We start from the raw sequence: 54,577 nt of genomic DNA, 5'->3' as shown, positions 1-54,577 counted from the left end.
GTGCGGAGGCCGAACGAGGTGCCGAAGTGGTCCTCGTGCAGGTTCGCCGAGCTGATCGCCGTGGTCGGGTGGTCGTCGCCGTAGACCGGCGTGACGAACTCGAACTTGAGCGCCTGCTCGACCTGGTTGCGGGCGAGCATCTGCCCGACGCGGCCGAAGAACGGGTCGTTGGCGGGGACGACGTCGATCTCGAGCCCGAACGACTCGAGCAGCTCGCGCATCACCGGGATCCGGCCGTCGCGGTGCTGCTGGGCCGACGCCGGCGTGCCGATGTGCACGAACTCGTGCATGTGGAAGGCCTGCAGGCGCATCGGGTCGAGCGACGGCTCGCGGCGGAAGGAGTCGCCGACGATGTCGAAGAAGCGGCCCTCCTGCGGGATCGTGTCGCCGACCAGGCCGTACACCGGGTGGCAGACCGCGGGAGTGAGCATGAGGTCGGCGGGCTCGAGGAAGCCCTCCCAGCGCTCACCGCGCTCGCGGGCGGCGAGCAGTGCCCGGTGCGTGCGGTCGTCGCCGGTGAAGCCGGAGATCGACGCGGCGAGGTCCGGGAACGACGCGATGTAGTCGGTGCGCTCGAACGCGGCGAGCGGCTCGACCGGCGGGAACCGCAGCACCTCGGCGTCGAGGTCATGCTGGCTGCGCTCGGCTGCGGCGTCGACGGCCGTGTACACGCGCTCGAACACGCCGGTGCGGCCGTACAGCCCGGGGGAGCCGAGGTCGATGAGCACGCGGTCGGCGAGCAGGCGGGCACGGAGTGCGGCGCGGGCGGCGTCGAGGTCCGGAGCGGTGGGGCTGGTCGTGCTGGTCGTGGTGGTGGTGGGGTCCGTGATGGTCACAGGATCACTCCCGTCATGAGGGCCAGGTCGGCGTCGTTCTTGAGGAGACGGTCGTTGCTCACCATGACGGCGGCACCGTGGGCGTCTCGGAGGTGTCGGGCGATGCTCATCGGACCTGAGGCGGCGTAGCCCGCGATCCCGACGATCCGCATCGCCTTCGTGACGATGTCGGTGACGCGCTCGGACGCCCCGATCTTCAGGGCGTTCGCGGCGAGGGCGTAGGCGCTCGAGGCGAGCACCTCGGGGTCGTCGGCAGCGGCGTCGAACCGCTCGGCGGCGTGCCGGACGGAGTCGGCGAGGGCCTGCAGGTCGACCAGGAGTTCGGCGAGCCGGAGTGCTCCGGGCGGGGTCGTCCCGATCGCGGCGCGGGCCTGCTTGCGGACGGCGGTCCGGGCGCGCTCGCTCGCCGAGGCGGCGATGCCGAGCCACACCGAGGCCCAGAGCACGTGAGAGACCGGCAGGACCGTCTGCGCCGAGATGGCGGCGTAGTCGTCGCGGAACACCCGGTCGACGGTGGTCTCGGTGTCGAGGATCCAGCCGTTGCTGCAGGTCCCGCGCAGCCCCATGGTGTCCCAGGTGGAGGTCTGCGACAGCACCATCGAGTCTGTCCGGCAGATGAGCAGCCGCTGGTCGGAGGCCGGGGCGTCCGGGTCGCGGCGGGCGGTGACGAACACCGCGTCGGCCTCGGTGGCGTACGAGATCACCGGCGCGTCCTTGCGCAGGCGGATCCGGCCGTCGTCGGTGGCCTCGATCGAGCACGTGGAACGACGGGCGTCGCCACCGACCCCGCGCTCCGTCGTGGCCGAGGCGACGAGTGCGCCGTCGCGGACCGCGGCGATGGTCTCGAGCACGCCGGCACCGTCGCCGCCGTGCCGCCAGAGCGCCATGACCTGGCCCTGGTGCATCGCGAACACCATGCCGGTCGCGGCGCAGGCCCGACCGAGTTCGGTGGCGATCGCGGAGAGCTCGGACACCGAAGCGCCCTCGCCACCGTGCTCGGCGGGGACGGCAGCGGCGAGCAGACCGTACTCGCGCATCGCAGCGATGGCCTCGCGCGGCGGACGGGCGTCGCGGTCGACCTCGTCCGCGAACTGCGCGGCGACCGCGGCGACGGCGGCGGCACGCTCGGCGAACCGGTCGACGACCGCGGTCGCCGCCATGGTCAGGGTCACGAGGCGAGCTCCGCAGCGGCCACGATCGACTCGACGGTGGCGAAGGTGGACCGGTTCAGGACCGAGTCGGGGAACTCGACGTCGAGCTCGGACTCGACGGCGAGCATGACGTTCACCGTGGCGTGCGACGACAGCCCGAGCGCGTACAGGTCGGCGATCGAGGCGACGTCCTGCGCGTCCACGGTCAGGCGCCCGTGGTCGGCGAGGGCGCGGCGGACGGCCTGCTCGATCGCCGGGTCGGCGAGCGTCGCGGTCGTGGTCGCCGTCGGTGCGGTCGTGCTGGAGAGCTGTGGTTCCTGGTCCATGACGGCAACGATAAGGAAGACCGGGCCTCGGGAAACCGCCGTGCGGGTGCGCGAAACCGCACGGCGTCCGACGCCCCTGTGCGGTGGTACAGGGTGGCGCGGGCGGTGGTGCCGGTGCGCCCCGTCAGCGGTCGGACAGCGCGACCGCCGTCGCCACGGCCAGCCCCCGCTCGTGCGCGAGTGACACCGCGATCGGGCCGCACCCGACCGACTCGGCCAGCGCGGCGGCGGCCCCGGTCAGCTCGACCGTCGGCGCCCCGCGGTCGTCGAGGACGATCGCCACGTCGCGCAGCGGGATCGCCTGGTCCGGAGCGGGGCGGAGCAGCTTCACCACCGCTTCCTTGCCCGCGAACCGTGCCGCCAGACGCTCCGGGTCGTCGCCCGCGTCGGTACGCTCCCGCACGGTGAAGAGCCGGTCCAGGTACCGCTCACCGTGGGCGGAGATGCCCGCGACGACGTCCTCGACCGCGGCGAGGTCGGTGCCGGTCCGGATCGTGCCCATGGCAGCAGGCTACGCAGGTCGCGGCGACCCCGCATGCCGGCAGCGGCATGGGCGTCGGAGGGGGTTCGTATGATCGGTGCCAGAGACCACCGAGGGGGAACCGATGGCATCACCGTGGACCGGCATCATCGAGGACGCGCGACACTACCCGTCGCCGCACAACTCGCAACCGATCGTCGTGCGCGTCGAGGACGACCGCACCGCGACCGTGTTATACGACCTGCGACGGGGGCTGCCGGCGGAGTCCTTCGGCATCCCGTTCGGGCACGTCTGCGCGGGGGTGTTCCTGGCCGGGCTCGAGGTCGTCGCCCGGGCGCACGGTTTCTCCGTGCAGGAGCGGCTCGACCACGCCGAGATGGACTTCGGCCGGCTGGACGGCGCGGCCGGTGACCGTCTGCACCGCTTGGGCAGCGTGACCTTGCGTCCGCGGGCGGTCACGGCGGACGACCGGGAGGCCCTGGCCCGCTTCCTCGCGCGGCGCACCTCACGCAGGCCCTACGACGCCACCCTGGTGGACGATTCCGCGATCGAGGCCGCGTCCGCCATCGCGTCGGCAGCCGGGCAGCGCTTCCGCACCACGTCCGACCGGGCGACCGTCGACGAGATCGTGCGGGTGAACCAGGAGACGCTGTTCGACGACCTGCAGCACGACGCCGTGCACGACGAGATCCTGCACTGGCTGCGGTTCTCGAAGCGGCAGGCCGCGACGACCGGCGACGGTCTGTCGGCCGAGACGATGCTCATGCCCGGACCGGTGCTCCGGTTCGCGATGGAGCACCGCGGGCTGTGGGAAGCCCCCGGCGTCGGCGGGGTCTTCAAGCGCGTGTACCTGTCGACGATGCGTGGGGTCCGGCAGCTCGGCTGGCTCGAGGGCCCGTTCCGCACGCCGGCCGAGTACGTCGAGGCCGGCCGGGTGTTCATGCGGATCTGGCTCGAGTTCACCGCGCGCGGGATCGCCCTGCACCCGTTCGGCACCGTGATCACGAACCCGCGCTCGCACGCCGCCTTCGTCGAGCAGGCCGGCGTCGACGAGTCCGACGGCCGGATGGCGTGGATGCTGTTCCGCTTCGGGCACAGCGCGCCACCACCCCTGGCACACCGCAGACCCGCGGCCGCCATGACGCTCGGGGGTGCACGGTGAAGCGCGCGGCGGTCTTCACGGTCGTGTGGGTCGTCGAGACCTTCGTGGCGCTGTTCATGCCGCGCGTCGGCACCCACAAGCTCCTGCTCACGCCGGGCATCGAGCCGCTCCGCTGGACCCTCGGACGCTGGCGTGCCTGGCGGACCGTGGAGCGGGCTGCGAAGCGGGTGCCTGCGTACGGGGCCTTCCTGGCGGAGGCGGGGCGGGCCTCCCGTCCGTTCCGTCTCGACACGCGTGGCGGGATCGCCGCAGCGATCTCGGGGCTGCCCGAGATGGACAAGGAGTCGTACGTCAAGCGGTGGAGCATCCCCGAGCGCTGCGTCGACGGGCGGCTGCCACGGCGCGGGGTCGTCGTCGACGAGTCGAGCGGGTCGAGCGGCACGCCGACCAGCTGGGTGCGCGGTCCCGACGAACGCCAGGCCACACGGCAACTGCTGCAGCTCGGGTTCTCGCGCACCGCGAAGGACCTGCCGAAGCAGCCGTTCGTGCTCAACGCGTTCTCGCTCGGGGCGTGGGCCACCGGCATGAACGTGACGGCGTCGCTCACCGAGTCGTCGATGATCAAGTCGATCGGGCCGGACCGCGACAAGATCGTGCAGACGATGCGCGAGTTCGGCACCGACTTCACGTACATCATCTGCAGCTACCCGCCGTTCCTGAAGGCGCTGTTCGAGGACGACCGTCTCGACTGGAGCGAGTACACGATCGTCGCGGCGTTCGGTGGTGAGGGCATCAGCGAGAACATGCGCGCCCACATCGAGCAGTACGCACAGGCCGTCCTCGGCTCGTACGGGGCGAGCGACCTGGAGATCAACCTCGGCATCGAGACGCCGTTCAGCGTGCGGCTGCGCCGGGCCATCGCCGCCTCACCGGAGCTGTCCGCCGCGCTCACGAAGCAGGCCGAGTACGGCGTGCTGCCGATGGTGTTCCAGTTCAACCCGTTCGGGTACCTGATCGAGACGAACGAACTCGGTGAACTCGTCGTCACGATCGCCCGCTCCGAGAACATCAGCCCCCGGATCCGGTACAACATCCACGACCGCGGGCACGTGGTGCGGATGCGTCCACTGCGGCAGACGCTCCGCGCACACGGCTTCGACGAACTCGCCGACGCCGCCGAGCTCGACCTGCCGCTGCTGTTCCACTACGGCCGGTCCGACCTGTCCGTCGACTACAACGGCGCGGTCGTCGCACCCGACGTCGTGCGTGACGTGGTCTACGGCGACCCGGAGCTGCTCGAGGCCGTCGAGAACCACCGGCTCATCAGCTACGAGGACGACCGGGGCGACCGCCAGCTGCACATCGCGTTCCAGCTCGCTGCGGGCGCCGGGTCCTTCGACTCGGACGCGGCGCGCCCCGCGGTCATCGCCGAACTGCGGCGGCTGAACAAGGACTTCTCGAACGCGATCCGGACGGCGCCGCCCGGCACGCTGCCGACGGTGGCGTTCTACCCGTACCGGACGGGGCCGTTCCGAGAGGACGGCAAGAAGCTCAAGAACGAGTACGTGTGGCAGTTGCCGGCCGGCTCGGTGGAGCAGTGGGAGCTCGACCTGGCGTGGGTCGCGCCGAAGGAGGCGTGAGCGGGGGCGGTGCGGTGCTCGCTAGCCGTACTGCGGCGGCCAGTCGAACGGGGCTGGCAGGCGCGGGACCTCGCCGATCGTCGTGACGATCAGGACGACCTCGCGCCGGTTCGTCAGCTCGATGGAGCGTGGGGTGCCGATCGTCCGGCGCCCGTCCACCCACACCGTGAGCTCGCCGCGCAGGCCGCCGACGTGTTCCGGACCGAGCGAGACACCCCACTCGTCGAAGAACTGACCGAGCGTGAACGTCTGCTCGGTGGGGGACTCGACGTGCACGATGCCCGAGGTGTCGTGCGTGTGGATCTCGGCGGCGAACTTCCCCCGGTCCGAGTGCCCGATGTTCGCCGGCACCGTCACCGGGGTGTCTCCGTCGAGGATCGTCAGGTGGGTGTGGACGTGCTCGGCGAGCCGCTCGCCCCACACGTTCCGCAGCCCCGCCGCGTCGGCACGGGCGGACAGGTCGGTCGGCCGCGGCCAGGGCGGAGCGTCGCGCGACGCCCCGGCCTCCGGCGCTGCGCAGCCGGACAGCAGCAGGAGTGCTGCCACCGCGACCGCGACGACGCGGGTCCTCACCAGCGGTCGTGGACCGTGGCGCGGAACCACGTGTCGTAGAGGTCGCGCACCGTGGCGTCCAGGCCGTCGATCTCCGGCAGGTCGCCGGCCGCCGCGTTCGACCGGGCCTGCTCCGGGTTGCGGGCTCCGGGGATCGCCGCGGTCACGCCGTCCTGTGCGATGACCCAGGCGAGCGCCGCCTGCGGCACCGAGACGGCGTCCGGCAGCGACGCTGCGAAGGTCTGTGCCGCGCGCACGCCGTCGTCGTAGTCCACACCGCTGAACGTCTCGCCCTGGTCGAAGGCCTCGCCGTGGCGGTTGTAGTTGCGGTGGTCGCCCTCGGCGAACGACGTCTCCGTCGTGTACTTGCCGGACAGCAACCCCGACGCCAGCGGGACGCGCGCGAGGATACCGACCCCTGCCTCCAGGGCCGCCGGCAGCACGCGGTCCAGCGGCTTGAGCCGGAACGCGTTGAGGATGATCTGGACGCTCGCGACGCCGGGCCGGGCGATCGCTGCGAGTGCCTGGTCGGCCGTCTCGACGCTGACGCCGTAGGCGGCGACCGAGCCGTCGGCGACCAGCGCGTCGAGGGCGTCGTACACGGCGTCGTCGCCGATGACCTCGGACGGCGGGCAGTGCAGCTGCACCAGGTCGAGCGTGTCCTGCCGCAGGTTCGTCCGGGAGCGGTCGACCCACTCGCGGAAGTTCGCCGCGACGTAGTTCGCCGGGACCTGCTCGGCACGCCGACCCATCTTCGTCGTGACCGTCAACGGCACGTCGGGGTTCGAAGCGCGCCACGAACCGATGAGCTGCTCGCTGCGACCGTCGCCGTACACGTCGGCGGTGTCGAAGAGCGTGACACCGGACTCGACCGAGGCGTCCATCACGGCGTTCGCGTCCGCTTCGCTCACCGGACCCCAGTCACCGCCGAACTGCCACGTACCGAGACCGATGGGGGAGACTTCGCGGCCGGTGCGACCGAGGGTGCGACTCTGCATGCCGCCGAGCGTAGTCAGCGGGCTCCGGCGGTCGCTCAGCCGATGGTCCCGCGCGGTCGCTCAGCCGATCGTGGAGACGCCGCGGCGGAGCAGCGCACGGGCCGCTCGAGCACGGGGGATGACCCACACCGCCGCCCACAGGACCATGCCGGCCCAGAGCAGGATCAACATCGTCGTGATGAGGGCGTCGTGCTGGTCACGCATCGACCACGTCATCGCGATCCACAGCGTGCCGAGGACGACCTTGCCCCAACCGGCTCCTTCGCGGTCGGCCTGCGCCTGCACGAGCGGGATCCACAGCTCGGCGGGTACTCCGACCGGGATCTGGCCCTCGGCGACCCAGTCGCGGACCAGGACCGAGTTCTCGTACCCGCCCTCGGCGCGCCAGGACCGGAGCTGCAGGTACACGGCGATCGCAGCACCTGCCGCCGCGGACGGGATACCGACGGAGACCAGGACGGTGGTGGTCGCCTCGGTCCACGACGACAGCACGAGCATGACGAGGACGACCGCGAACGCGGCACCCGTTGCCCCGGAGCCGAGGAGCCGCAGCCGCCCGGATTCGTCGAGGACACCGGCACCGTTCACGAGGGAGAGGGTACCCGCCACCCCCGGGGTTCTCGGGTGCGGGTGCGCCCGAGGTTCCGCGGTGTGCCGCCGAGGTTCCGAAATCTCGGCATCTCGGGCCGCTGTTCGCCCGGGATCGGCACCTCGGTGATCATCGCGCGGCATGTCGTGGAACCTCACCGCGTCCTCCGGGTTCGGACTGGAGGCCCGTCCCACGTCGTTCTCCACAGATGCGTCCGACCGCGGTCGGGCCCGGCGCCTCGTGCGCGATGCTCTCGTCATGGGGAGCCGAGCACGACACGACCACTCGCCGAGGCCGTTCCTGGTGCGGCAGGCCATCGCGGCCGGAGCGAGCCCTGCGTGGCTGACCCGCCGCGACCTCAGTGCTCCGGTCCACGCGTCGAGGGCTTCCGACCGGATCTCGTCCGTGGCATCCCGGTCAGCCCGCCGCCACGAGCGTGGTTCGAGTCGGCGTCGCTGCTCACCCCGACCGAGCTCGTCGTCCTCGGTGACTACCTCGTGGGCCCGCGCGGCCTCGCCACGATCGACGGACTGGCAGCCGCGGTCGTCGCGGGGAGTCGCTCGGCACGACGCCGCCGCACTTTCCAGCACGATCAGCGACGGTCGAACGGGTTCGCGGTGAACGGCTGGATCGTCATCCACGCGACAGCCGCGGACACTGGGCGTCCGGCCGTGCTGTTCGAGCGGCTCCGACAGGCGTTCGTTCAACGCCAGGTCGAGGGTCGGGCCCGCCGCGCAGCCTGACGAGGCTCCGAAAGCGCCCGATGCCGGGCGGACTCGCTGGGCCGAGGTTCCACGACTCGCCGCCGGTTCATCGCCGAGGTTCCACAGCGGCGCGCTCGGGGCCGCGAGATGCCGAGATTTCGGAACCTCGGGGACCGACCGACCGACCGATGGACGGGTGGGCGGGAGCGACGGGCTCCGCGCGGGTCAGCTGTGCGCCAGGAGCCAGCACATGCCGGCGGCGGCGAAGGCCATCGCCCAGCTCACCAGGCTGCCGATCAGGAAGTACTCCGCCTGGTAGCCGGTCGTCTCGCGCCGGATCTCGGGGAACCGGACGATGCCCTTGGCCGCGATCAGTGCGGCGACCACCGGGAAGGCCCCCGCCACCGCGAACCCGGCCAGGAGCAGCCGTTCGATCGGGCCGATCAGTCGTCCACCCTTGAGGCTCACCGTGCTGTCCCCGGACTGTTCGGCGTCGGCGTCGGAACGTCGGCGTCGCCCGAACCGGCGGCGGAGGTCATCGGCCTCGGCGCCCGTGGTGGCTCCGCGCTGCAGTCCCGGCGGGAGTGCCTGGGCGACGACCACGTTCGCGGAGTCGACGAGGAACAGCGCCGAGCCGACACCGCCCACGACGGCGGCGAGCGGAACGGCGTCGACGAACGCCAGGCCCGAGCCGTCGTGCCAGTCGACCACGAAGCCCGTGCCGTCGGGCAGCGGCCCCCAGAGCAGCAGCACGGCGACGGCGACGGCGAGCAGCACCGCGGGCCAGGACCCGGACCGCCGCAGCAGCCCGCGGCTCGTCGGCGCGTCATGGTCGTCGTCGGCGGTCCCGGCACCGGCTCGGACCGGCGCGGTCGTGGCGATCCACGCCGCCGCGAGCACCACCGTGACCAGGACGCTCCACACGGGGACACCGAGACCGAGCCACGCCACGGCGGACACCCCGGCCCACAGCACGACGACCGCGATGGTGGTCAGCGTGCGCTGCCGGTGTGCATCGGCACCGGTGCGGGCCCGGACGACGTCGCCCAGACCGATGAGTGCGAGGAGGATCCCGGCGAGCATCAGCGTTCCTGTCCCACGAGGACACGGAGGCCCTCGACGATCGCGGCCACACCCGACTTCTGCACCGACTGGGACACCGCTGACGGGGTGATCCCTTCGGTCACGGCGATCTGCGCTTGGGTCCGGCCCTGGACGAGGCCGAGCGCGATGCGTCTGGCCCGGGGCGTCAGGCGGGCCAGGACGTGGTCGCGGTTGAGGAAGTAGGCGTTCACGAGTCGCTCCTCGGTGCCGTGGCGATCGTCGGACGCGTGGAACCACGACCGGAGGAAGGACGTCCTGCCGTCTTCGCGGCGGTGCGTCTCGTTGATGGCGTCGCGGGCGGACCACCACGCCGGGCCGTCCTGGAGCGGACCGCTCGTGCCGGACCCCACCGTCCGCACTGTCCCGCGACCCATCCCGAGCCGGACCTGCACCGTCGGTGGCAGGGCGAGCATGGCGGCGGTGCTGGCGACGAGCGCGTCCGTGAGCGTGGCGTAGATCACCTGGAACTCGTCGCCGACGGTCGCGTGCACCGGGTCCACCGGAGTGACGTCGGTTGTCTCGCGGAACGCCTGCTCGACCTCGCGCTGTGCGGCGGGGCGGTCGTCGAGCGTTCGTGAGTCGACGAGGTCGAGGATCACGGCGTAGACGGGGTCGTCGGACATGGGTTAAGTGTACGGCTTACTATCGGCGAAATGAAGCCGAGCGCTGAACTGGCCAACGGACGGGATGTCCAGCGCAACGATACGGGGGATCGACCTCTAGGATCGTGTCGCGGGCTCTTAGCTCAGTTGGTAGAGCACTTCGTTTACACCGAAGTGGTCGGCGGTTCGAGCCCGCCAGAGCCCACCGCAGACGCGATCACGGGGGTCCGATGAACAGCCGACGACACGAGCCGGTCCGACAGCACTCCGTCGACTTCTTGCCGGGAACGAGTGGGAACCCGGTCGCCCCGTTCCAGCGCGACCACCAGCCCGGACAGGGTCCGATCCGTCACGACTGGGTGTACCTCGTCCCGATCGGCGCGGTCTTGGTCGGCGGGGTCATCGCGTTCTTCGTGTGGGGGAACTGACCTCGTGAACGGTCGACCCGTGTCGGCGCCCGGCGACTGACCCACACCGCGATCGTGATGCGACGCGGTACGACGAGGCCGTTGTCGCACGACGTCGACCTCGTCGTTCCGCATCGGGTCAGCGCCCGACCAGCGCCCGCGTCAGCCTGCCACCGCGTGCGGGTACTCGTCCGAGCGCCCCTGGAACGCGAGGATCGCCGGGTTCCGCACGTGGCCGTCCTCGATCTCGACGGCGCGTCGGATCGTCTCCGAGTCGGCCCACGCAGCCGCACCGGCCATCACCGGCCGGAGGAACGGCATCAGCGCGTCGCTGATCTCCCACGTCGTCGAGTTCCAGAGCAGCGACGGGCTGTGGTCGACGGCGTAGTAGTTGCTCTCGCCGACGGTGGTCATCGGTTCGGCGAAGGTCGTCGCCTGCGCCCATTCGAACCCCATCCCCACGTCGATCGAGACGTCGACGATGAGGCTGCCCGGACGGAACACGCCCAGGTCCTCGGTGCGCAGGTACGTGAGCGGCGCGTTCGGGTCCTGGAGCGTGCAGTTCACGACGATGTCGTTCTCGGCCAGGTACGGCGCCAGCGGCACCGGACCGTCCTCGGTCTTCACCGTGTTGCCGCTGGGGTCGTGGTCGTCCTGGCTGATCTGCAGCATGTCGACGGAGGGGATCGGCGATCCCACGGCCGCGATGTCGCGGTTGGTCAGGACGCGGACGTCGTGGATCCCGTGGGCGTTCAGCGCGGTGACGGCACCGCGGGCGGTGGCCCCGAAGCCGATCACGACCGCGGTGAGACGGCGGCCGTAGTCCCCGGTGGAACCACAGAGCTGCAGGGCGTGGATGACGGAGCAGTAGCCCGCGAGCTCGTTGTTCTTGTGGAACACGTGCAGGCTGAACCCGCCGTCCGACCGCCAGTGGTTCATCGACTCCCACGCGATGAGGGTCAGGCGCTTGTCGATCGCGACCTGGGTGAGGGCGGGGTCCTGCACGCAGTGCGGCCAGCCCCACAGGACCTGCCCGTCCCGCAGGTCCTCGAGGTCGGACACCTGGGGCTTGGGCAGCAGGACGACGTCCGACGCGGCGATGAGCTCGTCTCGGTCCGCCATGGCGCCGACGAGGGGTTCGAGCTGGTCGTCCGTGACGCCGAAGCGGCGACCGTACCCGCGTTCCAGGATGATGTTCGCGCGCAGGTCGGGGTCGATGCGTTCGAAGTGGGCGGGATGGATCGGGAGGCGGCGTTCGTCGGGTTTCCGCGACTCGGCCAGCACCCCGAGGTGCAGCAGCGGCGATGCTGCCGGTGTTTGGGTCATGGTGCACTCTACGGCCGCTTGCCGCCGCCGAGCGGCCGAGCGGCCAAGTCACCCGCGGCGGTCGCCGAGCGCCGTGCGCACCAGGGTCTCCATGTCGGGGCCGTACTGGGCCCCGTGGTCGATCAACAGCCCGTGCATCCCGGCGGCCCAGGCCGCCTCCACGTCGTGCGCGACACTGTCCCCGACGAACAAGCAGCCGCTCGGCTCGACGCCGAGTTCGGCGGACAGGGTCTCGAACGCGCGACGGTCCGGCTTCTGCACCCCGATCCGCTCCGAGGTGCACACGACGTCGACCGCGTCGAGCAAGCCGGTGCGGCGCAGCTTGTCGACCTGCTGCGTCTCGGTGCCGTTCGTCAGCACGCCGATGCGGTACCCCTGCACACGGAGCGTCCGCAGCAGCGGCAGGCTCCCCGGGTACGCACGCCACGATGCCTCGTACTGGTGCCGGTACGCGTCGAAGAGCGCGTCCAGCCCACCGTCGTCGGCGGGGATCGGCACGCCGAGCGCGGGAAGGACGGCCCGCAGCCGTTCGCGCCGCTGCTCGGGGAAGCTGATCTGCCCTGTTCGCCACCGCTCGAACTGCTCGGTCTCGGCGGCGAACCAGCGGCCGATGGCGAACGCCGAGGCGTGCACGCCGAGTGACTCGAGGAACCGGGCGGCACCGGCGGTCGCTGCGCCACGGTGGTCGAACAGCGTCCCGTCGAGGTCGAACCCGACCGCTCGCAGATGCGCCATGTCCTCAGCGTAGGGACGGCGACCTCGACGACCTGACGTGATGCGGTTCTCCGCACGAAGTGGGCCGGCCCGTCGGCGCTCGGCCAGGATGCACTGGGAGGCGTCGTCCTGCCGGAAGAGGAGTCACCCCATGCGGGTCCTGAGCTACGTCCTGCTCATCGTGCTGATCACGGCGCTCACCCTCGGGGGCACCCTGCTGGCGGTGTTCGAACTCAGCGACGTCTCGGACGTCCTGATCATCGCGGTGAGCGTCAGCATCCCGATGTTCGTCGTCGGACCTGCGGTGGTCGGGTCGTTGGCGGGCTACTGGGACCACCGGTCGTCCACGGACAGCTCCCGGTACCTGCGGTGGTGGCTGCTGGGCGTGGTCGCCGTGGACGTGGCGGGTGCGGTGGTCATCGTGCTCGCGTCGGTCTCGGCCGGTGCGCCGGTCTGGGTGCCGGTCGTGCTGATCGGGGGAGCGGCGGTGCTGCTGGTGATCGCGCGACCACTCGGTGCGCTGTTCCGGCGCACGGAGCCGTCGCCGGCGGCGTACCCGGTCGGCTACCGGTTCGGACCGGCCGAACTCCGCCACACGATCATGGTGATCGCGGTGACCTTCGGCGTGTCCATCGTCGTCGTGACGATCGGCGTGGTGGTCCTGGCCGCCTTCACCGGGGACGACTCCGCTGGACTCACCCAGGCGGCCTTCCTCGCCGGCCAGCTGGTCTTCACTGCGACCGCGTTCGCGGCCCTGCTCCAGTCGCTGCCGTTGAACGGGCTCTTGCGGGCGTCCGCCGGCCACGACCTCGGTCGGCTCCGTCGCTTCGCGAAGATCGTGGCCCGCGGCGCGGACCTGCCGCTCGACCCGGCTGAGCAGGTCGGCGCCGTCCGGTACGCCACGGTGGTCCCACTCGCGCTGCGGTTCCAGCTCGCGTACATCGGGCTGCTCTACACAGCGCTCGCGTTCCAGATGGTGTCGACGTGGATCCGCGGCGACCTCGGGATCCTGCCGCCGGTGTTCCTCGCGCTCATGGTGGCGGTGCTCGTCTGGATCGTCCCGCTGACGCTCCGCCGGATCCGCCGTGCGACGGCCTACGCCGCGCGGCACGCGGACCTGGTCGACATCGACCAGACTTGATCCGTGTCCCAGACGATCCACTTCCACCAGAAGCACCACGACGCCGTCCAGCGCGGCGAGAAGGTCACGACGGTGCGCTGGCACGAGGACGTCCGCACCGGCCCCGCGGTGTTCGTCTTCGACGAGCACCCCTCGGCGACGCCGTTGGCCGGCCAGGTCACCGAGGTGACCGACCACCGCCTGGCGGAGCTCACCCCTCGGGCGGCGCACCAGCCGGCCGACACCGACATGGTCGACTTCGCCCGGCAGCTGCGCGCCAACTACTACCCGGACATGCCGGACGACGCGGTGGTCCAGGTCGCGGTCATCGCGCTCGACGCGACGCCGTCTGCGTGACGTCCGCCAGGGCGGTGGACGGGACGACCTGACGGACGGGAGGCGCGGTCCGGGCCCGCCCCGCGCCTCCCGTCCGCCCGTCGGCCCTGCCCAGGGCACGTGGCGCGCGCTCGACCGGTCACCGGTGCAACGTGGCCTTCGGGTACTCGCCGTAGCGGCTCGTGTACTCCGCCGAGAACCGGCCGAGGTGGGCGAACCCCCAGCTGCGGGCGACCTCGCTCACCGAGGTGGTCGCGGTGTCGAGTCGCAGCAGGTCGCCCCGGACACGCTGGAGCCGGACGGACCTGACGTACGCCGACGGCGGCATCCCGAACAGCCGCTGGAACGACTCCTGCACGGCACGGACGCTCAAGCCGGACACCGCGGCGAGGTCCGACACGGCGATGGGCTCCGCCGCGTGCTCGTGCACGTGGTCGACCGCTCGCCGGATCCGGGCGTTCCGCGGTGCCCACAGGGCGCTCGACGGTTCGGCGGCCTTCGGTGGGTACAGGGCGAGGAAGGCGACGGCGACGGCCCGGGTGGCGTCCGACCAGGCGGTGGAGGCCACACCCTGCGCCGCGAGGACCCGACGAGCGGACTCGAGGACCTGCCGCCAGCGCACGACGGCGTCCGCTGTGGGGACAGCACGCTCGTCGAGGTGCAGGCCTCCGGAGGGCAGGCCGTGGCGCTCCTCGGCGACGGACCGCACGAACGCGCGGGTGAGGTGCACCATGACGGCGTCGTGGTTGCTGGCCTCGACGACGGCGCGTCGTTCGGTGGGCATCAGCGCCGGCACGCCGTTGTCGACCGGCCCGCCGCCGCGCAGGAGGTCGAGCGTGACGACGCCGCCGAGCACCAGGACGACGACGTACGCGTCGTCGGGGGCCACGGTGCCGCGGACGTAGCCGCGCATCTGCGACCGGCGGAGCGTCACGTTGCCGTCACCGACGGCCAGGTACCGGAACGAGTACGCCCCGGTGGTCGGACGGGTCTGCCAGGAGGTGCCCGTGACGAGGCCCGGCAACTGCTCGAGGGCCTGTTCGGGCGAGGACGCCGAGGCCTCCAGGCGGACCGGAGCGGCGGCGGTGGCGGTGGCGGTGTTCGGTTCGGTGGTGGTCGCGGATGACGTCTCGTCGACGGATTGTTGCGGCACGGTGACACTCCCTGATCGTCTCGAGGAACACAGGAGTTCCGGCGACCGGGGTCCGGGGCAGCTGCCGCCAAGCTACGTCGGTCCTGCTCCGGGCACAAGGGCGGTGACCAGGGGTGGGTCGGACGGGAGGCCCGTGGCGGACCCGCCACGGGCCTCCCGTCCGCCCTGTCTCCGCGCTACTTCGCGAGGAACGCCAGCACCACGCGGTTCCACTCGTCCGGGTGGCTGACGTTGACGCCGTGCGGGCCGCCGGACACGACGTGCAGCTCGGAGCCGGCGATCGCGGCGTGCGTGCGGGCACCCGAGCCGTCGAACGGCACGGTCGCGTCGCCGTCACCGTGGATGACGAGCGTCGGCACGGTGACCTTCGGCAGGTCGTCACGGAAGTCGGTGTTCGCGAAGGACGCCATCGCCTCGAGCGCGGCGGTCTTCGACGCCTGCTTCGCGAGCGTGAGGGCCTGCTGCCGGTCCTCCTCGGAGACGACCAGGGTGCCGTCCACCGAGAAGAAATCGGTCGTGAACTGGTCGTAGAACGCGTCCTCGTCCTTCGTCAGGCCCGCGGTCATCTCGGCCGCCTGCTCCTTCGGCAGCGGGCCGTCCGGGTTGTCCGACGTCTGCAGCAGGTACGGCGGCACGGCCGAGGCGAAGACGACGCTGTGCAGCCGCTCGGTGCCGTACTTCGAGAAGTAGCGGGCGACCTCACCGCCGCCCATCGAGAAGCCGACGAGTGTGACGTCCTGCAGGTCGAGCTCGGTGAGGATCGTGTGCAGGTCCTCGGTGAGGTGGTCGTAGTCGTAGCCGGTCTTCGGCTTGTCGCTGCGACCGAAGCCGCGACGGTCGTAGGTGACGACGCGGTGTCCGGCGTCGACGAACGCCGGGACCTGCTTGCTCCAGGACTCGCCGGACAGCGGCCAGCCGTGGATCAGGACGACGGTGCGGCCGGAGCCGCCGGTGTCGTCGACGTGCAGGTTCGTGTCCTTGAAGAGCCCGTGGTGGGCGGTGATCTCGGTCAAGAGTCGCTTCCTTCCCGCGCCGCACGGGAGGCGGCACGCACCTCGTTGCTACCAGCGGGATCCCGAGCGACAGCGCGGAGTGGACAGACCCCTCGGCGTCGGCGTCGGCCTCGGTGTCTGTGACGCGCGCGGCGACCACGGCCTACTGTCCAGCAGGATCAGGGAACCGTCACCGCGGCGGATGCCCCTCGTCACGAGGGAGCACCGATGAAGTACGTCAACTACGCGGGGACCGTCCGGGTCCTGACCGGTGACACGGTCGCCGACGCGGTGATCCGGTACGCGGCCGCCCTGCACCAGAGCCGGTTGAGCGACGTCGTGTCGGTCCCGACGACCGACGACTTCGGCGCGGCCACCACGGTGGAGCTGCTCCTCGCACCAGCGGTGGCAGTCGCCCTGGAGCCGGCGCCGGACGACGACCTGGAACCCGAGGGTGGGGCATTCCTGGCCGAGATGCGCCGGCGGACCGAGGCGGTCCTGGCGGTCGACGCCAGCAGGTTCCCGACCGACCTCGGCCGATGAGCGCGGTGCGCACGGTGCGCGCGGTGCGTGTCGCTCCGACCGCGCTGCGGTCAGGCGACCGGTCCGTCGCCCGTCAGGTCCGAGCGGGTGTCGGCGTGGATCGTCTCAGGGTGGTCGAACGTCTGCGCTGCAGCACGCAGGCGTTCCACGAACTCACCGTTCTCGACCTCGAGCTCGTCCTCGTCCGCGTCGGCGACGACGATCTCGCTCGACGGGCCGATGAGGATCTTCGTGGTCGTCATCGTGCCGTCCTCCGCCACCGTCGGGACCGCGATCGCGTCGGCGCGACTGCCGCCGGCGAGCGCCGCGGCGTACTCGATCACGGCGTCGGCGACGTCGTCGCTCGTCAGGAACGTGGAGCGGTCGTACTGGATGTACTTCATGTCGCATCAGTCAAACGCGCGGATGCTGGTCGTCGTCCAGGAAACCCGGCGCGTCGTGCGTTGCGCGGATGCCGACATGTCGCGAGGATCATCACGTGCCCGAGATGATGCACCGCACGCAGCGGGAGATCAGGACAGACGAGCCGTCGGTCGCGGCCGAGGCACTGTCGGTGACCCACGTGACCCACGGACTCACCGTCGAGGCGACCGGAGAGGGCTTCGTCTTCGAGGAGCGCGTGCGAGGCACCGCCCTGCTCTCCCTCGAGTCGACGCGGTGCACGGGTGCCCTGAGCGGCGCGGTCGAGCCCGGGCGGGCGATGATGATCGTCTGGGTGAAGGCCGGTTCGGCGCAGGTCGACGACAACCCGGTGCAGATCGGCCGCCCCGTGCTCTACCGACAGGACCCGCAGCGGTTCCGGTGGGTGGACTTCCAGCACGACGTGCTGCGCATCGACCGGTCGATCGTCGAGCAGGTCGCCGCCGAGCGCGGTGACTGGGCGCCGGGTCCGCTGGAGTTCCGTCCCCGACACGTGCCAGAGGGGGCGCCGCTCGCCGCCTGGTGGCTCATGGTCCGGTCGGTCGCGCAGGAGGTCCTGCAGGGTCCGCCAGACGTGCCGCTCGAGCGGGAGCGGGAGCTCGCCCGGTTCGCGGCCGGCGGCTTGCTGACCGCGATCCCGCACTGGCCGGTGGGGCAGCACGAGCCGGTGATGGCGTCGACCGCGCGCTTCGCCCGTGCCGAGACGTTCCTGCTCGACCACGCGACCGAGCAGATCACCGTCAACGACGTCGCCGAGGCCGCGGGGCTGAGTGTCCGAGGAGTGCAGGCGGCGTTCCAGCGGCACCACGGCATCACGCCGACGATGTACCTGCGTCGGATCCGGCTCCTGCTCGCCCGGGAGCAGCTCGAGGCCGGCGACGACCGCAGCGTCGCCGAGATCGCCCGGGCGACGGGGTTCGCGCACCTGGGCCGGTTCGCGGGGAGCTACCGGCAGGAGTTCGGGGAGCTGCCGCGGCAGACGGCGCTGGCGGCACGGGAGTAGCGGTCCGACGTTCCGTCAGCCGCCGGTCGGCGGTCGGCGGTCGGTGGTCGGTCGATGTCGACCGCTCCGCGCCGGCTCATCCGTCGGGCGTCAGAGCCGTCCGAGGCCGTCGCCGACCAGGACCGCGCCGACGAGCACGAGGACGACGACGGTCACGGCGCGCGAGTTGTGCCGCAGCCAGGTGCGGAACCGCTCCAGGTCCGCGCGGGCCGGCTCCCCACCGACCAGCGCGAAGACGATCGGCCCCGTCACCGTGGCCGTCATCAGCAGGGTGCTCGCCCCGACGAGGACGGTCGACGGCACCGCCGGCAGCTCAGCCGGGGCGAGCACGATGCCGACGCCGGACGCCAGCAGCAGGGCCTTCGGACGCAGCGCGAGCACGGCGCCCACGGCGAGCGCGACGGCGGGCCGGACGGTGCCGACCGCCGCCGTCAGGAGTGCGCTCGTCCGGCTCGGTCCCGCTGCGGCGGGGCGCCGGAACACGACCCCCGCGGCGACGACCGAGACGACCCCGAGCAGGCACTCGCCCAGGCCGAGGCCCGGTGACGCCGTCGCCGGCAGGTCCACGACGAGGACACGGCCGAGCAGCGCCGTCGCGGCGACCGTGACGACGAAGACCCCGGTCACCGAGCCGACGGCGAACAGGACGGCCGGACCGAGGCCGCGACCGCCGAGCAGCAGGGTGAGCACCGCGGCGATGGGGACGGAGCTCAGCGCACCGGCGATGGCGAGGGGCAGCAGCTGGCCGATCACGGCGAGCACGGTGCCGGTCAGACCCCTCGGTCGTCCTCGTCGACCCGGCGGACGACACGCTGTCCGGTCACGGGGTCGATCTCGGTGACGACGCTCGTCGTGGCACGGCGCGGGCGGAGCCGGAGGACGATCCCCAGCACGAGGACCAGGAAGCCGGCGACCATCAGGATGTAGCCGATGAGCTGGATGTCGATGCCGACGACCGTGAAGTCGAACGCGAACGCCATGATCGCGCCGACGACGAGCAGGAAGATCCCACCGCCGATGCTCACGGTGTCACCGCGGGTCGTGCTGTCACGGGGTTCATGGACGCAACGATCAACGGCCGGTGCCGGCGGTGCATCACCCGCCCCGGGTGATCTGCGGAGGCGTGCCAGATCACCCGCTCAGGGTGGTGCCCGACCGGTTCCGCCGCGGCTACACCTGGTGCCATGACCACAGGGGAGGCACCGTGACCACCTTCACGTACGGCCCGGCCGAGGTGTTCGTCGTCTCGTTCCGAGGCGAGCTGCCCGACGACGCCGTGCTCGGCGCGCTCGTCGACCTGACGGACGCCGAGACGGTCCGAGTCCTCGACCTGCTGCTCATCAGCCGGGCCGAGGACGGCACCGTCAACGTCCGCGAGGTCGACGACGTGACCAGGACCGGCACGTCCGGCTCGGTCGCCCTCGAAGCCCGCGGCCTGGCCGCCAACGACGACGTCGACCAGGTCGCGGACACGCTCGCGCCCGGGACCTCGGCCGCGATCGTCGTGATCGAGCAGCTCTGGGCCAAGGACCTGGCGGAGCGGTTCGCCGACAGCGGGGGCCAGCTGCTCTGGAGCGCACGCGTCCCCGCACCGGAACTCAACGACCTCGCCGCTTCGGCGCACATCGGGTAGGAGACACCATGCCGTTCCGACGATTCGGCCGACCCGGCCTGCTCGGGCTCGCTGCACGGACCGCGGTCGTGGCCGGGACCGCGTCGGCGGTCGGCGGTGCGGTGCGCGGGCACGAGGAGCGTGCGGCAGAGGACCGCGCCGCAGAGGAGCGGGTGGCAGCGGAACGCGCCGCAGCGGAACGCTCCGTGGCGGACGTCCCCGCCGCTCCCGACCTGCTGAGCGAGCTCGAGCGACTCGGCCGGCTCCGGCAGCAGGGCCTCCTGTCCGACGACGAGTTCGCCGCCGCCAAGCAGCGCCTCATCGTCGGGTGACGGACACCGACCACCTGCAGCACGACCGTTCGACAACCACGAGGAAAGGGAACCCCCATGGCCACCACGACCACGACCACCGCCACCGACTCGACCGTCGGTGTCTTCGCCACGAGTGACGAGGCCCTCGGCGCCGCCAAGGCGCTCAAGGACGCCGGGTACGGCGACGACGTCGTCTCGATCGTCGGCAAGGGCGTCAAGGACGAGAAGAAGGTGCACGGCTGGATCCCGGTCGGCAACGAGGCCGGCACGTTCGGCGGGTGGGGTGCCCTGTGGGGCGCGCTCACCGGTTGGCTGCTGCTCGGGTTCGTCTGGCTCCCGGGCATCGGGTGGGTCGCTGCCGCCGGGTGGCTGGCCAGCACGCTCGTCGGAGCCGGCATCGGTGCGGGTCTCGGCGCACTCATCGGCCTGGCCGTTCCCGAGGACGAGATCCCGCAGTACGAGGACGACCTGAAGGCCGACCGGTACCTCGTGATCGTGCACGGTGACGGCGAGACCGTCGACGCCGCCCACCGCATCCTCGACGGCGCCGGCCCGGTCCGGGTCAGCCGCTACTCCGAGTGACGAGCACCACCAACGGAAGGAAACGATCATGGCAGACCTCATCGTGATCTCGTTCGACGACGACGCCAGTGCCGTCGCCGCCTACGAGGAAGTCCAGCAGCTACAGAGCGACCTCGTCGTCGAGCTGTCCGGCCTCGCGCTCGTCCGCGTCGACGACAAGGGCAAGACGCACGTCGAGACCCCTGGTCCGGCGGGCAACGTCGGGGCCGGTGCCGCCGGAGGTGCCCTGTTCGGCACCCTCCTCGGACTCCTGTTCTTCGTGCCGTTCTTCGGACTGGTGATCGGCGGTGCGCTCGGCGCGCTGTTCGCCGGGCTCGACAAGACCGGGCTGAACGCCGAGTTCCGCGACCGGGTGAAGAGCGCCGTCGCGGACGGTCGTTCCGCGGTCGTCATCTACGCCACGAAGATCACCGAGGACAAGTTCGGTGCAGCTCTCTCCCGCTTCGGCGGGACAATCGTGCAGACCTCGTTGTCGGCAGACGACGAACACGAGCTCGCGCACGACATGACCGGCGCGCGCTGAGCGTGCGCCCCCGGCGACGCGCCGCCGACACCTGACGTCGGCGGCGCGTCGCCACCCCAGCGGAAGGACCGGGCTCATGGGTGCGCTCATCGTCGGCCTCATCGCGCCGGCGCTCGGTATCCTGCTCAGCCCGCTGGCGATCATGGCCCTGGTGGCCGAACTGCTCTCGCGGCGGTACCGCGCCAACGGCCTCGCGTTCTTCGTCGGCTGGCTGCTCGCCACCGTGGTCGTCGTGGGGGTCTCCGTCGCGGTGTTCACCGCGATCGACTTCCACCCTCGGACCGACACCCCGCTCTGGACGGCCGTGGTCCGACTGGTCATCGCCCTCGGGCTGCTCGCCGCCGCGGTCTGGGTGTTCCGACGCGGCGGCCGTGACCTGCGGAAGATGTCCGAGGCGTCGACACCCGAGCAGGTCGCGGCAGCCGCGCCACAGCTGCCCGGCTGGCTGCAGAAGGTCAGCGAGTTCACGCCGGCGCGTTCCCTCGCGCTCGGGTTCGGCATCTTCGCCGTCAACCCCGTCGACGCCTCGTGCGCGATCATCGCCGGCATCGACATCGCTGGCGCCCCGGTGACCGCCGGGCAGGGCGCCGCCGTGGCGATCGCCTTCGTGGTCGTCGGGGTCGCACCGATCGCCGTCCCGGTGTTCTTCGTGCTCGCGCGTGGGGACGCCGCTGCACCGATCCTCGAGCGCCTGCGCACCTGGATCGCCGGCCACACCAACGTGCTGAACGCGGCGCTCATCCTGGTCATCGGTGTGCTGCAGCTGCAGAAGGCCGTCTCCGCCCTGATCTCCTGACGTTCGCCGCTCCCGGGAAGGACCGCAGCCCATGACCACCACCGAGGACGAACTCGCCGCACTCCGCGCCGAGAACGAGCGTCTGCGCATCCGGCTCGCCGGGCAGGACTCCGACGACACGACGGTCCGCCGCCGCGGGTGGGGCTGGGCGATCCCGTCCGCCGCACTGATCGTCGTCGGGGCGCTGCTCGCACCGGTGGTGGTGATCACCACCTGGGCACAGCGCGAGGTCACCTCGACCGAGGCCTTCGTGGCGACGTTCGCGCCGCTCGCCCGCGACCGGGCGGTCCAGACGCTGGTCGCAGACCGCACGGTCGGCGCGATCGAGGACCAACTGGACGTCGCCGGGCTGACGGGAGCGCTCTTCGACGGCATCCGCGGGCTGGACCTGCCACCCCGGGCCAAGACCGCGCTCTCGGCGCTCGAGGCACCGGCGACGGCCGGCATCCAGGACCTGGTCTCCGGCACCGTGGACCGGTTCGTCGCGTCCGATCAGTTCGCCGACCTGTGGAAGCAACTGCTCCGCACCGGGCACACCCAGATGGTGGCGTCGCTCAGCGGCGACCGACGGGCAGCGGTCGCGATCGGGGCGGACGGGTCGATCGGCATCCAGCTCGGGCCGGTGGTCGCCGAGGTCAAGGAGCGGCTCGTCGACCGGGGGCTCACCTTCGCCGAACGGATCCCCGCGGTCGACCGGACCATTGTGATCGCGACGTCCGACGCAGCGGTCCGGGCGCAGACCGGGTACACCCTGCTGCAGGTGTCCGCTGTGTGGCTGCCGTGGCTCCTGGTCGCCTGCATCGCCGTCGGCGTCGTCATGGCCAGACGCCGGGCCCGGGCGCTCACCCTCGCCGCGGTCGGCGTCGCCCTCGCCATGCTCGCCACGCTCGCCGGGATCGGGATCGGACGGGTGTTCGCGGTGCGGGCGCTGGCGCCGGACCTCATGCCACGCAACGCAGCTCGAGCCGTCTACGACACCGTGGTGGCCTTCGCCGCGCACGCCGCCGTGGCCGGCGCGGTCCTCGCGGCGTGCGTGGCCCTCGTCGCGTGGTTCGCCGGCTCGTCCGACACGGCCCGACGCCTGCGGAGCCTCGCCGTCCGCGGTGCCGGGGCACTCCGCCGCCGCGGCGACGCCCTCGGCATCGGCACCGGACGGGTCGGGGTGCAGCTGTACCGGGGCAGGGTCGTCATCCGCGCCCTCATCGCGCTCGGTGCGGCCACCGTCATCGTGCTCGGCCGCCCGCTCGAACCGGCGCTCGTCGTGTGGACACTGGTCGGCGCGCTCGTCCTCGTCGCCGTGCTCGAGGTCCTCCAGCGTCCGGAGGGGGCTCGCGGCGACGCCGGGGTCTCACCCGGAACTGACGATCCCGTCGGTTCCGCAGCGCACTAGCGTCCGAGCACGGCATCCGGGGACCGGGGCCGCGAGGGAGACGAGGCCCCGATGTCACTCTGGAAGCACCGACCGCGCCGACCGCGCCGACCGCGCCGACCGCGCCGACCCGACGATCCGACGATGCCGAGCGCCGCCGCGCCCGACGCCGCGCCCGCAGCCGCGCCGACAGCCGCGGTCGGGTCCGGTCGCGGGCTGCGCATCATGCTCGGTCTCGCCGCAGCGGTCGTCGTCGCCGTCGGCTGCTCCCGGTTCGCCGGCATCATCGCTCCCACGGCGCTCGCCCTCGTCGTCACCATCTGCGTCCAGCCGGCCCGGGTGTTCCTCGAACGACTCGGCTTCGCCCGGAGCCTCGCCTCGGCGGTCGTCATCGTGGTGATCCTGGTGCTGCTGGTGGGGTTCTCGCTGGCGCTCGTGGTCTCGGTCGCCCAGTTCGCCACGCTGTTCCCGCAGTACGCCGACCAGATGCACGCGGTGGAGGACCAGCTCGGGCAGTGGTTGACGTCGCTCGGCGTCGGGCAGCAGGAGGTGCAGAAACTGCTGGCGGGTCTCAATCCCGGTACCGTCATCGGCGCGGTGTCGGACCTGGTCGGCAGCGTCTTCGGCCTCGGCGTCGGCCTGTTCGTCGTCCTCGCGCTGATCGTCTTCATGACCCTCGACGCCGGATGGGGGCGACTCATCGCCGACCGGCTCCGGCCGGTCCGTCCCCAGCTCGTCGAAGCACTCACCGGGTTCACCGTCAGTGTCCGCCGGTACATGGTCGTCACGGCCGTCCTCGGCGCCGCGGTCTCCGCGCTCGACGCCCTCGCGCTGGTCCTGCTCGGGGTCCCCGGTGCGGCGCTCTGGGGTCTGCTGGCCTTCATCACCGGCTTCATCCCGAACATCGGGTACTGGATCGGCATCATCCCGCCGGTGATCCTCGCCCTGCTCGCGAACGGCTGGCAGAACGCGATCGTCGTCATCGTCGTCTACGCCGTGATCAACGGGGTCATCCAGTCCGGCCTGCAGCCGCACATCGTCGGGTCGGCGGTCTCCCTCAACCAGACCATCGCGTTCCTGTCCGTCGTCTTCTGGTCGGCCGTGCTCGGGCCGATGGGTGCCGTCCTCGCCATCCCGCTGACCCTGCTGGTCCGCGCGGTCCTGGTCGACGCGAACCAGGACGCGCGGTGGATGCGCCCGGTCCTCGGCGACGTGACCGGCCTCGGGCCACCCACTCGGCGGACGGAACGCCGCGCACCGACCGCTCCCGGCGGCACCACGACAACGAAGGGCACCCCGTGAACACCGCTCCGCTCATCGGCGAGCTCCTGCCGCAGGCCGTGACCATCGCGATCAGCCCGATCCCGATCATCGCCGCGATCCTGATGCTGCTCACACCGCGCGCCAGGTCGGTCGCGACGGCGTTCCTGGTCGGCTGGGTCGTCGGCATCGCGGTGGCCGTCGTGGTCGTCACCCTGCTGTCGTCCCTGATCCCGGCCGATGACCCCGACGCATCGCAACCCGTCGCCGGTGCCGTGAAGCTGGTGCTCGGCGCGCTGCTCGTGCTGCTCGCTGTCCGGCAGTGGCGCGCCCGGCCGGCCCCTGGGACCACCGCGACGCCCCCGAAGTGGATGTCCGCGATCGACTCGATGACACCGGTGCGCGCCGCCGGACTGGCCTTTCTGCTCGCCGCCGTCAACCCGAAGAACCTCATGATGGCCGTGGCAGCCGGCGTCACCGTCGGCACCAGCGGCGCAGACACCGGGTCGGTCGTCTGGGCGCTCGTCGTGTTCGTCGTCCTCGCCTCGCTGAGCATCGCCGTCCCCGTCGTCGGCTACCTGGTCGCCCGCACCCGGGTGCAGGGAGCACTCGGGGCGCTGCGCGACTGGCTCACCGCCAACAACGCCACGATCATGGCCGTCCTGCTGCTCGTCATCGGTGTGACGACCATCGGCAAGGGCATCGGTGCGTTCTGATGCGCATCCTGGCCGGGCTCGACCGTCACTCGTGGCGCACGGAGGCACTCTCCGGCGTGACCCTCGCAGCGATCGCCATCCCGCTGAACATCGGGTACGCGCAGATCGCCGGTCTGCCACCGACCGCCGGGCTGTACTCCCTGATCGTGCCGGCGGTGCTGTTCGCCCTGCTCGCGTCGAGTCGGCAGCTGGTGGCGTCGCCGGACGCCGCAGCGGCCGCGCTCGTCGGATCCTCGCTCGCCGGGCTCGCGGCGACGGGCAGCGCGTCGTACGTCCAGCTCGCACTGGCGCAGGCACTCGTCGGCGCCGTCGTGTTCGCCCTGTGCGCCGTCCTGAAGCTGGGGTTCCTGGCGAACTTCCTGTCCGCGCCCATCCTGGTCGGGTTCGTCGGCGGGCTCGCGCTCGACATCCTGCTCAGCCAGGTGGCGAAGATGCTCGGGGTCAAGGTGAACAGCGGTGACGAGTTCCTCCCACGGTTCGGGGAACTCGTCACCGGGCTCGGACACCTCAACGTGTGGTCGGTGTGCCTGTCCGTCGGGTCCGTGGCCGTGCTGGTCATCGGCCGTCGGTTCCGAGCGATCCCGTGGGCACTCGTCGTGCTCGTCCTGACGACCGTCGTCCTGGTCGTGTTCCGGCTGGACGACGCCGGCGTGGCCGTGCTCGGCGACGTGCCCGCCGGACCACCGACCCTGACGTGGCCGCAGATCTCGTGGCACCAGTGGCTCCAGGTCATCCCGAGCGCCGTCGCACTGACCCTCGTCGCGATGGCCGAGGGGCTGCTCGTGGCCCGCCGGTACGCCGAGGCGCACGACTACACGGACCGGGCGAACCGCGACCTCTGGGCGTTCGGTGCAGCGAACCTCGGCTCCGGCCTCACCGGCGGGTTCACGGTCGGTTCGTCGGCGTCGCGGACGGCGGCCATGGACCAGAGCGGGTCCAGGACCCAGCTGCCGTCGCTGATCGCCGCGGTGCTGACCCTGCTCGTCGTCTGCTTCGGCACTGCGCTGCTCCAGGACATCCCGTCGCCGGCGATCGGCGCGATCGTCGCCGTCGCGGTCGTGCCGCTCCTGGGCCTCCGCGACTTCGCCCGGCTCTGGCGGCTCCGACGGTTCGAGTTCGCCGTCGCCGCGGTCTGCTTCCTCGGGGTGCTGCTGCTCGGCCCGATCATCGGCGTCGCGATCGCCTTCGTCCTGTCGCTCGTCAACGTCATCCGGTCCGCCGCGAACCCGCCCGCCGACGTCCTGGTGCCGAGCGGCGAGCCGGTCGACGTGTTCCGGGCCGCCCGAGACGGCAGCGTCTCGTCGGCACCCGGCGTCGTGGTCCTCCGGTTCTCCGGACCGCTCTTCTTCGGCAACGCCCAGCGCTTCGCATCGGCGGTCCGCTCCGTGCTCGCGCCCGGCGACCAGGCCGTCCCGGTGCACGCACTGGTGCTCGACTGCAGCGCGGTCACCGGGATCGACACGACCGCGGCGGACGTCGCGGGCGAGGCGCTCGACTGGGCCCGCGCCAACGGGGTCGAGGTCGGCTTCTCGCGGGCGCGGGCGGCGACGCGGGCCGACCTCGAGCACTTCGACCTGGTCGGGAGCAGCCGCTTCTTCCCGAGCAACCGGGCGGCCGTCGCCGAACTCGGCCGCTGAGGCCACCGAGGCCACCGAGGCCTCCGAGGCCGCGCGTGCCCGCCGGTGGTCAGCGCAGCTGCCGGAGCTCGGCGATGTCGAGCCCGAGGTCGGCGATCCGGGCCAGCAGCCCGTGCAGCTGGGTCTGGTCGGACAGGTCGCCGACGAGCAGCGTCTCGCCGGGGCCGATCTGCACCAGCGAGAACTCCGGGAACGCGGCGACGAGGGTCTCCGACATCGCGTAGGGAAGACGGACCTCGTAGCGGCTCATCGTCGGCCTCCTGCTCGTCGTGGAGCCACGATCATCCCGCGCGGGGGCCGGTGCGGGGTTCCCCTGATCCGGGTGAGGTCTCCGTCGTGTCCGCAGCGCTTCGGAGGTCCGGCCCGAGCGCGCCGGGTCCCCGGCCGGACCGCCTCAGAGCAGGCCGCGCCGACGAGCGGCCTGCACCGCCTCGGTGCGCCCCGCGGCGGACAGCTTGCCGTAGATGCTCCGCAGGTGGGTCTTGATCGTGTTCACGCTGAGGTGGTGCTTCGCCGCGATCTCGGCGACGGTCTGGTGCGCCGGGAGCTCGAGCAACAGCTCCTGCTCCTTGGGGGTCAGCGGGACCGTGGCCTCCGGACGCTCCAGTCCGACGCCAATCCGCTCGTGCTCCGCCAGCGCGAGGACGTGGTCGGCGTACGGCTCGAGCGCCCCGTACGACCCGTGGTGCCGGAACACCAGCTGCGCGCCCGCACCCCGGCAGGCGAGGAACTCGCGGGCGTACCCGAACTCCTCGCTGACGGCGAGCGCGCGGCGGACCCGCTCGGCTGCCTCGACGGGTCGGCCCTGCGTGCACGCGTGCTCGGCGAGGGCGAGGTGGGCGTTCACGATGCTCGTCCCGGACCACGCCGCGTCGTCGCCGTCGACCGCCGCGGCCAGGTCGCGTTCGACGAGGTGGTCGGTCCGCCCGCCGGCCAGCAGCCGGAGCGTGTTCACCTCGAGCGATTCGGTGCCGAGGACGTCGGCGACGATGCGGCGGACCTCGGCCGCTGCGGGTGCGCCGTGGAGCGTGCTCGACCAGGCGTGCAGGCGCGTCGCGGCCCCGGCGACCACCCGCGGGTGGTCTCGGCCGTCGAAGCGGACGAGCTGCACGAGGCGGGCGAGGGCCTCCCGCGGGGCGGGCGAGGCGTCGATGGCCGCGACGAGGAGCAGTGCGCGCACCTGGAAGAGCAGCCCGAGCTCGCTGCCGGTCGGGTCGGCCTGGTCGATGCGGTGCAGCGAGGTGAACGACACCGGTTCGCAGCGCAGGTAGGCGCGGGACGTCGCGAGCAGCAGGGCGCGGGCGGTCGCGCGGTTGTAGGGCGGCGCGGTGTCGAAGGGCAGTGCGCCCATCCGCGCCTCGTACTCACAGGCCGTCCGCCAGTCGCCGGTGCGGACGGCGAGCGTCGCGGCGGTGTCGCAGGCGATGAGGAAGACCCACGAGAACCCGGCGTGTGCGGCGGCGGCCTGGATCGAGCGGAGCAGTTGGTCGGCGTCGCGTCGACGGCCGGCGACGACGAGGCACCAGGCGACCGCAGCCCGGAGCAGCAGCGCGACGTCGAGCGACTCGACGGGCGTCTGCCGCAGGTACGCGCCGAGTTCCTGCAACCGCGCCGAGGCGTCGTCGGGGTCCTCGACCGTGAACGACCGGAGCGCCTCGACCACCGGCCGCCAGGCCCGTGCTTCGTCGGGTGTCGCGGCAGCGAGCTGCACGGCCGCCTGGGCGAACCGTTCCTCGGTGCCGATGCGGTCCGGGAACGACGGGGCGTCCATGCCGATGCGGATCGTGAGCGTGGCCAGTGAGTCCTGGCTCGTCGGGAGTGCGCGCAGTGCCGTCGCCACGATGGCCGCGCGGCCCTGCATGAGCAGGACACCGCCGGATCGCTCCAGCTGCCCGCGCACCGCCGACTGGTCGCGCGTGAGCAGTGCCTGTTCGAGGGCGAGGACGTGCAGACCCCTGGACTCGTACCACCCGGCCGCCGCGACGTGGTTGCGCACCGCACCGCACTCGTCGCGGCGACGGAACTCGGCGCGCATGAAGCCGGCGAGGATCGGGTGGAACCGGAAGCCGTCCTGGTCGGCACTCGTGGTCACGAGCACGTTCCGGGCGCTCAGCCGCTGCAGCACCGTGCCGACATCGGCACGCCCGGTGAGCTCGACGGCGAGGGCGAGCGGGACCTCGGACCCGACGGCCGTTCGCATCAGGACGTCGCGGTGGTCGTCGTCCAGCGTGTCGAGGACCCGCGCCACCAGGTAGTCGGCGACCTGGTGCTGGTCGCCGCCGAAGTGGCGGACCGCTGCGCCGCGGTCGGGCTGTTCGAGCAGGTACGGCATCGCCAGCGCGAGCCCAGCAGCCCACCCCGCCGTCCGGTGGGTGAGCGTCTCGGCATCCTGGACCGGCAGCACCAGGTCGAATCGGAGCGCGAGGGCCAGCGTGTCCTCGACGCTGAACGCGAGGTCCTGCGTCGGGACGACGAGCCGCCCGCCGGCCGCCTGCGTGACGGCGGCGAACCCGCTCGGCTCGAAGCGTCCGGCGACGACGACGCGGGTCCGGGGACCGCACGCGCGCATGAGTCGGATGAGCGGCGGGACACCGAGCCCGCCGAGCAGACGGTCGGCGTCGTCGAGGAACAGCCACTGCTCGGTGTCGTCGTGCACGGCCGGCGGCGGGTCCTCCTGCAGCAGCGTGTCCGCGTCGAGCCACCGCACGACGACGTCGTCCGCCTCGAGGACCTCGGCCCACGCGGCGAGCGCGGTGGACTTGCCGGCGCCACCCGGCGCCCACATGGTGAGCAGCCGTCGGTCGGAGCATCGGAACCGTCGGAGGTGGTCGAGCAGCCGCGGTCGCTCCAGCGCATCGGTTGGTGAGACCGTCGTGGTCGGATCCGACCCGACCGGCGTCCCCGTGCCGGTGCGCCGTCCGCTGCTCCTGGTCTGTTGGATGGTGTACATGTGAGGCCTTTCCCTGAAAAGGCTTGCAGTGCTCACGATAGGTGCGGCGGACGGCTGAGGCGAGGGATCGTCGTGCGCGTGCAGGACATTCACCCCATCCGGGTGAGGGCCTGCGGCCTCAATCCGGGTCGCCCCGCTCCGCCCGTGCGGCCCGTGCCGTCATCGCGGCGTCGACCGTCGGCAGCACCCTGTCGTCGTCGACGAGTCCGCGGAACCAAGTGGTCCGTGCCGCGGTCTCCCAGGCCGATCCGGGGAGGCCCACGAGCAGGAGTGTGACGCCGCGCCGCGCGAGCTCGTGATCGAGCTCGGCGAGGCCGTCGAGGACGGTGACGGTCGCTTCGTACATCCGGGAGAGGTCGAGGACGACGCCGTCGACGCGATCGGCGCTGGCGGCGCCGGCGAGCCGGAGGACGGCGTCCTCGTACGCCAGGACGTTCGCGGTGTACACGGCGCCCTCGATCCGTGCGCTGATCGTCCTGCCGACGACGGGACCCGGGGCCAGCCGGACGCGCTGCAGCTCGCGGAGGACCAGGAAGTACGTCCCGGCGACCCCGGCGACGACGGCTGCCAGCAGCCCGGCGGTCAGTCCGACCGCCGCGGTCACCACGGCGAGCCAGAAGTCGCGTCGGCTGATGCGGGCCAACCTCCGGAGCGCGGCGACGTCGATGAGTCCGACGACGGCGGTGACGACGAGGGCGGCGAGGGTCGCCGTCGGCATCAGGGCCAGGACCGGTCCGAGGACGAGCGCGACCAGCACCGCGAGCGCGACGGTCACCAGTGTCGACACCTGCGTGCGTGCGCCGGCCCGCTGGTTGACCGCGCTCTGCGAGAACCCGCCGGCGGCCGGCAGCGTCTGGGTCAGGGAGCCGGCGAGGTTCGCCGCGGCGGTCGCGAGCAGCTCGCGGTCACTGTCGATCGGCGGCTCGCTCGGCTGCCGGATCCCACGCGCCACCGCCGCGGACTCGAGGAACGCCATCATCGCGATGCCGAGTGCACCGGGGAGCATCGCGGGCACGAGGGTCGGGTCGGGCAGCACGGGCAGCGGGAGACCGGTCGGGACGGGGTCGATGACCTCGACGCCGAGGTCGGTCAGGTGCAGGGCGGCCGAGGCAGCGATGCCGCCGGCGACCACGACGAGCGGCCCCGGCACCGCGGGTGCGAACCGGCGCAGCAGCAGGAGCACGGCGATCGAGGCGACCGACAGCACGACCGTCGGTCCGTGTGCACGGGGGAGCGCCTCGATGACCGCAACGGCGGAGCGGATGAACCCGGCTCCGGTCGGGTCGTCGGTGAGTCCGAGCAGCTTCGGCAGCTGCCCGACCGCGACGGTCGCGCCGACCCCGATCTGGACACCGATCAGCGTCGACTTGTTGATGTTCTCGACGAGCGACCCCAGGGTGAGCAGCCGGGCGACGACGAGGACGACCCCGACGAGCAGGGTGAGGGTCGACAGCGCCCGGAGCGCGTCGTCGGTCGAGACCGCGACGCCCGCGGAGACGAACGTCGTGGCGCTGAGCGTCGCGATCGTCGACGTCGTCGACACGCTCAACGCACGCGATCCGCCCAGCAGGGCGTAGACGGCCATCGGCGCCATGCACGTGTAGAGCCCGACCTGTGCCGGCAGCTCCGCGATGCTCGCGTAGGCCATCGCCTGGGGGACGACGACCGCACCGGCGCTCAGGCCGGCGAGGACGTCGGACCCGAGCCAGCTGCGGTCGTACCCGCGGATGGTGGGGGCGAACCAGGTCCGGCTGCGCGCCGGCACCGGTGCCGGTCGGGGCGCCATCTCAGTCGCGGGAGTGCGAGGTGGCGAGGTGCGCTTCGAGAACGGCGCGGTCGCTCACGTCGTGCACGTTCTTGCCGGAGTGCTGCTCGGCCACGGTCCGCTCCTGTTCGTTGGTCTGCGCGACGAGCCTCACGGCCCGGCACGTCGACGTGCACGCCCGGAACGGGTGAGATCGCAAGACCCCGGACGACCCCGCACGACCCCGCACGACCCCGCACGACCCCGCAGAACCGTCAGTCCACGGCGTCGACGAGCGCGGTCAGGAACCGTGGTCCGTCCGACGACACCGAGCAGGTCAGGCCGGCCCCGCCGAGCGCCACCGCGACCGCGCGCACCACCGACGACCGGGCGGCTTCGCGGTCGTCGTACGCGGACCAGAACCGGATGGTGATGTCCGCCCAGGCCGGCGTGATCGTGTGCAGGAAGACCTCGGGATCCGTCGACGACACCGAGGACCCCGAAGCCACCGAGGACACCGAAGCCACCGCGTCCAGCAGCACCGGGCAGACCCGGTCGAGGTCCGGTGACCCGTGCAGCCGCGCCCGGATCTCGCTCCGGACCGCCCCCGACTCGCTGGCGTTCCAGAGCGGGTTCTCGAGCAGCATGGTGTTCGGGATCCGGATCGTCCTGCCGTCCGAGGTGGCCAGCAGGACGGAACGCCCCGTCAACTCGACTATGCGGCCGGCCACGCCCTCGACCTCGATCGAGTCGCCGATCCGCACCGGTCGTCGGGCCTGGATGACCAGACCCGCGCCGAAGTTCGCCGCGATCCCGCGCAGGGCCAGGAACGCGACCGCACTGATGATGATCACCGCGGCGAGCACCGGCTGCAACGGCGCTCCGAGCACGGTGAGGACGATGCCGATCGTGAGCAGGAGGATCGAGTAGCGCACGAGACGCGCCACGAGGTTCGTCCCGCTCGGCCCGAGTCCGCTCCACTTCGCCAGCGCCACGACGACGCCCCGCCGGGCCCACACGGACACGAACCACCCGACGACCAGGACGACGACGGCGAGGACCACGTCCCAGGCGCCGAAGGACGAGTTCTGCACCAGACCGTTCACGAACTCCTGCATGTCGCCTCCCAGCCGCAGCACGCTAGGCGAGCGCGGGTGCTGCCCGGATCGCACCGACCGGGTGAGATCGCCGTCGTGCCGGCCGGCGGGCGATACCGCAAGGATCGCGCAACCACCAGTGCGTCCGTTGTCGAGCGGCCCTGCAGCGCCTACGTTTCGGCTGTGCGACCCCGCACTGTCCCCCGAGCCCAGGAGGCCGCATGGCCACGCCAGCCGTCCCCGTCCCCTCCATGTTGGTCCGCCTGCTGCGCGAGGACACCGCGCACGCTCGGGAGCACCTCGTCCTCACCGTTCTGCTCGGTTCGCCGTTCCTGCCGCGCGTGCTGCGACAGCTGATCCTGAAGACGGCTGGGGCGCACGTGGAGTCGGCGCCGGGCCCCGGCTTCTCGCTCACCGGAGACCCGCGCAACCTTTCCGTGGCTCGAGGTGTCTACTGCAACCGCGGCGTGACCGTCGAAGCCATCGCACCGGTCACCATCGGAGCGAACGCGGCCATCGGCATGCAGGTCCTCATCATGACGAGCCACCACCCGATCGACGCCGAAGGCCGGTGGAGCGAGACGCCGACCGGCCGTCCGGTGGTCATCGAGGACCGCGTGTGGATCGGCGGCCGTGCGACGATCCTGCCCGGCGCGCACATCGAGCACGACGTGGTCGTCGCGGCCGGCGCGGTCGTCACCGGGCGCCTGCTGGCGCACGGCGTCTACGCCGGCGTGCCGGCGAAGCGCATCCGTGACCTGGCCGGGGCAGACCCGGCCACGGACCGCAGAGCGACCGCCTGACGGCCTGGAGGCGCGGGGCGGCGCCGCCACGGGCCTCCCGTCCGCCTTCCGCATGCGTCCCACCAGTGCCCCGCGCACTTCCGTGCACACCCGCCGTCTGCGACGATGGGCGCGCAGCGGGCGACGGCGCCCGCCCGTCGTGAGGAGTCCACCATGTCCGTGCGTCTCAACCCGTACCTCGGCTTCCGCTCGGGGGCCCGCGAAGCCCTCGACTTCTACCACTCGGTGTTCCACGGCGAGCTCACGATCGGCACCTTCGGCGAAGCCGGCATGAGCCAGGACCCCGCCGACGCCGACAAGGTCATGCACGGGCAGCTCGAGGGCGAGAACGGCCTGCTGCTGATGGCCTCGGACGCGCCGACGGGCATGGAGACGCCGTCGGAGAGCACGATCTCGTTGTCGCTCAGCGGCGACGACCACGAGGCCCTGACCCGCTACTGGAACGGGCTCGCCGAGGGCGCGTCGATCATCGAACCGCTCACGACGGCCCCGTGGGGCGACACCTTCGGGATGCTCACCGACCGGTTCCGGGTCACGTGGCTCGTGAACATCACCGGCGCGGCGAGCTGACGGAGACGGGGACCCCGCCGACGCTCGCGGCGATCGGCCACCGCGGCACCCAGCACCGGACACGGGCGGCGTATCGGCGGAAGTCCTCGCCGAAGCGGGCCTCGAGGTCGGCCTCCTCGAGCGGCCGGACCACGCAGTTCCACACGATCGACCCGGCGAGCGCGTAGACGACGACCATCCACGACCCGAGCAGCAGCCCGACGGCGACGCCCTGCGTGATGCCGGCGAGCGCCATCGGGTTGCGCACCGAGCGGTACGGTCCGGCGACGACCAACCGGTTCGCACTGGCGGACGGCAGCGGGGTGCCAGCGCCCTTGGTCGACATCGCCGCCGCCGACGCGATGCCGAGCGCGCTGGCGAGCGCGAGGACGACGAGCCCGACCACCAGCAGCGCGGTCACGACCGGTCCGGGCAGTGCGGGGTGCAGCCGCCAGCGGTGCTCGGCCGCGGCGATGGCCACGGGGAACACCCCGAGGAACAGCCCCCAGAAGACGACGATCTGCACGGTCGTCGCGACCACGTGCCGTGACGTCGCGGCACCCGGGTCGGCGGTGCGGAACCGCAGTGGACCGGACGTCAACCACTCGGTCGGTACCCGGCCGAGCAGGACGAGGGCGAGGGCCAGCACGGAGCCGACGGTCGCCGCGGTCATGACGACGACGCCCCAGCCGGCCTCGCCGGTGCCGGTCGCCCAGACGGCGAGTCCGGCGAGGACGAGCGCGGTCCACACGGTGGCGACGCTCGCCGAGACCCGCCCGACCATGCCCGCGGAGACCGCCGCGAGCGCCGAGGCCACGACGAAGAGCGGGACGTCGAGGGCGGCGACGACCACCGGGTCCAGTGAGCCGAGCGTGAGCGTCCGGACGGCGGGGACGGTCGCGACGGTGATCCACCACACCGCGCCGCCGAGGGCCTGCAGTGCGAAGTAGAGCCGGCCCCAGGACACGTCTGCACGCTAGCAGTGGGCGACCGCGGGGCGGGTCGGGGTCGGGCTCGGGGGCGCTTCGTGAGCAGAAATGGTCGGGTGCTGCAAGCGAACCCGACCATTCCTGCTCACGATGTGGCGCGGATCAGTCCTCGCGGTTGACCTGCCCGTCGGCGCGCGGCGCGCGGCGCGCGGTGCAGGTCAGGGCGTGACCATGCCGCCGTTCACGTTGAGCGTCTCGCCGACGACGTAGCTCGACTCGTCCGACGCCAGGAAGACGTAGGCCGGTGCGAGTTCGGCTGGCTGTCCGGCGCGGCCCATCGGCGACTCGCTGCTGCCGAACTCGGGCAGCGTCGACGGGTCGACGCCGCCGCTCGGCTGCAGGACCGTCCATGTCGGCCCGGGAGCGACGACGTTCACGCGGATGCCGCGCTCGACGAGCAGCTGGGACAGCCCCTTCGACAGGTTGTTGATCGCGCCCTTCGACGCCGCGTAGTCGAGGCGGTCGGGTGCCGGCTTGTACGCCTCCATGGACGCCGTCGTGGTGATCGTCGCACCGGGCTCCAGGTGCGGGAGCGCCGCCTTGACGAGGCGGAACAGCCCGAAGACGTTCACGTCGAAGGTCGCCTCGAACTGGTCGTCGGTGATGTCGAGCACGTCCGGCTGCCAGCGCTGCTTGCCGGCGACGCTCACCAGGGCGTCGAGTCCGCCGAGTCCGGCGACGGCCTGGTCGACGAGCTCCTGCGCGTACGCCTTGTCACGCAGGTCGCCGGGGATCGCCACGGCGGTGCGTCCGGCGGCACGGATCTGCTCGAGCACGTGGTCGGCGTCGGACTGCTCCTCCGGCAGGTAGGCGATCGCGACGTCGGCGCCCTCGCGGGCGAACGCGATCGCGACGGCGCCGCCGATGCCGGAGTCGCCGCCGGTGATCAGGGCCTTGCGGCCGGCGAGCCGGCCGGTGCCCCGGTAGCTCGTCTCGCCCAGGTCGGGGACCGGGTCCATGGCGGACTGGAGGCCCGGCTCGTCCTGCGTCTGCGGCTCCGGCTTGACGTCGGGGTAGCGGGTGCGCGGGTCGCCGTGTTCGTACTGGTCGGTGGGCATGCGAGTTCCTTCCTGCTCGTGCCTCCACGGAACCCGTCCCGGCTGGACGGCGGCGGAGCGCCATCCGCCCTGCGCACCCGTCCAGGACGGCGGGGTTGCCTCGGGGCCATGAGTGACGACGACGACGACCAGCAGACCGAGCGCGACTTCGCCGACGCGGTGAACATGACCCCGTCGGAGCTCCGCGAGTGGCTCGACACCGACGAGTCGAAGCACGTCGGGCAGAAGCCCCCGGGCGGCGGTGAGTCGACCGGGCACGAGAGCGGGCGGCACGTCATCCGGATCCTCGAGAAGCACAAGGCGGACCGGACCGGCGACGACCACGCCCACATGCGGAAGGTCGTCGGCTACGTCGCCCGGCACTCGGAGCAGCGGCCGGACGGCGACGTGCACGACACCCCGTGGCGGTGGTCGTTGATGAACTGGGGCCACGACCCCGATAAGCACTGAGCCGCCGGCGGCTCGGAACGACGCCGGGCCGCCGCGCGTACCGTGACGCACCATGCCGAACCAACTCAAGAAGCCGGACATGTACGAGGAGCTCCGCAAGGAGGGCAACTCGAAGGAGAAGGCCGCGCGGATCAGCAACGCCGCAGCGGCCCGCGGCAAGGAGGCCGTCGGGAGGAAGGGCGGTGAGTCCGGCTCGTACGACGACTGGACCGTCGCGGACCTCCGGAAGCGGGCGAAGGAGCTCGGCCTGACCGGGTACTCGTCGAAGCGCAAGGCCGAGTTCGTCGAGGCGCTCCGGGATCACTGACCGAGGTCGGCGATCGCGTCGATGCCCTCGGCGATCTCCGCCGCGTGCGTGTGGTGCAGGTAGTGCCCGCCGTCGAGCAGGACGACCTGGCCGTCGGTGACCGACGCCGCCTGCTCACGGTGCAGGCGCTCCCACCCCGGCACCTCCGGGTCGTCGCCCACGACGAACAGGCGGACCGGCAGATCGGCGGGGAACGCGAGGCTGCGGGCGTGCCGGAAGTTCGCGCCGAGGTGCTCGTACTCGTCCAGGTACGTCGCGCGCATGCTGGTGCGGTGTGACAGCAGGGTCATCTGCTCCTTCTGCGCATCGGTGTAGGGCAACCCGGCGTACGCGTCGCCGGACACGGCAGTGAGCACACGGGCGAGCCCGGTGGCCTTCACGAAGCGGAACAGGCCCGACCCGACGGCCTCGTCGATGCCGGGCTGCGTCGGCACACTGCTGTCGATGCCGACGAACGCCTGCACCTCGTCCGGGTACGTGTTCGTGTACTCGAGCGCGTAGATCCCGGCGACCGAGTGCCCCGCGAGCACGTAGCGGTCGATGCCGAGCGTCGACAGCGCCTGGTGCACCTCGTCGACGATGTTCGCGCTGGTCCGGGGCCGGTCGGTGCCGTCGCTCAGGCCGTACCCGAGCGGCTCGACGACCACCACCCGGTGCGTGTCCTGCAGCCGGTCGACGAGCGGGGCGAAGTCGATCACGGGGGATGCCGTGCCGAAGCCGGGCAGCAGCACGACGGTCGATGCCCCGGACCCGGTGACGGCGACGTTGACCCGGCCGCCGGTGACGGGGACGAGTTCGCCGTACGGGCGGATGTCGTCACGTTCCGCCGCCGTCGCGATCGCGTCGTAGGTGGCCGTGCCGCCGAGCGTGAGGGCGCCGAGGCCGACGAGCCCGACGAGCGAGAAGCCGATGATCCGGAGCGGGCGACGGCGTCGGCGTGCAGGGCGGACCGGGGTGCTGGTGGGGGTGGCCGTGGGGTGGTGCGTGTCCATGCCTGCACGCTAGGTCGCGCCTGCGGGGCCGCACATCGGAGCACGGTACCGACGTGCCTCGCCCGCGTCGTACCGCGGGCTGACGTCGGGCGACCGCACGGCGGGTTCGGCATGGGGGAGAATGGCCGGGTGAACGAGACGGGCATGCCGCGCTTCCGACGGATCTGGTCGACCGTGCAGGTCGGCGTGCTGGCGATCGCCGTGGCGTTCTGCATCGTGATGCTCGTGATCGGGCAGGGGAAGCTCGACCGCGTCTACGCCGTCGCCGCGATCTTCTTCGGCCTGGCGCTCGTCGGGCACAGCACGTACCTCTGGCTCCTCGCCCGGAACGCCCGCACCGGCCGCTGAACCGAGGGGGCCGACGCTTCGTCTCCGGTCTCGGCTCGGCTCCGGCTACACGCCGAAGCGCAGCGCCAGCGGTACGAGCAGTCCGGCCACCCAGACGAGGACCATCACGAGCGCACCGATCGCGATGAACCGACGGCGACGACGCAGCTTCGGACTCCGCTCCTCGCCCCACATCTGTGCACGGACCAGCACCCGGTTCGCCTGCTCGACGACCTTGCGGACCTCGGGGTCGTCCAGCTCGAGGGCACCGGACCGGGCGTGTTCGGCGATGACCGTGGCTTCGTCGACGGTCAGGTCGTCCTTGCGCATGCTCCATCCTCGCACCGGGGCGAGGGGTACGGCCCGTCTGTGCGGGAACGGACCAGCAGGCGCGTACCAAGGACGCATGGGACATCGGTACCGCGGGAAGATCGTCGTCGTCACCGGAGCGTCGAGCGGCATCGGGAGGGCCGCGGCGCACGAGTTCGCCCGACAGGGTGCCACGCTCGTGCTCGCCGCACGCGGCCACGACTCCCTGGAGGCCGCCGCCGCCGAGTGCCGTGCACTCGGGGCCGATGCGGTCGCGATCCCGACGGACGTCGCCGACGAGCACCAGGTCGAGGACCTCATCGGCACGGTGACGAGTCGGCACGGGCGGATCGACGTCTTCGTCGGCAACGCGGCCCTGTTCGTCTACGGCCTGTTCGAGCAGACCCCCACCGAGGCGTTCAAGCGGGTCGTCGACACGAACCTCTACGGCCACCTCAACGCGATCACGCACCTGCTCCCGCACTGGAAGCAGCGCGGCACGGGCACCTACGTGCTCGTCGGCTCGATCCAGTCGCTGCTGTCGGCGCCCTACCAGTCGGCCTACGTCACGAGCAAGCACGCGGCGCTCGGCCTGGTCGACGTCCTCGGTGACGAGTTCGCGCACACCGGCATCCGCTTCACCACGCTGCTGCCGTCGACGATCGACACGCCGATCTACCAGAACGGCGCCAACTACACCGGCAAGAACTCGCACCCGCTCCCGCCGACGGTCTCGGTCGAGCGCGCGGGCCGTGCCGTCGTGACCGCCGCCACACACCCGAAGCGGTACCGCTACGTCGGCCGCATCCAGGCGTCGCTCGTCCCGCTGCAGTACGTGTTCCCGGGGCTGTTCCACAAGATCACGAAGCCGATGGTCGAGACCTTCGCGCTGCGCGGGAAGGGCGACCCGACCGACGGCAACCTCTACGCCCCGGCGGACGCCGGCAACGCCACGAACGGCGGCTGGGTCGCGAAGCGACGGCGTGTCACGCGTCCGCTCGTGTGGCTCGGGGGCGCTGCCGCGGTCGGCGCGATCGTCCTCGGCCGCGCACGGCGGTAGCCCCTGAGGCCTGCCGAAACCGGGCGTACCGCTACGAAACGGGCGTACCTGCCGTCATCTTCGTGGCAGGTACGCCCGTTCTCGCTTGCTACCGCAGCCGTTCTGGGAAGGAACGTGCGGCTCAGAAGAGCTTCGCGCTCGCGCGGCGTGCCCCCTCGCCGAGCGACTGGAGCTTCGCCGCGGCGATCTGCGGGTGGATGCGGCCGCCCAGGCCGCAGTCGGTGCCGGCGATGACGCGCTCGCGCCCGACGACCGAGGCGAACCGCTCGATGCGCTGCGCGACCAGGTCGGGGTGCTCGACGACGTTCGTGGCGTGGCCGACGACGCCGGGGACGATCACCTTGCCGTCGGGCAGCGTGACGTCCTGCCACACGGTCCACTCGTGTTCGTGGCGGGCGTTCGCGGCCTCGAACGAGTACGCGCCGGCATCGATGTCGAGCATCAGGTCGACGATGTGGCGGAGCTCGATGTCGGTGGTGTGCGGACCGTGCCACGAGCCCCAGCACAGGTGGAAGCGGACGCGGCTGGTGTCGAGCCCCTCGAGCGCGTGGTTGAGCGCCTCGACGCGGATGCGAGTGAAGGCGCGGTAGTCCTCGAGGCTCGGCTCCGGGTTGATCTGGTCCCAGTTCTCGGCGATCGAGGGGTCGTCGATCTGCAGCACGAGGCCCGCGTCGAGGATGATCCGGTACTCCTCGCGCAGCGCGTCGGCCCAGGCCCAGATGTGCTCTTCGTCGGTGGCGTAGTACTCGTTCGCGACCCGGGCGGCGGAGCCGGGGGAGAGCGCGGTGATGAAGCCGTTCTCGGCACCGGCGGCCTCGACCGCGTGCTTGAGGTTGTGGGCGTCGGTGCGTGCGGCCTCGTGCCCGGTGTAGGCGATCGGGCCGGTCGTGGTGGGGAAGGCGGTGGCGTTCTTGCCGGTACCGATGCCCGACGCCGGGTCGGTGTAAGCCTCGCGGAAGATCGTCCAGTCGCGACGGTCCGGGAAGCTGGTCAGCTGCACGTTGCCCGGGCTCGAGCGGACCGGCTCCTGCGTGAAGATGTCGGCGTCCGTGAGCGAGAGTCCGCTGACGCGCTGGAACGAGTAGCCCCACCACGCGCCGTAGTCGACGCTGTTCGACATCGCCTTGCCGAACTCGCCGTCACCCGGCTGCGTGATGCCGAGGGCGGTCTGGCGGGCGACGACGTCGTCGACGGCCGCGCTCGTCATCGCGCGGACCTCGTCGGTGGTCTCGAGCGTGAAGCCGTCGGCGCCCACGGGGCGGGCGGCGTTCGCGGCGATGAGCTCCGGCGTGCGCGGGAGCGACCCGGCGGTGGTGGCCTGGAGGTGGTCGCTGTTCTCGAAGGGCATCGGCCCAATGTGCCACGGGCCGCCTGCGAGCCGGGCTCCGTTACGCGGCACGACGCGAGCCGGGGACAATGGGACCCCTATGCCCAGCGCACGCCCGACCTCCCGCATCCCGCTCAACACCCTCGCCGCACCGTTCGGCCTGGCCGGCTTCGCGGAGACCTGGTCGTACGCGGCGCCCGTCCTCGGAGTGCCGGCCGTCGTCCCGCAGGTGTTCTGGGTGGTCGCGGCGGTGGCGTGGTCGTGGCTGCTCGGCGCGCACGTCCTGCGGGGCGTCCGGGTCGACGAACGCCTGGTCGACCAGCTCCGTCACCCCGCGCAGGGCCCGATCGCCGCCCTGGTCCCCGCGACGGCGATGCTCCTCGGCGTCGACCTCGCGCGGTTCTGGGAGATCGGGGGGCAGGTCCTCGTGGTGCTCGCGGTGGCGGTCGCTGCCGGGTTCGCGGCGTGGTTGCTGAGCACGTGGTTCGAGGGGCGCCTGACCCTGGAGGCCGTGCACGGCGGCTACCTGCTGCCGACGGTCGCCGCGGCCCTCGTCGCCGCCGTCGCCACGCACGAGGTCGGTGTGGGCTGGCTGTCCTGGGCGTGCTTCGGCGTCGGCGTGTTCTTCTGGGGCGTGATGACCGGGCTGCTCCTCATCCGGCTGTCGTTCCGCCCTGCACTGCCTGACCCGCTCGTCCCCACGATGGCGATCCTCGTGGCTCCGCCCGCGGTGGCGACGGTGTCCCTGTTCGCGCTCACGGACGACGCCCGAACCCTGCCCGTGCAGGCCATCGCGGGCCTCGGGGTCCTCATGCTCCTCGTGCAGCTCGCCCTGCTGCCCCGGTACGTCCGGCTCGGGTTCTCGCTCGGGTTCTGGTCGTTCGTGTTCCCGGCTGCGGCGGTCGCGACGGCGGCGATCGAGTGGTTCCGGGTGCTCGACCTTCCGGTGGCGTGGGTGCCCACGACCGTGCTGCTCGTGCTGCTCACCCTGCTCGTCGTCGTGGTCGGGGTGCGGTCGCTGAGCCTGGCCGCGCGGCACTTGCTCGGGCAGGCCGAGTCGGTGTTGCACGCCGCCGACGACGAGGACGCGGCACCCGCGACGCACTGACGGTGGCGCGGTGCGTCAGCACCCGTTCTGCGACGAACCACGCGTCGAACGACTCGTGGTTCGTCGCAAAACGGGTGCGCGATCCGCGCGGGTCAGGCGCTGACGGTCTCGTCCGCCGTCAGCACCGGGGCGATCGTCCCCGTCCGGGCGCCCTCGTACGCCGCCAGGATCATGCCGAGCACCGCGATGCCCTCGCGCTCCGTGTGGATCGGCCGCGTACCGTCGCGCAGGCACGCCCCGAACGCGCCGATCTCGGCCGCGAAGGTGTCGACCTCGTCGAAGGTGACCGACTCGCTCGTGCCGTCGCGCAGGTCCCACCGCAGCGTCGTGCCGTCGCTCGTCAGGGCGCCGTGTTCGCCGACGACGCTGAACCGCTCGGTGCCGGCGGCCGGGTCGTACGCCCAGCTCGTCACGAGCTGGCCCACGGCGCCGTTGTCGAAGCGGAACAGGGCCTGCGCCGAGTCCTCGCCCTCCATGAACGCCAGCCGGTGCGTGGACAGCATCGCGGTGGCCTGCACGGGGACGCCACCGGCCAGGTGCATGAGCAGGTAGCTCGGGTGGTACCCCGTGTCGATGAGCTCACCGCCGCCGCTCGTCGACGCGTGGGCACGCCAGCCCATGTTCGACGGGTCGAACTCGTTGCGGAACGAGTCGGTGGTGCGGACCTCGTAGACGGTTCCGAGCGCCCCGCCGTCGATGAGTTCCTTGGCCTTGGCGACCGCGGGCATGAACAGCTGGTTGTGCGCGCACATCAGGGTGATGCCGGACTCGGACACCGCGCGCTGCACGTCGGCGGCCTCGTCGGGGCTCAGGCACAGCGGCTTCTCGCACAGCACGTGCTTGCCCGCCTTCGCCGCCGCGACGATCGCGTCGCGGTGCAGGTGGTGCGGCAGGCAGATGTCGACGGCGTCGATGTCCGCCTGCTCGAGCATGGCGAGGTAGTCGGTGAAGAACGGGACGCCGAGCTCCGCCCCGCGTTCCTCGGCCGTGGCCGCGAACGCGTCGGCGACCGCGGCGATGCGGATCGTGTCTGGGTGCTCGGCGTAGCCGGCGATGTGCGCGGACGCGATGCCGCCCCCGCCGATGAGGCCGACGCGGATGATGTCGCTGGACATGGTGACTCCTGTGGTTGGTTCGAGGTGCTGGACTGCTGGGACGGTCAGGCGGGTGCGCCGACGAGGGCGTCACTGGTCGCGGGCTGACCCGCGGCGTCGTTCGCGGCGACCACCAGGCGGGTGAGCTCGACGGCGCGGGCCAGGTTGTCGTCGGCACGCGTGTCGGCGGCGATGTGGTCCACCCACTGACCGAAGGCGTCCTGGGCGTCGGCGGGGACGTCGAGGGTGACCGGCTCGTCGCCGTAGGCCGGTCCGCCGGCGGTGAGCCGGGCCTCCTGGTCGGAGTACGCGAGCCAGCCCCGGGTGCCGGCCACGTCGATCGTGAACGGTGTGCCCGCGACGAAGCCGGCCTCGATGACGCCGATCGCCTGCGAGGCGTAGCCGACGGTGACCACGGCGTGGTCCTCGACCGCGCGGCCGGTGTAGGAGCGGTAGACGGCCTCGACGGTGTCGGGGCGGGCGCCGAGGAACAGCTGCGTCAGGTAGACGGGGTGGCAGCCGAGGTCGGTGAGGGCGCCGCCGATCGCCGTCGCCGGGTCGAAGAAGCGCTCCGGCAGCCACGGTGCGACGGCACCGTCGTGCGAGAGTCGGACACGGGAGTACGTGACGTCGCCGAGGCGGCCCGCGTCGAGCTCGCGCCGGATCGCGGCCGTGTAGCCGTGGTAGAGCCGCGGGAGCGAGACCACGAGCGTGACCCCGGCCGCGTCGCAGGCGGCGATGACCGCGTCGCACTCCTCGACGGTGGGGGCGAGGAGCTTCTCGGTGAAGACGTGCTTGCCGGCCGCTGCCGCGCGCTCGATCACGTCGCGGTGGACGTCGGTCGAGGTCGTGATGGTGACGGCGTCGACGTCGGTGCGGGCGAGCAACGCATCGAGGTCGTCGGTGTACTCGACACCGAACCGTTCGGCGCCGGCTCGGCCGCGCTCGGTGTCGTCGTCCCAGACGGCCACGAGCTCGGTGCCGGGGTGGTCGACGGTCTGCTGCGCGTAGTCGCCGGCGTGGACGTGCCAGAAGCCGAGGACGGCGACGCGCAAGGGGGTGGAGGGCATGTGTGTTCCTTTCGTGGTGGGTGACCAGAGCGTTCCTGCTCAGATCCGGACCTTGTCGTAGTCCTTCGGCAACTTGAACGGCGAGTAGGTCTGCATCATCGGGTCGACGCGGTTCTGCGCCCGCTCGACGGCTTCCTGCGGACTCGCGGTGCCGAGCAGGACGCTCGACCGCGCGTCGGCGAGGGAGTCCCACCACGCGCCGCCGACGGGCAGCGGTGGGCGGCAGGTCGACGCGCCGATCGACTCGGTGAAGAAGCGGATCGACTTCGCGGAGCCCTTCGGGTCCTTGAGCGCCGCGATGTTCGACGGCACGCTCGTGGCCGGCACCATGTAGGTCTCCTGGCCCTGCTTGCTCGTGAAGTACTTCATGAGCTCCCACACGGCCTTGTTCTTCTTCGAGCCCTTCGGCAAGCACAGCGCGAAGCCACCGGACCACGTGTACTTGTCGCCGCCGTCCTGCTGTGTCGGCAGGTACGCGGTGCCCCAGTCGAGGTCCTTCGGGCCGTAGTTGTCGAAGGTCTGGATGGTGGAGGGGACGCTGACCATGAACGCCATCCGGTCCGCCATGAACGCGGTCTGTCCCGGCGGGTGCCCGGTCGGCTCGTAGGTCGCGATGAAGGTGTCGGCGTCCTTGTAGCCGTACCGCTTCGCCCAGTCCTCGTAGAACTCGAAGATGCTGCGGACGCTCTTCGAGTCCATCGTCATCTTCGAGTCCTGCTGGTCGAAGTACGACGCACCGAGGCCGAGCCCCCACGTGAACGGCCAGCCTTCGCCGTACCAGGGGAGCAGTCCCATGTGGGTGTAGTTGCCACCGGACTTCTTCGTGATGCGTTCGCTGACGTCCCACATCCGGTCCATGCTCACCGGGCCGTTGTGCTCCCAGTCGAACTCGTCCGGGTCGATCCCGGCGCCGGTGAGCATCTTCCGGTTCACGAACATGCCGCGGGCGTCGGTGTCGTGGGGGAGGCCGTAGGTCTTGCCCTGGTAGCTGACCTCGCCGATCGTGAACCCGAGCCACTGCGCCAGGAACTCGTCCTTCGGCTGGTCCTCGAACTCCTCGATCATGTCGTCGATCGGTTCGATGAGCCCGATCGCCGCGTACTGCGCCGCACTGAACCGGTCGAGGAGCCACAGGTCGGGGGCGGTGCCGCCGCGCACGGCCGTGATGATGCTCGTGGCGTCGCCGGTGCCCTGCGACGGGACGACGTTCACCTTGACGTCCACCTCGGGGTGGAGCTTGTTGAAGTCCTTGATCACCTTCGTCTGGAACGGCACGAACGTGCCGGTGACACCCCAGATCGTGACCTGGTTCGGGTTGCTCCGACCGCTCGAGCCGGAGGCGCACGATGCGGCGAGGAGCGCGAGCGCCCCCGCACCGCCGGTCGCGGCCGCACCGCGCAGGAACGTTCGTCGGTCGAATGCGCTGCTCACTTGAAGCTCCCGATCTGGACGCCCTTGATGAACGTCCGCTGGAACACGAAGAACAGGACCACGAGCGGCAGGATGATGAGCACCGATGCCGCCATCAGCTGGTTGAACTGGAAGTCCTGCGAGTTGTTGAGGCGGAAGATCTGCAGGCCGATGGACAGCGTCTGCACGTTCTCGTCCTGCAGGTAGATGAGCGGCCCGAGGAAGTCGTTCCAGGCACCCACCGCCGCGAAGATCCCGACCGTGACGAGCGCCGCCTTGGCCTGCGGGAAGACGATCCGCCAGAGGATGCCCCACTCGGAGGCGCCGTCCATCCGCGCTGCGTTGAGCAGGTCCTTCGGGATCTGCAGCAGGAACTGCCGGAGCAGGAACACGTAGAACGCGGACCCGAACAGACTCGGCACGATCAGGGGCAGGAAGGTGTTGATCCAGCCGAGTCGGGCGTACAGGTCGAACATCGGGATGAGCGTGACGGGGAACGGGATGAACAGCGTGGCGAGCACGACGTAGAACACCTTGTCGCGGCCGCGCCACTCGAGGCACGAGAACCCGTACGCGATCACGAGGTTCGAGACCATCGAGAAGAGCGTCACGCAGACCGTGATGATGAGCGTGTTCCGGAAGAACGTGAAGAACGGCATCGCGTCGATCGCCTTGCCGAAGTTCGACCAGTCGAGCCACTGCGGGAACCAGGTGGGCGGGAAGGCGCCGAGTTCGGAGTTGCCCTTCAGCGCCGAGATGACCATCCAGTAGATGGGGATGAGGAACAGCAGGCTCATCGCGATGAGGAGCACGCGGGCGAGGACGGACGACCACGGTGAGCGGATCGAGCCGTCGGCGTTCCGGGAGCGGTCGTCGGCACCCTTGCGACCGCGGGGCCGGACGGACTCGATCGACGAGGTGACGGTGTCGCGGTCCGGGTGTCGTTCAGTGCGCAGTGTCATCGGTCACTCCCCGGTCACGTCGTAGTTGACGAAGCGCTTGGACAGCCAGTACACGAGCCCGGACAGGATCATGCCGGCCAGGAACAGCAGCACGGCCATGGCGCTGGCGAACCCGAGCTGCGCGTAGCTGAACGCGTTCTTGTAGAGGTAGAGCATGTAGAACAAGGTCCCGTTGTCCGGGCTGCCGAGTCCTCCGGTGCCGGACGAGATCACGTACGCCTCGGTGAAGACCTGCAGGCCGTTGCTGATGCCGGTGATCAGGTTGAACAGGATCACGGGGGAGAGCAGCGGCAGCGTCAGCGCGAAGAACTGCCGGATCGGTCCGGCCCCGTCCACGCGAGCGGCTTCGTACAGGGTCTTCGGGATCCCGCGCAGCCCGGCGAGGAAGATCAGCGCCGCGTTGCCGGCCCCCATCTGCGCGAGTGCGACGATGACGAGCTTCGCCGTGGTCGGGTCGCCGAGCAGGTTCGTCGCCGGGATGCCGACGAGCTTCATGACCTGGTTGACGAGGCCGGTCTGCGGGTTGACGAGCACCACGAAGATGAACGCCAGCGCGAAGGTCGGGATGAGCGACGGGATGTAGAGGGCCGTCCGGTACCAGCCGATCTCGCGGACGTCCTGGTTCATCGCGATGGCGATCACGATGGCGATGACGATCCCGACGGGCACCGCGATGACGGCGTAGAACAGGGTGTTGCCGACCGCGGTGTGCACGAGCGGGTCGATGAACGCGGCGACGTAGTTGGCGAACCCGACCCAGGTGATGTCGGCCATGCCCGAGTACCGGGTCAGGCTGATCGCGAACGAGTAGATCAGGGGGTAGGCGATGAACACCAGCACGCCGAGGATCCACGGCGAGATGAACGCGATGCCGACGCGCAGCCGGCGCTTCTCGGCCGGGGTCCACGGATGCTTCTCGCGTGGTCGTCGACGGACCGCGACGTCACCGCCCGTGCGCGTCCGTGGTGGTGCAGTGGTTCCGGATCGTGCGGTCGTCGTCACGAGCGTCCCTTCCGACCCCGTGCCACGCCGGTGTGGCACGGGCGAATCCGTCGTCGGACGGGCGAACCGATCGCACCGTCGCGGTTTCAATCCAATTGATTGACAAATTCGTATGACCAGAGATGCTAGGGACCATGTCCGAGCCGCGTCAACCCCTTCCTGACACCGTGGTGCAGGGCAGAACGGGCGGCACGAACCTCGTGCGCGTCGGGGTCCAGAACCGTGCGCTGGTGCTCGATCTCGTCCGTCGCCGGGGACCGTTCGCCCGCGCCGAGCTGATGCGTGCGACCGGGCTCAGCGCGCAGACGGTGTCGAACATCGCGGCCGGACTCGTGGCAGCGGGACTCGTGCGCGAAGCACCGGGCGGCGGACGACGACTCGAGGTCGTCGCGGGGTCGCGGTCGGCGATCGGGGTCCACCTCGACCCGGCGCACCTCGTCGTCGTGCGCACCGACCTGACCGGCGCCGTGCTGGCCGTCGAGCACGTCGACCTGGACGCGACGGACGACCCGGCGCGGACGCTCGACACGATGGCGGCGGCGGTGCACCGGGTCCGCGGCGACGGCAGTCGGGCCCGCTCGCGCACGGGCGTGCCCGCCCCTGCCGGCATCGGCCTCGCCGTCCCCGGCTCGATCGACCCCGACGGCGTCCGGATGGGCACCCCCGCGCAGTTGCCCGCCTGGTGGTCGCTGCCGGTCACCGACGAGCTCGCCGCCCGGACGGGTCTGCCCGTGCGGCTCGAGAAGGACGGCGTCGCGAGCGCCCTCGGCGAGGTCTGGTCCGATGCCGGTGCCGACGACCTGGTCTCCGTGTTCCTCGGCCACGGCATCAGCGCCGCGACGGTCGCCGCTGGCGAGGTGGTCCGCGGCGCGACCGGCAACGCCGGCGAGTTCGGTGGCATGCCCGTCGAGGCGCACGGCCGCTGGACCGAGGTCTGGGAAGCCTGCCAGCCCCTGCAGCAGGTCCGGCGCGGGATCGATGCCGGGCTGCTCCCCAGGGGCATCCCGCTCGACCGCGCCAGCGACGTCCGGCACGCGTTCGAGCGGCTCTGCGCGACGCCGTCCGCGGCGCCGCTCGTCGCCGAGGCCGGCGCCGCCCTCGGATCCGCGCTCGCCCACGTCGTCGAGCTGCTCGACGTGCCACGCGTCGTGATCGGTGGCAGCGCGGCCCTCGCCGGCGGCGACGTCTTCATCGCGGCCGTCCGCGAGCGGCTCGCGGTCCGCCTGCCGAACGGACCGTTCCCGACGGTCGCGGCGACCGCCTTCGGCGAGGCCTCGGTGGCCCGTGGCGCCGCCTGCGCGGTGCTGCAGGCCGACCTCGCCGTGCCTGCCCCCGTCGGCCGCGGCGCCGGCGTCGCTACGGGGCGTCGACCGGGAGGCCCGGTGCACGTCCGCAGCATCGCCCACCCCTGGTGAGCGGGAGGGTCCAGGGCGTCGGGTCGGCCGTGCGCGTGACGTCGCGCGACGGGGACGTCGCGTTCGCGGCCCGGGCGTCGTAGCGTCGGGGGCATGAGCACGACGACGCCGACCGCACCCGACTCCGCCACCGCGTGGGCGGCCTGGCACGACGCCCACGAACGAGCCCGGGCGAGCGAGCACGGCTTCCTCGCCATCACGAGCATCCGGTGGCTGACGAGCACGCCCGAGCGGTTCGACGACGCTCCGGGCACGTGGTCGACGGGCGAGGACGGACCCGTCGTCGAGCTCGCGGACGGCGAGACCATCACGGTCGACGGGCAGCAGGTCACCGGTACCCACCGCTTCGGACCACTGCCCGAGCGCTCGAGCACGAACGTCGTGTGGCAAGACGGCGACGAGATCGTCGTGATCGAGGTCGCCCGTCGTGGCGGCAGTGACGTCATCCGGCCCCGGCACCCGGGCAACCCGACCCGGACCGAGTACCCCGGCACCCCGACGTACGAGCCGTCGGACCGGTTCGTCGTCGACGCGCACTTCGAACCGTTCGACGAACCGCGCGAGGTCACCGTCGGCTCGGTCGTCGACGGGCTGCAGCACGTGTACGCAGCGCCGGGCGTCCTCACCTTCGACCTCGACGGGCCGCGGTCGCTCCTCGCGTTCAACGGGCACGGCGACGGTCTGCACGTCCTGTTCACCGACCGCACCAGTGGCGTCACGACCTACGCCGCGAACCGGAGCCTGGACATCGCCGCCCCGGATGCCGCCGGCGCGACCCGGATCGACTTCAACCGCGCGACGAACCTGCCGTGCGCGTACACCGCGCACGCCACGTGCCCGCTGCCGCCGGCCGAGAACCGGCTCGACGTCGCGGTCGAGGCGGGGGAGCGGCTGCCCGCCTGACCGGTGTCGCTGGGGCCGCGCACTCCCGGCCCGGTCGACGCCGAACGACGAGGTCGATGTCGTACGACGTCGAGGACGTCGTTCGTTGCGCGCGCGGGTCGTTGCAGCCGCGCGGGAGCGACAGGGCCGATGTCGTGCGACGTCCACGGTGTCGTTCGGCGTCGGCGGTCGGCGTGCGCGTCAGCGTGAGGGCACGCGCTGCCAGGTGGTCGTCGCCCGCCACGCCCGCGCATCGAACGCGAACACGCTGCCCATGCCGGGTTGGTCGAGCGTGCGTGACACCGGCGCTCCCGTCAGGGCGGCGAGGAGCAGCGCCCCGACCGCACCGTGCGACACGATGGTCGCGTCGCCCGCCGCAGTGAGCCGCCGGACCGCTCCGACGATGCGGGCCTGGGCGTCGACGGCCCGCTCCCATCCGCGGACCGATCGGGTCGGTTCTGCGAAGAACCGGTCGACGACACCGTCGAACTCGGCCGGCGGCAGGTAGCCCGTCGCGCTGCGGTCGATCTCGCCGAGCAGGGGATCCTGCGCGGGCACGAGCCCGACCGCGGCCCCGAGCAGCTCGGCGGTCTCGACGGCCTTGCGTTCCGTGCTCGACACGAGTGTCCGGACGCCCGGCTCCCAGGCCAGCGGACCCGACCGCGCTGCGCGTGCGCGTCCCGCTGCGGAGAGCCCCCACGACTCGATCGGCTCGGCGGGTTCCACGACGACCTCGGCGTGGCTCAGGAAGTACGAGACCATCCGGCGATCCTGGCACGGACCGGGGTGGTGCGCGCGTCGGGGGCCAGCCGTAGGGTGAGCGCGTGGAGTTCCCGGGGGAGGCGGCCGGCGCGCGTGACGCGTCGACCTCGCCGGGGTCACCCCGGGGCACGCAGGACCAGCAGGACGACACGCCCCGAGCAGGCGAGCGCGCTCCGCGCGCGACGCTGCACGGAGGCACCGACAGGTCCTCCGGGAACCCCACGCCCCTCTCCGTCGTCACCGCGGCGCTGGCCGATGCGTTCCTGACGGCCGAGCGGTGGGCGGCGGACGAGCTGGCGGCCGCCGGGTACGTGGTCGTCGGCGTCGAGCGCGCGTACGTCGGGCTCGCGGTCGCGGCTGCGCTCGAGGCGTACCCCCGGCCACCGGTGGACGCTCCGCGCCAGCTCGCCGCCGTGCTCGCCGTCGCACCCCGGCTCGTGGCGCTGCACCGGTCGCGCGAAGACCGCCGGCCGGTCCGTGTGCTCGTGCGCCGGGCCACCGCGGTGCGTGCCCGTCCGGAGACCGCGAGTCCGTTGCTCGTCGACACCCTGCCCGAGCTCGCCCGGGCACTCGACCTCACCGTCGGCCGGTTGCTCTGGCTCGCCGACACCCGCGCGTGGAACCGTCGCTCCGGGCCCTCGAGCCCGCTCCACCACTACCGACACGAGTGGATCACCCGACCCGGTCGAGCACCGCGCCTGCTCGAGAAGCCGATGGACATGCTCCGCCGCACGCAACGGACGATCCTCGACGAACTCCTGACGATGCTGCCCGTGCACGACGCCGCGCACGGGTTCGTGGCCGGCCGGAGCGTCGTCACGGGAGCGGCCGTGCACACCGGCCAGCAGGTCGTGGTCACCGCCGACCTCACGACGTTCTTCGCGAGCGTCAGCGCCCCGACGGTCTACGGCGTCTTCCGGGCCGCTGGGTTCGCTGAACCGCTCGCGCACGTGCTGACCGGGCTGTGCACCCACCGGGTTCCGGTGCACGTGCTCAGCGCGATGCCCGCCGGTGGCTCGCCGGAGGAGCGCCACGCGCTCCGCCAGGCGCTGGCGACGGCGCACCTGCCCCAGGGGGCACCGACGTCGCCCGCGCTGGCGAACACCTCGCTCCGGCACCTCGACGCCCGGCTGGTCGGGTGGGCCGGCGCCGTCGACGCGGTGTACACCCGCTACGCCGACGACCTGACGTTCAGCGGGGGAGACCAGCTGGCCGCGCGACCGGACGCGTTCCTGCGGGGCGTCGACCGGATCGTGACCGAGCAAGGGCACCGCCTCAACCCGTCGAAGACCCGGGTGCGGCGCCGCGGGGTCCGGCAGTCGGTCACGGGCGTCGTCGTCAACGAGCGGACCTCACCAGGGCGCCGCGAGGTCGACCGGCTGCACGCCGTCCTGCACAACGCCGCGGTGCACGGGCCGGCCTCGCAGAACCGTGCGGGACACCCGGAGTTCCGGGCGCACCTGCTCGGGCGCATCGGGTGGGTCGAGCAGGTCAACCCGGGCTGGGCCCGACGGCTCCGCGAGGAGTTCGCGCGCATCGTGTGGTGAGGCCGTCCGCGCACCGTGTGACGTCCGGTTGCGCTCGGTTGCCCCGCGTTGCGTCGCCCTGCCGCTCGCCGCGCGCACCTGGGTAGCGTGCCGCCATGTGTCCGAGTGAGCTCCCGGCCGACGACCGCTACGACGCGCTGATCGCGCCGCTCCGGCCCGTCATCGAGCGGATCGGTCTCGACGCCCGCCAACGGGAACGCGAGGAGCGTCTCGCCACGGAACAGCTCGGCTGGCTCGTCGACGCCGGCTTCGCACGGTGGCGGACGCCGGTCGCGTGGGGCGGGGTCGGTGCCCGTCTGTCCGACGTCTTCCGGGCGATCGCCGAGATCGCCGAGGTCGACCCGAACCTGGCACACGTGTGGCGGAACCACTTCTCGTTCGTCGAGGACCGCGTGCACGCCGAGGGCACCGCGTTCGACCGTGCGATCGTCACGCGGCTCGGCGACGGCGAGTTCGTCGGCGGCGGGTGGAGCGAGTCGCCGAACACGACCGGGGTCGACCTCACCACGCGGATCGTCCGCGACCCGGACGGGTCCTGGCGGTTGACCGGTCGGAAGTTCTACTCGACGGGCAGCGTGTACGCCCGGTGGATCACGGTGCTGGCGGTCGACGACACCGGCGCGAAGTCCGTCGCGCTCGTCGACGCTTCCGACCCCGGTGTGCTGATCGGCGACGACTGGGACGGCTTCGGCCAGCGGATCACCGGCAGCGGGAGCGTGACCTACACCGACGTGCCGGTGCCCGACGAGCGGGTGCTGCCGTACGCGACCCGGTACCCGTACCAGGAGCAGTACTACCAGACCGTGATGCACGCGATCCTGGTCGGTATCGGCCGCGCTGCCCTGCGCGAGGGCGTCGAGGCGCTGCGGTCCCGGGCGCGCGGACACCACAACGGCACCGCGGCGGATCCGACCCACGATCCGGAGCTGTTGAGCGTGATCGGCACCGTCGACGCCCGGGTGCACGCCGCCGACGCCGCGTTCGCCGCGAGCCTCGGCCCGGTGGACGCGGCTGTCGACCGGCACACCGCCCTGCGTGCGGCCGGTGCGGACGCGTCGACGGACCCGGCGCTGCGTGCGGCGCTCGAGCGCAGCTGGGTCGCGGTGGCGCGCGCGCAGACCATCGTCACCGACGCGGTGCTCGACGCGACGACGCTGGTGTTCGACGCGCTCGGGTCCTCGGGGACGTTCCGCTCGCTCGGCCTCGACCGGCACTGGCGGAACGCCCGCACCCTGGCGTCGCACAACCCGCGCGTGCACAAGCGCCGCATCGTCGCCGACCTGCTCGTCAACGGCGCGAGTCCGCTGGACCGCTGACGGCAGGCCGCTGAGCGCTCCGCCGTAACGGACCGTCACGGGGCGCAACCCGCCGACACCTGCGTGCAGCGTGCCGAGGTGAGCACCTACGGTCGGTGCACCGGCTCGCCACGGACGCTGGGGAGGTGACCGTGGCGGGCCGTTCTGCGCACCTCGAACGGGAGGACCACCGTGACCACCGCGCCCAGCGCCCCCGCACCACTCGTCGTCGCCGTCCCGGACACGGACCTCGCCGCGGCGGCCGCCACACCCGGCGGCATCGCCCGACTCGCGGTCCGCATCGTCGGTTCCGGAGCCGCCGTCGTGGCGATCGGCACCGACCGCCTCGACGCGGCGACGAGCACCGGCCACCGGCTGGACCCGACGACCGCGGCGCTCACCCTCGGCCGTGCCCTGCCGGAGCACGGGTTCCTCGTCGCCGTGGCACCGACCCGCGAGCACCCGTACAACGTCGCCCGTCGGGTGCTCTCGCTCGACCACGTCCTGGACGGCCGGGTGGGCATCGTCGTCGGCGCCCGGGACCACGGCGCACCGAGCACCGGAGCCCCGAGCACCGGAGCCCCGAGCACCGGCGCACCGCACGACCCTGCCGAGTTCGCCCGGGTGCTCCGCGGGCTGTGGCGCACCTGGCCGCTCGACAGCATCGTCGGGGACCGCACGTCGGGGGTCTTCGCGCACACCGACCGGATCCGACCGCTCGACCACGACGGCGGGCCGGACGGCTACCGCGTCCGGGGACCGCTCACGACGCCGTCGAGCCGGCAGGGCGAACCCGTCCTCGCGGTCTGGCACGACGTCGACGTGCCCGGGGCGGACCTCGTGCTCGGGGGCGCGGCGCACCCGCTCGCACCGCTGCCGGGGGCGACGGACGGGGCGGAGTCGCACCGGGCCTCCCGGTCGACCGTGACGCGACCTCCACGACCGACGCGACCGACACGACCGACACGACCGACACGTCCGACGCTCCGCGCCCTGCTCGGGCTGGCCGTGCCGGACGCCGCGGCGGTGACCGCGTGACGGGCGCAAGCGGCGACGCCGGCCTGATCCTCGGCGTGAACCTGCAGGGGTTCGGGCAGCGTCCGGCGGCCTGGCGCACCCAGGACGTCGACCCGACCGACCTGCTCACGGCGGCGTTCTGG

61 protein-coding genes and 1 tRNA gene (2 of these 62 cut by a window edge) are annotated in these 54,577 nt (G+C 72.0%); 31 read left to right on the top strand and 31 right to left on the bottom strand.

From position 1 onward, the window contains the following. The 4 genes from EDF23_RS03405 to EDF23_RS03390 form a co-directional block, all read right to left on the bottom strand. Positions 1-836, bottom strand: partial view of an amino acid--[acyl-carrier-protein] ligase gene (locus tag EDF23_RS03405; RefSeq protein ID WP_207895429.1) — the 5' portion only. The gene continues 133 nt to the left of window position 1, outside the view; only the first 836 of its 969 coding nucleotides appear in the window; it begins with the start codon at positions 834-836; the stop codon falls past the left edge of the window. Next, the gene (locus tag EDF23_RS03400; RefSeq protein ID WP_207895428.1) at positions 833-2,008 is read right to left on the bottom strand and encodes an acyl-CoA dehydrogenase family protein; all 1,176 of its coding nucleotides are present in this window, start codon (positions 2,006-2,008) and stop codon (positions 833-835) included. The genes EDF23_RS03405 and EDF23_RS03400 overlap by 4 nt, the downstream gene beginning before the upstream one ends. Further along, the gene (locus EDF23_RS03395) at positions 2,005-2,313 is read right to left on the bottom strand and encodes an acyl carrier protein (protein ID WP_123292585.1); all 309 of its coding nucleotides are present in this window, start codon (positions 2,311-2,313) and stop codon (positions 2,005-2,007) included. The genes EDF23_RS03400 and EDF23_RS03395 overlap by 4 nt, the downstream gene beginning before the upstream one ends. A gap of 124 nt (positions 2,314-2,437) precedes the next feature. Then, positions 2,438-2,815, bottom strand: coding sequence for a holo-ACP synthase (locus EDF23_RS03390; RefSeq protein WP_131920443.1), 378 nt, complete (start codon positions 2,813-2,815; stop codon positions 2,438-2,440). A 103-nt stretch (positions 2,816-2,918) separates the two neighbouring features. Between EDF23_RS03390 and EDF23_RS03385 the strand changes: the two genes are divergently transcribed. Continuing rightward, positions 2,919-3,956: a hypothetical protein gene (locus tag EDF23_RS03385; RefSeq protein ID WP_131920441.1), complete on the top strand. Its 1,038-nt coding sequence runs from the start codon at positions 2,919-2,921 to the stop codon at positions 3,954-3,956. Then, entirely contained in the window at positions 3,953-5,536 is a 1,584-nt protein-coding gene (locus tag EDF23_RS03380) for a CoF synthetase (RefSeq protein ID WP_243648791.1), read from the top strand. The genes EDF23_RS03385 and EDF23_RS03380 overlap by 4 nt, the downstream gene beginning before the upstream one ends. 21 nt (positions 5,537-5,557) lie before the next feature. Here EDF23_RS03380 and EDF23_RS03375 read toward each other — a convergent pair whose 3' ends face one another. Genes EDF23_RS03375 through EDF23_RS03365 form a run of 3 tightly spaced genes read right to left on the bottom strand, consistent with a single transcriptional unit; the run spans position 5,558 to position 7,674 of the window. Continuing rightward, the gene (locus tag EDF23_RS03375; RefSeq protein WP_131920439.1) at positions 5,558-6,109 is read right to left on the bottom strand and encodes a hypothetical protein; all 552 of its coding nucleotides are present in this window, start codon (positions 6,107-6,109) and stop codon (positions 5,558-5,560) included. Continuing rightward, the gene (locus EDF23_RS03370) at positions 6,106-7,086 is read right to left on the bottom strand and encodes an aldo/keto reductase (protein ID WP_131920437.1); all 981 of its coding nucleotides are present in this window, start codon (positions 7,084-7,086) and stop codon (positions 6,106-6,108) included. Before EDF23_RS03370 ends, EDF23_RS03375 begins: the two co-directional genes overlap by 4 nt. 60 nt (positions 7,087-7,146) lie before the next feature. Beyond that, positions 7,147-7,674: a hypothetical protein gene (locus EDF23_RS03365; RefSeq protein ID WP_131920435.1), complete on the bottom strand. Its 528-nt coding sequence runs from the start codon at positions 7,672-7,674 to the stop codon at positions 7,147-7,149. A 339-nt stretch (positions 7,675-8,013) separates the two neighbouring features. On the opposite strand from EDF23_RS03365, the gene EDF23_RS03360 reads away from it, so the two are divergent. Further along, complete coding sequence (locus EDF23_RS03360) at positions 8,014-8,418, top strand: hypothetical protein (protein ID WP_131920433.1); 405 nt, start codon at positions 8,014-8,016, stop codon at positions 8,416-8,418. A 186-nt stretch (positions 8,419-8,604) separates the two neighbouring features. Here the strand turns inward: EDF23_RS03360 and EDF23_RS03355 are convergent, their stop codons facing one another. Beyond that, the gene (locus EDF23_RS03355; RefSeq protein ID WP_131920431.1) at positions 8,605-9,462 is read right to left on the bottom strand and encodes a hypothetical protein; all 858 of its coding nucleotides are present in this window, start codon (positions 9,460-9,462) and stop codon (positions 8,605-8,607) included. Beyond that, positions 9,462-10,106, bottom strand: a complete 645-nt coding sequence (locus tag EDF23_RS03350) for a SatD family protein (RefSeq protein WP_131920430.1) — start codon at positions 10,104-10,106, stop codon at positions 9,462-9,464. Before EDF23_RS03350 ends, EDF23_RS03355 begins: the two co-directional genes overlap by 1 nt. A gap of 111 nt (positions 10,107-10,217) precedes the next feature. On the opposite strand from EDF23_RS03350, the gene EDF23_RS03345 reads away from it, so the two are divergent. Further along, a tRNA-Val gene (locus EDF23_RS03345) sits at positions 10,218-10,290 on the top strand. A 25-nt stretch (positions 10,291-10,315) separates the two neighbouring features. Then, entirely contained in the window at positions 10,316-10,513 is a 198-nt protein-coding gene (locus EDF23_RS03340) for a hypothetical protein (RefSeq protein WP_123938243.1), read from the top strand. A 141-nt stretch (positions 10,514-10,654) separates the two neighbouring features. Here the strand turns inward: EDF23_RS03340 and EDF23_RS03335 are convergent, their stop codons facing one another. Continuing rightward, entirely contained in the window at positions 10,655-11,818 is a 1,164-nt protein-coding gene (locus EDF23_RS03335) for a N(5)-(carboxyethyl)ornithine synthase (protein WP_131920428.1), read from the bottom strand. Positions 11,819-11,866: 48 nt separating this feature from the next. Beyond that, the gene (locus EDF23_RS03330) at positions 11,867-12,553 is read right to left on the bottom strand and encodes an HAD family hydrolase (RefSeq protein WP_131920426.1); all 687 of its coding nucleotides are present in this window, start codon (positions 12,551-12,553) and stop codon (positions 11,867-11,869) included. A gap of 130 nt (positions 12,554-12,683) precedes the next feature. On the opposite strand from EDF23_RS03330, the gene EDF23_RS03325 reads away from it, so the two are divergent. Both EDF23_RS03325 and EDF23_RS03320 read left to right on the top strand, forming a co-directional pair. After that, the gene (locus EDF23_RS03325) at positions 12,684-13,673 is read left to right on the top strand and encodes a hypothetical protein (protein ID WP_131920424.1); all 990 of its coding nucleotides are present in this window, start codon (positions 12,684-12,686) and stop codon (positions 13,671-13,673) included. 3 nt (positions 13,674-13,676) lie between these two features. Further along, entirely contained in the window at positions 13,677-14,009 is a 333-nt protein-coding gene (locus EDF23_RS03320; protein ID WP_123938239.1) for an ASCH domain-containing protein, read from the top strand. A gap of 118 nt (positions 14,010-14,127) precedes the next feature. Here EDF23_RS03320 and EDF23_RS03315 read toward each other — a convergent pair whose 3' ends face one another. After that, positions 14,128-15,141 (bottom strand): AraC family transcriptional regulator, encoded by a 1,014-nt coding sequence (locus tag EDF23_RS03315; protein WP_131920422.1) that lies wholly within the window; start codon positions 15,139-15,141, stop codon positions 14,128-14,130. A gap of 176 nt (positions 15,142-15,317) precedes the next feature. Further along, positions 15,318-16,154 (bottom strand): alpha/beta hydrolase, encoded by an 837-nt coding sequence (locus EDF23_RS03310; protein WP_123292608.1) that lies wholly within the window; start codon positions 16,152-16,154, stop codon positions 15,318-15,320. Positions 16,155-16,361: 207 nt separating this feature from the next. Between EDF23_RS03310 and EDF23_RS03305 the strand changes: the two genes are divergently transcribed. After that, positions 16,362-16,676, top strand: a complete 315-nt coding sequence (locus EDF23_RS03305) for a hypothetical protein (protein ID WP_131920421.1) — start codon at positions 16,362-16,364, stop codon at positions 16,674-16,676. Between the two features lie 50 nt (positions 16,677-16,726). On the opposite strand, the gene EDF23_RS03300 is transcribed toward EDF23_RS03305, so the two are convergent. Next, positions 16,727-17,059, bottom strand: coding sequence for a hypothetical protein (locus EDF23_RS03300; protein WP_123938229.1), 333 nt, complete (start codon positions 17,057-17,059; stop codon positions 16,727-16,729). Positions 17,060-17,163: 104 nt separating this feature from the next. On the opposite strand from EDF23_RS03300, the gene EDF23_RS03295 reads away from it, so the two are divergent. Then, a complete protein-coding gene (locus EDF23_RS03295; RefSeq protein WP_243648803.1) occupies positions 17,164-18,099 on the top strand; it encodes an AraC family transcriptional regulator in 936 nt (311 codons plus the stop codon). 90 nt (positions 18,100-18,189) lie between these two features. On the opposite strand, the gene EDF23_RS03290 is transcribed toward EDF23_RS03295, so the two are convergent. Together EDF23_RS03290 and EDF23_RS03285 are read right to left on the bottom strand one after the other, a co-directional pair. Then, positions 18,190-18,852: a GAP family protein gene (locus EDF23_RS03290; RefSeq protein ID WP_159573006.1), complete on the bottom strand. Its 663-nt coding sequence runs from the start codon at positions 18,850-18,852 to the stop codon at positions 18,190-18,192. A 17-nt stretch (positions 18,853-18,869) separates the two neighbouring features. Further along, positions 18,870-19,124, bottom strand: a complete 255-nt coding sequence (locus EDF23_RS03285) for a DUF6458 family protein (protein WP_123340453.1) — start codon at positions 19,122-19,124, stop codon at positions 18,870-18,872. Positions 19,125-19,303: 179 nt separating this feature from the next. On the opposite strand from EDF23_RS03285, the gene EDF23_RS03280 reads away from it, so the two are divergent. From EDF23_RS03280 to EDF23_RS03240, 9 genes are all read left to right on the top strand, one after another. Further along, entirely contained in the window at positions 19,304-19,732 is a 429-nt protein-coding gene (locus EDF23_RS03280; RefSeq protein ID WP_131878859.1) for a DUF6325 family protein, read from the top strand. Positions 19,733-19,740: 8 nt separating this feature from the next. Further along, complete coding sequence (locus tag EDF23_RS03275) at positions 19,741-20,043, top strand: SHOCT domain-containing protein (protein ID WP_131920417.1); 303 nt, start codon at positions 19,741-19,743, stop codon at positions 20,041-20,043. Between the two features lie 57 nt (positions 20,044-20,100). Further along, positions 20,101-20,607 carry a DUF1269 domain-containing protein gene (locus EDF23_RS19460; protein ID WP_159573007.1) on the top strand — a complete coding sequence of 169 codons (507 nt, stop codon included), beginning with the start codon at positions 20,101-20,103 and terminating at the stop codon, positions 20,605-20,607. A gap of 28 nt (positions 20,608-20,635) precedes the next feature. Next, on the top strand, positions 20,636-21,130 hold the full coding sequence (locus tag EDF23_RS03265; protein WP_123292617.1) for a DUF1269 domain-containing protein: 495 nt from the start codon (positions 20,636-20,638) through the stop codon (positions 21,128-21,130). A 76-nt stretch (positions 21,131-21,206) separates the two neighbouring features. Beyond that, a complete protein-coding gene (locus tag EDF23_RS03260) occupies positions 21,207-21,926 on the top strand; it encodes a GAP family protein (RefSeq protein WP_131920416.1) in 720 nt (239 codons plus the stop codon). Between the two features lie 31 nt (positions 21,927-21,957). Further along, entirely contained in the window at positions 21,958-23,316 is a 1,359-nt protein-coding gene (locus EDF23_RS03255) for a hypothetical protein (RefSeq protein WP_131920414.1), read from the top strand. A 123-nt stretch (positions 23,317-23,439) separates the two neighbouring features. Beyond that, entirely contained in the window at positions 23,440-24,597 is a 1,158-nt protein-coding gene (locus EDF23_RS03250; RefSeq protein ID WP_165900987.1) for an AI-2E family transporter, read from the top strand. Next, entirely contained in the window at positions 24,594-25,271 is a 678-nt protein-coding gene (locus tag EDF23_RS03245) for a GAP family protein (RefSeq protein ID WP_131920410.1), read from the top strand. The genes EDF23_RS03250 and EDF23_RS03245 overlap by 4 nt, the downstream gene beginning before the upstream one ends. After that, positions 25,271-26,908: a SulP family inorganic anion transporter gene (locus tag EDF23_RS03240; protein ID WP_243648790.1), complete on the top strand. Its 1,638-nt coding sequence runs from the start codon at positions 25,271-25,273 to the stop codon at positions 26,906-26,908. The genes EDF23_RS03245 and EDF23_RS03240 overlap by 1 nt, the downstream gene beginning before the upstream one ends. 49 nt (positions 26,909-26,957) lie before the next feature. Here the strand turns inward: EDF23_RS03240 and EDF23_RS03235 are convergent, their stop codons facing one another. The 4 genes from EDF23_RS03235 to EDF23_RS03220 form a co-directional block, all read right to left on the bottom strand. Further along, entirely contained in the window at positions 26,958-27,158 is a 201-nt protein-coding gene (locus EDF23_RS03235) for a hypothetical protein (RefSeq protein WP_123292622.1), read from the bottom strand. 144 nt (positions 27,159-27,302) lie between these two features. Beyond that, positions 27,303-29,858, bottom strand: coding sequence for a LuxR C-terminal-related transcriptional regulator (locus EDF23_RS03230; RefSeq protein ID WP_131920408.1), 2,556 nt, complete (start codon positions 29,856-29,858; stop codon positions 27,303-27,305). A gap of 118 nt (positions 29,859-29,976) precedes the next feature. Beyond that, positions 29,977-31,644: a SulP family inorganic anion transporter gene (locus EDF23_RS03225; RefSeq protein ID WP_131920406.1), complete on the bottom strand. Its 1,668-nt coding sequence runs from the start codon at positions 31,642-31,644 to the stop codon at positions 29,977-29,979. A gap of 233 nt (positions 31,645-31,877) precedes the next feature. Beyond that, positions 31,878-32,720, bottom strand: coding sequence for a mechanosensitive ion channel domain-containing protein (locus EDF23_RS03220; RefSeq protein ID WP_131920404.1), 843 nt, complete (start codon positions 32,718-32,720; stop codon positions 31,878-31,880). Between the two features lie 200 nt (positions 32,721-32,920). On the opposite strand from EDF23_RS03220, the gene EDF23_RS03215 reads away from it, so the two are divergent. Together EDF23_RS03215 and EDF23_RS03210 are read left to right on the top strand one after the other, a co-directional pair. Continuing rightward, positions 32,921-33,502 (top strand): DapH/DapD/GlmU-related protein, encoded by a 582-nt coding sequence (locus tag EDF23_RS03215; protein WP_131920402.1) that lies wholly within the window; start codon positions 32,921-32,923, stop codon positions 33,500-33,502. Between the two features lie 153 nt (positions 33,503-33,655). Then, positions 33,656-34,072, top strand: coding sequence for a VOC family protein (locus EDF23_RS03210; protein WP_123672882.1), 417 nt, complete (start codon positions 33,656-33,658; stop codon positions 34,070-34,072). Here the strand turns inward: EDF23_RS03210 and EDF23_RS03205 are convergent. Then, positions 34,053-35,018 carry an isoprenylcysteine carboxylmethyltransferase family protein gene (locus tag EDF23_RS03205; protein ID WP_131920400.1) on the bottom strand — a complete coding sequence of 322 codons (966 nt, stop codon included), beginning with the start codon at positions 35,016-35,018 and terminating at the stop codon, positions 34,053-34,055. The two genes, EDF23_RS03210 and EDF23_RS03205, sit on opposite strands and share 20 nt — an antisense overlap. Positions 35,019-35,198: 180 nt before the next feature. Next, the gene (locus EDF23_RS03200; protein WP_123938225.1) at positions 35,199-36,098 is read right to left on the bottom strand and encodes an SDR family oxidoreductase; all 900 of its coding nucleotides are present in this window, start codon (positions 36,096-36,098) and stop codon (positions 35,199-35,201) included. Positions 36,099-36,206: 108 nt separating this feature from the next. On the opposite strand from EDF23_RS03200, the gene EDF23_RS03195 reads away from it, so the two are divergent. After that, on the top strand, positions 36,207-36,548 hold the full coding sequence (locus EDF23_RS03195) for a DUF3140 domain-containing protein (RefSeq protein WP_131920398.1): 342 nt from the start codon (positions 36,207-36,209) through the stop codon (positions 36,546-36,548). A 52-nt stretch (positions 36,549-36,600) separates the two neighbouring features. Next, on the top strand, positions 36,601-36,855 hold the full coding sequence (locus EDF23_RS03190; RefSeq protein WP_131920396.1) for a Rho termination factor N-terminal domain-containing protein: 255 nt from the start codon (positions 36,601-36,603) through the stop codon (positions 36,853-36,855). On the opposite strand, the gene EDF23_RS03185 is transcribed toward EDF23_RS03190, so the two are convergent. Further along, positions 36,849-37,847, bottom strand: coding sequence for an alpha/beta hydrolase (locus EDF23_RS03185; protein ID WP_131920394.1), 999 nt, complete (start codon positions 37,845-37,847; stop codon positions 36,849-36,851). The genes EDF23_RS03190 and EDF23_RS03185 overlap by 7 nt on opposite strands. A 144-nt stretch (positions 37,848-37,991) precedes the next feature. Here EDF23_RS03185 and EDF23_RS03180 point away from each other — a divergent pair, with 144 nt between their 5' ends. Continuing rightward, positions 37,992-38,195, top strand: coding sequence for a hypothetical protein (locus EDF23_RS03180; protein WP_111085656.1), 204 nt, complete (start codon positions 37,992-37,994; stop codon positions 38,193-38,195). Between the two features lie 45 nt (positions 38,196-38,240). Here the strand turns inward: EDF23_RS03180 and EDF23_RS19095 are convergent, their stop codons facing one another. After that, entirely contained in the window at positions 38,241-38,504 is a 264-nt protein-coding gene (locus tag EDF23_RS19095; protein ID WP_123672725.1) for a hypothetical protein, read from the bottom strand. 76 nt (positions 38,505-38,580) lie between these two features. Between EDF23_RS19095 and EDF23_RS03175 the strand changes: the two genes are divergently transcribed. Beyond that, the gene (locus EDF23_RS03175) at positions 38,581-39,543 is read left to right on the top strand and encodes an SDR family NAD(P)-dependent oxidoreductase (protein WP_165900986.1); all 963 of its coding nucleotides are present in this window, start codon (positions 38,581-38,583) and stop codon (positions 39,541-39,543) included. 121 nt (positions 39,544-39,664) lie between these two features. Here EDF23_RS03175 and EDF23_RS03170 read toward each other — a convergent pair whose 3' ends face one another. Next, positions 39,665-40,891, bottom strand: coding sequence for a cobalamin-independent methionine synthase II family protein (locus EDF23_RS03170; protein ID WP_131920392.1), 1,227 nt, complete (start codon positions 40,889-40,891; stop codon positions 39,665-39,667). Positions 40,892-40,970: 79 nt separating this feature from the next. Here EDF23_RS03170 and EDF23_RS03165 point away from each other — a divergent pair, with 79 nt between their 5' ends. Beyond that, complete coding sequence (locus EDF23_RS03165) at positions 40,971-41,978, top strand: transporter (RefSeq protein ID WP_131920390.1); 1,008 nt, start codon at positions 40,971-40,973, stop codon at positions 41,976-41,978. Between the two features lie 92 nt (positions 41,979-42,070). Here EDF23_RS03165 and EDF23_RS03160 read toward each other — a convergent pair whose 3' ends face one another. Genes EDF23_RS03160 through EDF23_RS03140 form a run of 5 tightly spaced genes read right to left on the bottom strand, consistent with a single transcriptional unit; the run spans position 42,071 to position 47,516 of the window. Then, the gene (locus EDF23_RS03160) at positions 42,071-43,093 is read right to left on the bottom strand and encodes a Gfo/Idh/MocA family oxidoreductase (RefSeq protein WP_123340474.1); all 1,023 of its coding nucleotides are present in this window, start codon (positions 43,091-43,093) and stop codon (positions 42,071-42,073) included. 44 nt (positions 43,094-43,137) lie between these two features. Further along, the gene (locus EDF23_RS03155) at positions 43,138-44,142 is read right to left on the bottom strand and encodes a Gfo/Idh/MocA family oxidoreductase (protein ID WP_123292635.1); all 1,005 of its coding nucleotides are present in this window, start codon (positions 44,140-44,142) and stop codon (positions 43,138-43,140) included. Positions 44,143-44,181: 39 nt separating this feature from the next. Next, positions 44,182-45,573 carry an ABC transporter substrate-binding protein gene (locus tag EDF23_RS03150; RefSeq protein WP_165900985.1) on the bottom strand — a complete coding sequence of 464 codons (1,392 nt, stop codon included), beginning with the start codon at positions 45,571-45,573 and terminating at the stop codon, positions 44,182-44,184. After that, positions 45,570-46,514, bottom strand: a complete 945-nt coding sequence (locus EDF23_RS03145) for a carbohydrate ABC transporter permease (RefSeq protein ID WP_111085649.1) — start codon at positions 46,512-46,514, stop codon at positions 45,570-45,572. Before EDF23_RS03145 ends, EDF23_RS03150 begins: the two co-directional genes overlap by 4 nt. Before the next feature lie 3 nt (positions 46,515-46,517). Next, positions 46,518-47,516: a sugar ABC transporter permease gene (locus EDF23_RS03140; RefSeq protein WP_131920386.1), complete on the bottom strand. Its 999-nt coding sequence runs from the start codon at positions 47,514-47,516 to the stop codon at positions 46,518-46,520. Positions 47,517-47,650: 134 nt separating this feature from the next. Here EDF23_RS03140 and EDF23_RS03135 point away from each other — a divergent pair, with 134 nt between their 5' ends. Beyond that, on the top strand, positions 47,651-48,931 hold the full coding sequence (locus tag EDF23_RS03135) for an ROK family transcriptional regulator (protein ID WP_165900984.1): 1,281 nt from the start codon (positions 47,651-47,653) through the stop codon (positions 48,929-48,931). Between the two features lie 93 nt (positions 48,932-49,024). Beyond that, positions 49,025-49,834, top strand: coding sequence for a DUF1684 domain-containing protein (locus EDF23_RS03130; RefSeq protein ID WP_131920382.1), 810 nt, complete (start codon positions 49,025-49,027; stop codon positions 49,832-49,834). A 180-nt stretch (positions 49,835-50,014) separates the two neighbouring features. On the opposite strand, the gene EDF23_RS03125 is transcribed toward EDF23_RS03130, so the two are convergent. After that, positions 50,015-50,575, bottom strand: coding sequence for a histidine phosphatase family protein (locus EDF23_RS03125; protein ID WP_131920380.1), 561 nt, complete (start codon positions 50,573-50,575; stop codon positions 50,015-50,017). 62 nt (positions 50,576-50,637) lie between these two features. On the opposite strand from EDF23_RS03125, the gene EDF23_RS03120 reads away from it, so the two are divergent. From EDF23_RS03120 to EDF23_RS03105, 4 genes are all read left to right on the top strand, one after another. Next, positions 50,638-52,122 carry a reverse transcriptase family protein gene (locus tag EDF23_RS03120; RefSeq protein WP_131920378.1) on the top strand — a complete coding sequence of 495 codons (1,485 nt, stop codon included), beginning with the start codon at positions 50,638-50,640 and terminating at the stop codon, positions 52,120-52,122. A gap of 95 nt (positions 52,123-52,217) precedes the next feature. After that, positions 52,218-53,438, top strand: a complete 1,221-nt coding sequence (locus EDF23_RS03115; protein ID WP_131920376.1) for an acyl-CoA dehydrogenase family protein — start codon at positions 52,218-52,220, stop codon at positions 53,436-53,438. Between the two features lie 171 nt (positions 53,439-53,609). After that, complete coding sequence (locus EDF23_RS03110) at positions 53,610-54,455, top strand: LLM class flavin-dependent oxidoreductase (RefSeq protein WP_165900983.1); 846 nt, start codon at positions 53,610-53,612, stop codon at positions 54,453-54,455. Next, positions 54,452-54,577, top strand: the start of a protein-coding gene (locus tag EDF23_RS03105; RefSeq protein ID WP_207895427.1) for an NtaA/DmoA family FMN-dependent monooxygenase. The gene runs 1,152 nt beyond the window's last position; 126 of the gene's 1,278 nt are visible here — the first part of the coding sequence; the start codon lies at positions 54,452-54,454; the stop codon falls past the right edge of the window. The genes EDF23_RS03110 and EDF23_RS03105 overlap by 4 nt, the downstream gene beginning before the upstream one ends.

Source organism: Curtobacterium sp. PhB128 (genome assembly GCF_004340725.1).
Lineage (GTDB): Bacteria > Actinomycetota > Actinomycetes > Actinomycetales > Microbacteriaceae > Curtobacterium.
The sequence above is the reverse complement of the archived record's forward strand: the minus strand, read 5'-3'. Positions and strand labels throughout refer to the sequence as shown.

Bases quoted from the DNA above. Each gene is read 5' to 3' on its own strand.
- EDF23_RS03195 (WP_131920398.1), top strand. From the start codon at position 36,207: ATGAGTGACGACGACGACGACCAGCAGACCGAGCGCGACTTCGCCGAC.
- EDF23_RS03135 (WP_165900984.1), top strand. From the start codon at position 47,651: ATGTCCGAGCCGCGTCAACCCCTTCCTGACACCGTGGTGCAGGGCAGA.
- EDF23_RS03200 (WP_123938225.1), bottom strand. From the start codon at position 36,098: ATGCCCACCGACCAGTACGAACACGGCGACCCGCGCACCCGCTACCCC.
- EDF23_RS03130 (WP_131920382.1), top strand. From the start codon at position 49,025: ATGAGCACGACGACGCCGACCGCACCCGACTCCGCCACCGCGTGGGCG.
- EDF23_RS03145 (WP_111085649.1), bottom strand. From the start codon at position 46,514: ATGACACTGCGCACTGAACGACACCCGGACCGCGACACCGTCACCTCG.
- EDF23_RS03155 (WP_123292635.1), bottom strand. From the start codon at position 44,142: ATGCCCTCCACCCCCTTGCGCGTCGCCGTCCTCGGCTTCTGGCACGTC.
- EDF23_RS03300 (WP_123938229.1), bottom strand. From the start codon at position 17,059: ATGAAGTACATCCAGTACGACCGCTCCACGTTCCTGACGAGCGACGAC.
- EDF23_RS03185 (WP_131920394.1), bottom strand. From the start codon at position 37,847: ATGGACACGCACCACCCCACGGCCACCCCCACCAGCACCCCGGTCCGC.
- EDF23_RS03260 (WP_131920416.1), top strand. From the start codon at position 21,207: ATGGGTGCGCTCATCGTCGGCCTCATCGCGCCGGCGCTCGGTATCCTG.
- EDF23_RS03165 (WP_131920390.1), top strand. From the start codon at position 40,971: ATGCCCAGCGCACGCCCGACCTCCCGCATCCCGCTCAACACCCTCGCC.
- EDF23_RS03250 (WP_165900987.1), top strand. From the start codon at position 23,440: ATGCCGAGCGCCGCCGCGCCCGACGCCGCGCCCGCAGCCGCGCCGACA.
- EDF23_RS03350 (WP_131920430.1), bottom strand. From the start codon at position 10,106: ATGTCCGACGACCCCGTCTACGCCGTGATCCTCGACCTCGTCGACTCA.
- EDF23_RS03330 (WP_131920426.1), bottom strand. From the start codon at position 12,553: ATGGCGCATCTGCGAGCGGTCGGGTTCGACCTCGACGGGACGCTGTTC.
- EDF23_RS19095 (WP_123672725.1), bottom strand. From the start codon at position 38,504: ATGCGCAAGGACGACCTGACCGTCGACGAAGCCACGGTCATCGCCGAA.
- EDF23_RS03175 (WP_165900986.1), top strand. From the start codon at position 38,581: ATGGGACATCGGTACCGCGGGAAGATCGTCGTCGTCACCGGAGCGTCG.
- EDF23_RS03225 (WP_131920406.1), bottom strand. From the start codon at position 31,644: ATGGCGCCCCGACCGGCACCGGTGCCGGCGCGCAGCCGGACCTGGTTC.
- EDF23_RS03295 (WP_243648803.1), top strand. From the start codon at position 17,164: ATGATGCACCGCACGCAGCGGGAGATCAGGACAGACGAGCCGTCGGTC.
- EDF23_RS03265 (WP_123292617.1), top strand. From the start codon at position 20,636: ATGGCAGACCTCATCGTGATCTCGTTCGACGACGACGCCAGTGCCGTC.
- EDF23_RS03390 (WP_131920443.1), bottom strand. From the start codon at position 2,815: ATGGGCACGATCCGGACCGGCACCGACCTCGCCGCGGTCGAGGACGTC.
- EDF23_RS03240 (WP_243648790.1), top strand. From the start codon at position 25,271: ATGCGCATCCTGGCCGGGCTCGACCGTCACTCGTGGCGCACGGAGGCA.
- EDF23_RS03215 (WP_131920402.1), top strand. From the start codon at position 32,921: ATGGCCACGCCAGCCGTCCCCGTCCCCTCCATGTTGGTCCGCCTGCTG.
- EDF23_RS03235 (WP_123292622.1), bottom strand. From the start codon at position 27,158: ATGAGCCGCTACGAGGTCCGTCTTCCCTACGCGATGTCGGAGACCCTC.
- EDF23_RS03115 (WP_131920376.1), top strand. From the start codon at position 52,218: ATGTGTCCGAGTGAGCTCCCGGCCGACGACCGCTACGACGCGCTGATC.
- EDF23_RS03370 (WP_131920437.1), bottom strand. From the start codon at position 7,086: ATGCAGAGTCGCACCCTCGGTCGCACCGGCCGCGAAGTCTCCCCCATC.
- EDF23_RS03170 (WP_131920392.1), bottom strand. From the start codon at position 40,891: ATGCCCTTCGAGAACAGCGACCACCTCCAGGCCACCACCGCCGGGTCG.
- EDF23_RS03335 (WP_131920428.1), bottom strand. From the start codon at position 11,818: ATGACCCAAACACCGGCAGCATCGCCGCTGCTGCACCTCGGGGTGCTG.
- EDF23_RS03385 (WP_131920441.1), top strand. From the start codon at position 2,919: ATGGCATCACCGTGGACCGGCATCATCGAGGACGCGCGACACTACCCG.
- EDF23_RS03275 (WP_131920417.1), top strand. From the start codon at position 19,741: ATGCCGTTCCGACGATTCGGCCGACCCGGCCTGCTCGGGCTCGCTGCA.
- EDF23_RS03180 (WP_111085656.1), top strand. From the start codon at position 37,992: ATGCCGCGCTTCCGACGGATCTGGTCGACCGTGCAGGTCGGCGTGCTG.
- EDF23_RS03230 (WP_131920408.1), bottom strand. From the start codon at position 29,858: ATGTACACCATCCAACAGACCAGGAGCAGCGGACGGCGCACCGGCACG.
- EDF23_RS03355 (WP_131920431.1), bottom strand. From the start codon at position 9,462: ATGCTCGCCGGGATCCTCCTCGCACTCATCGGTCTGGGCGACGTCGTC.
- EDF23_RS03325 (WP_131920424.1), top strand. From the start codon at position 12,684: ATGCGGGTCCTGAGCTACGTCCTGCTCATCGTGCTGATCACGGCGCTC.
- EDF23_RS03340 (WP_123938243.1), top strand. From the start codon at position 10,316: ATGAACAGCCGACGACACGAGCCGGTCCGACAGCACTCCGTCGACTTC.
- EDF23_RS03305 (WP_131920421.1), top strand. From the start codon at position 16,362: ATGAAGTACGTCAACTACGCGGGGACCGTCCGGGTCCTGACCGGTGAC.
- EDF23_RS03160 (WP_123340474.1), bottom strand. From the start codon at position 43,093: ATGTCCAGCGACATCATCCGCGTCGGCCTCATCGGCGGGGGCGGCATC.
- EDF23_RS03255 (WP_131920414.1), top strand. From the start codon at position 21,958: ATGACCACCACCGAGGACGAACTCGCCGCACTCCGCGCCGAGAACGAG.
- EDF23_RS03395 (WP_123292585.1), bottom strand. From the start codon at position 2,313: ATGGACCAGGAACCACAGCTCTCCAGCACGACCGCACCGACGGCGACC.
- EDF23_RS19460 (WP_159573007.1), top strand. From the start codon at position 20,101: ATGGCCACCACGACCACGACCACCGCCACCGACTCGACCGTCGGTGTC.
- EDF23_RS03190 (WP_131920396.1), top strand. From the start codon at position 36,601: ATGCCGAACCAACTCAAGAAGCCGGACATGTACGAGGAGCTCCGCAAG.
- EDF23_RS03220 (WP_131920404.1), bottom strand. From the start codon at position 32,720: ATGCAGGAGTTCGTGAACGGTCTGGTGCAGAACTCGTCCTTCGGCGCC.
- EDF23_RS03210 (WP_123672882.1), top strand. From the start codon at position 33,656: ATGTCCGTGCGTCTCAACCCGTACCTCGGCTTCCGCTCGGGGGCCCGC.
- EDF23_RS03125 (WP_131920380.1), bottom strand. From the start codon at position 50,575: ATGGTCTCGTACTTCCTGAGCCACGCCGAGGTCGTCGTGGAACCCGCC.